Below are 57,671 nucleotides of genomic sequence, written 5' to 3' on the forward strand. Positions count from 1 at the left end.
ACCCGACGAGGGATAAAATTTGGCATTGACTATCAAGCACACTGTTGAGTTCTCAAACAACCGACGCACACCATCCGATTTGGAAGCTTTTCGCTTTCCTCTTCGCTCCGGGGCGATGTCTTCAACTTACCAGACCTTTTCCGCCCCGCCTAATCCGTGATCTCGAGGAATTCGAGAGCGGAAAAGGCGAGAGAAGCCGATCCTGCAAGCCCCCCACCAACCAGTCACCAGGGCGCACGAAGCACCCGATGTTTCCTTCGGTGTGAGTTCCAACCCCGGCGCGGCCACCCGCTCTGCCTGGCGTCGCCGCCTCGCTGAGCTGTTCGTGTCCGTCCGCCCGTCGGGCTGACGTCGTAGAACATTACACGCCCCGCAGAGGTCCAACAACCCCGGCAGCGGTGACGGCGACCACACCGCCACGCTTGCCCTGACGGAACGCCTGCGCACCACGGTCGGTAGGAGCATGTGCAGGCCCTTCCACCCCTGACAGCGCTCGCTGGCACGGTCTCGGCTCGGCGTCCCACCCGAGGACGAGAGCCACGGGGCTAGATTCGGGCTCGTGACCGCCCCCGCTCCGACGTCCGTCCGCCGCGCCCGCCCCGACGAGGCCGCCGAGGTCGCCTGGCTGGCCGCGACCACGTTCCCGCTCGCGTGCCCGCCCGGCACCGCGGCCGCGGACATGGCGCGCCACGTCGCGACCCGGCTCACCCCCGCGAGGTTCCGGGAGTGGGCCGCGAGCGAGGAGCACGTGCTCTTGATCGCGACCGACGACGAGACGTGCCTCGGCTACGCGCTGCTCCAGCGCGGCACGCCCGACGGCGAGCAGGAGGCGCGCGTGCTGCGAGAGGCCACCGGTTCCGCAGGACCGTACGTCGAGCTGTCGAAGATCTACGCGCACCCGCTCGCACAGGGCACCGGATCGTCGTCGGCCCTGATGCGTGCGACCCTCGAGGTGGCCGGCACCCTCGGACCTGGTCTGCCCCTCTGGCTTGGCACCAACGGCGACAACGCCCGCGCCCAGGCCTTCTACCGCAAGCACGGCTTCGCCGTCGTCGGCACCCGTACCTACGACGTCGGCGGACGGCTGCACGACGACGTCGTGATGCTGCACGGCGCCTGACCCGAGCAGGGCCAGACCCAGGTAGAGCACCGCACCCGCCCCGGCCGACGCCGCCGCACCGCCGACCACCGCCGACCACCCCGCACGCACCCCGCGGCCCGGTAGCCCTGGTGTCGCCAGGGTCCATCGCTGCGGTGACCTCGGCGGCCTCAGCGCCCCGGTGACACCCCCGACAGCTCCCCGGCGCACGACGGCCGCGGGCCGGCGCCGAACGCGTCCGCGCACAGCTGCGCCAGGTGTCGCACGCCGGGCAGCGAGAGCGCCCACCCCGCGAGCGCCCAACCGAGGTGCGCGTGCTCCACGGCCCGGGCGAACGCAGCCACGCCCTCGGTGCGGACGCCAGGTGCCTCGTACGTCATCCGGAAGAGGACCTCGGGGTGCTCGGCCGCCGGCCGGACGGTCAGCGCGACCGGCGATCGGGCGAGCAGCCAGGCCCCGACCCCGCTGCACAGGTCGCAGTCACCGGCGACGTACACCGTCGCACGGGGACGACCGGGCCACGGGCGCCAGCGCGGGAGCCAGGGCCGGACGGCGGTGCGGTAGCCGAGCCACGCCTCCCCGAACGCCCCGCGCAGCGCCCGGTCCTCGTGCCAGTCCGCCAGGCCGGCGGAGTAGACCACCGTGACCACGGCCCCCAGCAGCAGGCACGGCTCGGCCAGCGTCCCGGCGGCCACGACGTACGTCCCGGCCACCGCCGCCTGCATCGGGTTGCGCAGGTAGGCGTACGGTCCCGACGTCACCAGGCGCGACGGCGGGTCGAACGGCAGGGGCGTGCCCCGCCCGACGACGGCGAGCTCCCGCATCGCGGCCAGGCCAGGGAGCGCCGCGGCCAGCGCGAGCTGCGCGCCCGTCCCCAGGACCCCGCGCGGCGGCAGGGTGCCCGACGCCGCCACGAGGACCGCCACCGGGAGCCCCAGCATCAGCCCGCCCGCGGCCACCGCCTGCGCCCATCCGCGCAGGAGCGTCCGCCGGCGGCTCCGGGTCCAGCGGGCGAGGGCGAGGGCGGGAACCAGCGCGACCATCACCGCGACCGCCTCCCCGACGATCCAGTGCCGGCCGCCATCCCAGCGTGCACCGAGGAGCACCACCGGCTCGCCCAGCGGCATCAGGGCGAGATCGACCCACACCAGCAGCGCCCCGACGAGCAGCGGGGACAGGTGCCGCAGCGCCAGGGCCGGTACCGCTCCCCACAGCAAGGCCCAGGCCAGCCACAGGTCCAGCGGGAGGCCGAGCCACACGGCGCCGACGGCGTCGAACGCCCACCAGCCGAGCGACGGCGCCGCCAGGTTCAGCGGGAGCAGCGCGAGCGCGGCCCACGCGGTGGCCGTGAGCATGGCCGCGACCTCACGGGACGTGGGCCGCCGGTGCGCGCACAGGGCCACGAGGAGCACCAGCGGGACCGCGAGGCCCACGCCCCGCACCAGCGCGGGGTCGTTCACCGTGCGCCGTCGGGCGTGAAGGTCGCGGCCAGGTAGGCGGCGGCCTGGTCGGTGGCGTACCGCTGCACCGGGCCGAAGTACCAGGAGGGGTCGAACGTGCGCGTGTAGCGCAGCGTCCACGTCACGCGCACGCCCGTGCCCTCCGCCCACCAGATGACCTCGGCCTGGTGCAGGTCCATCCAGCGGGCGAGAGTCGTGTCGTCCGTGACGGCGAAGACGACCGCACCGCCGTCGTCCCGCGCCTCGCTCCGGACGACCTCGAGGGCCATCGCCCGCGGCGTCGGCTCGGCACCGATCCCGAGGCTGCGCCGCGGCGTGAACTCCACCTCTCGGACGGCCCCGACCTCGAGCCCCGCACCCGCGGCGTGCACCGGGTGCGGGAACGGCACCGCCCGCAGGAACGCCGAGCGGAACGGGCCGTAGTCCGGAGCGGACGCCAGCGCGGTGGCGACCTCGTCGACGCTCGCGTCGACGACGACGCTCGCGCTGCCGGCGTCCTCGCGCGGCAGCAGCGAGACGCCGCCGACCCCCTCCAGGAGCATGACGGCCAGCAGCGGAGCCGCGACCAGGGCGGGGGCGCGGCCGCCGGGGCCCCTCTCCCGCACCCGCTGGACGGCGACCCCGACGGCGGCGGCGACCCCGTAGAGCAGCGGGGCGGCGATCACGAGGCACACGACGCCCTCGTCCAGGAGCGGCCCGGCCAGCGCCAGCCCGATCGTGGTGGTCGCCAGCGCCACCCCGACGGCCGTGCGCGGGCGGGCCGTGAGCGTGACGGTCACCGCGACGAGCGCCGGGACCCCGACGTAGAAGAGCGCCGTCTGCTCGAGCCCCGCCTCGCCCAGCGCTCGGGCCAGGAGCATCGCGAGGAACAGGGAGAGCAGCACGCCCGCCAGCAGGAGCCGGGCGCGGCGGGTCGCCGGCAGCTCGGGGGCGCGGTGCTCGGGTGCGGTCAGCGGCCCCGGGTCGGCGTCCCCGACGGCATCGTCACGGTGCTCACGGTGCTCACGGTGGTCGCGGTGGTCGCGGTGGTCATGCCGGCCGTGCTGGGATCCGTGCGGTGCGGGCACGACGCCTCCTGCGGTTCGGTTGTTGATCGGTCGGTTAAACCACTCGATCAAACCATATGATGAAGCCATGACGGAGGACGCGGCGGGAGAGGCGAAGAGCAGACCAGGCCGGCGCAGCGCCGAGGAGACACGGCGGCGCCTGATCGACGCGGCCGAGACCGTGCTGCGGGAGAACGGCTACGCCGGGACGTCCGCGAGAACCATCGCCGCGGCAGCCGACGTGAACGCGGCGCTGGTCTTCTACCACTTCGGCGGCGTGGACCAGCTGCTCCTGGCCGCCCTCGATCGGTCGACCGCCGAGCGCATGGAGATGCATGCCGTCACCGCCGGCGCGGCACGCACCGTCGAAGAGCTCGTGGAGGCCGCGGTCACCATCTACCGCACCGACCTCGAGCGCGGCTACCTCGCCCAGTTCAGCGAGCTCGTGGCCGCGGCCGTGACCAAGCCCGCGCTGCGGGCGGAGATCAGCACCCGCGCCGAGCCGTGGGTCGCCTTCGTCGAGGAGCACTGGCAGCGCGTCGTCGGAGGCAGCCCGCTCGCCAAGATCCTCCCCGCACGCGACGTCGCGGACGCGGCGCTCACCTTCTACCTGGGGGTCAACCTCTTCAGCGTGATCGACCCCGACCGGCAGCGCACCGACGGCGTGCTCGACCTCGCCCGGCGGCTCGCCCCGCGCGCCAGACTGCTCACGATGCGACTGCCGGGCCGACGGGGCTGACAGGGCCCGCGACGCACGTCAGACCAACGCGTCCGGGCCGCCGTCCAGCAGGGTCACGAACTGCGCCTCGTCGAGGATCGGCAGGCCGAGCTCCTCCGCCTTGGCGGCCTTGGACCCGGCCCCCTCGCCCACCACGACGTAGTCCGTCTTCTTCGACACCGACCCGGCCGCCTTGCCACCCGCCGCGAGGATCGCCTCCTTGGCACCGTCCCGCGTGAAGCCCTCCAGCGACCCCGTCACGACGACGGTGAGACCGGCGAGCGGACCCGTCGGCTCCCTGCCCGCCGCGGCCTGCGCCGCCATCGCCTCCGGGCCCGGGTGGCCGGGGGTCGCGAACCGCACCCCGGCCCGCGCCCACGACTCCACGATCTCCACGTGCCAGTCGACCTCGAACCATGCCTTCAGCTCGGCCGCGATCACCGGGCCCACGCCCTCGACCGCCGCGAGCTCCTCGAGGCTCGCAGCCCGCACGGCGTCCAGCGAGCCGAACCAGTCCGCGAGCGCCCGGGCGGCCACCGGCCCCACGTGCCGGATGTTGAGCGAGACGATCTGGCGCCACAGGTCCTTGGTCTTGGCCTTCTCGAGCTCGTCGAGCAGCTTTGTGGCCTGCGAGGAGGGCTCCCACTCGGGCAGCGTCTCGCCGGCAGCATCAGCCTGGGCACGGCGGGCCTTGGTGTAGGTGAGCTTCTTGCGGAAGGGCGCACGACGGCGGGCGACGCCGTCGTCGTCGAGCCGGGGCAGGCCCGTCTCGGCGTCGCGCACCACCACCTCGATGGGCAGGAGCTGGTCCAGCGTGAGGTCGAACAGGCCGGCCTCGGTGCGCAGCGGCGGATCGGACGGCACGTCAGGCTGGGTGAGGGCGGCGGCGGTGACCTCGCCCAGCGCCTCGACGTCGAGACCGCCGCGCGAGCCGATGTGCTCCACGCGGCCGCGCACCTGCGCCGGGCAGGAGCGGGCGTTGGGGCAGCGCAGGTCGACGTCGCCCTCCTTCATCGGCCGCAGCGCGGTGCCGCACTCCGGGCACTGCGCGGGCATGACGAAGTCCTCGCGCGGGTGGCCGTCGTCCGCGAGCGCCGCGACCGGTCCCACGATCTCGGGGATGACGTCGCCCGCCTTGCGCAGCACGACGACGTCACCGATCCGCACGCCCTTGGCCTTGACGACGTCCTGGTTGTGCAAGGTGGCCTGGCGGACGGTGGAGCCCGCGACGAGCACGGGCTCCATCACGGCGTACGGCGTCGCCCGACCCGTACGGCCCACGCCGACCTGGATCGCCAGCAGGCGCGTGTTGACCTCCTCCGGCGGGTACTTGTAGGCGATGGCCCAGCGGGGGGCGCGGCTCGTCGAGCCCAGGCGCCGCTGGTCGGCCAGGGCGTCGACCTTGACGACGATGCCGTCCAGCTCGTGCTCGATGTCGTGCCGGTGGGCGCCGAAGTGCTCGATCATCTCGACCACGGCGTCGACGCCCTCGACCACGCGGTTGTGCGGCGAGACCGGCAGGCCCCACCGCTCGAACAGCTCGTAGGCGGCGGACTGGCGCTCGAGCTGCGCGTGCTCGCCCTCCTGCCACTGCAGGGCGCCGACGCCGTGCACGTACAGGCGCAGCGCCTCGACGCGGGCCAGGCCCGCCTCCAGCTCGAGCCCGTCCTTCTTGTCCAGGAGCTGGCGCAAGCCCCCGGCGGCCGCGTTGCGCGGGTTCGCGAACTGCGGGAAACGCCGCAGCGCCGCCACGCGGGCGCGCTCCTCGTCGAACGGCCGGCCGGCGCCACCCCGGGCGTCGTGGCGCGCCCGGGCCTCGGCCACCGCGCGGTCACGCAGCCGGCCCTGCAGGTCGTTGAGCTCCTCGAAGGCGGAGACCGGGATGAACACCTCGCCGCGGACCTCGACGACGTCGGGGTGGTCGTCGCCGGCCAGCTGCTGCGGGATGTCGGCGATGCGCAGGGCGTTCTGCGTGACGTCCTCCCCCGTGCGGCCGTCACCACGCGTGGCAGCCCGCACCAGCCGCCCCTTCTCGTACAGCAGGGCGATCGCCAGGCCGTCGATCTTCACCTCGGACAGGTAGCCGACGTCCCCGCCCTCGACCCCGAGGTCGCGCGCCACGCGGGCGTCCCAGGCACGCAGCTCCTCGATGCTGAAGACGTTGTCGAGCGACAGCATGCGCTCCAGGTGCTCCACCGTGGCGAACCCGGCCGCCGCCTGGCCGCCCACCCGCTGGGTGGGCGAGTCGGGCGTCTGCAGGCCCGGGTGGGCCGCCTCGAGCGCGGCGAGCTCGCGCATGCGCGCGTCGTACTCGGCGTCCGACACCAGCGGGGCGTCCTGCTCGTAGTAGGCCCGCTGGTCCGCCTCGACCAGGTCCCGCAGCTGCGTCCAGCGGCGCTGCGCCGCCTGCTCGTCCAGCTCGGCCGCGTGCAGGTTCTCGGGGGCCGCGCCGGGCGTCGTCGTCTCGCTCACGGGGCCATCTTCGCCGACGACGCCGACACGCGTGACACGGCGGCTCCGGCGCGCCGGGGCCACGCGAGCCCGCCGGGGGCGAGCAGGCAGGGCCGGGCCGGGGTGAGCGCCGGGCGGCCGCCTGCGGACGAGGACGGGCCCGGCGGCTGCTGCCGCCGGGCCCGTCGGGCGTCCGGGCCACGATCCGGACACCGGTGCCGACGTATCAGCACCCGTCGCGAGCGGGGCCACGAACCCGCTCGCGGAGGCCCGACCCCGGGGCCACGAACCCGGGATCGAGCGGCGCCCCGTGCGGGACGCGGGCACCCGGGCCACGAACCGGGTGCTGGCCGCTGGTGCGCCCGGAGGAGACGGGCGCGCCGCGGAGACGGGGCCGGGGCGCGCTGCCGCGCCCCGGCCGGGAGATCACCTCGTCGGCGTCGTGCGCGCCGGGTTCATGTCGAGGTAGGCGACGCCGGCCTTGCGCTGCTCGGCGACCTCCTCGCGAGACAGCCCGTAGTACGCCGCGACCATGATGTCCTTCATGTCCTGGAGCATCGGCAGCCGCGGGTTGGCCGGGGCGCACTGGTCCTCGTAGGCACGCATCGCCAGGGTGTCGAGCCCCCCGACGAAGTCCTTCTCGGACACCCCCTGGGCCGCGAACGAGCGCTCGATGCCGATCTTGTCGGCGAGCTCGCGCACCGCCCGGGCGTAGGACTCCACGCCCTCCTGCGGGGTCGAGGCCGGCAGGCCCAGGTGCTTGGCGATCTGCTGGAACCGCTCCGGCGCGACGTACTTCTCCGCCTTCGGCCAGCCCGTCACCTTGCCCGGGACGAGCCCGTTGTAGCGGACGGCGTAGGGCAGAAAGATCGCGTTGGTGCGGCCGTGCACCAGCTTGAACGTGGCACCCACGGTGTGGGACATCGCGTGCACGATCCCGAGGAACGCGTTGCCGAACGCCATGCCCGCGATGGTCGCGGCGTTGTGCATCTTCTCGCGGGCCTCGACGGCCTCGCCCCCCTCGGTCACCGACTTCTCGATGTTCTCGAAGACCAGCTTGATGGCGTGCAGCGCCAGGCCGTCCGTGAAGTCGTTCGCGTAGACGCTCACGTACGCCTCGGTGGCGTGCGTCAGGGCGTCCATGCCCGAGTCCGCCGCGAGCTTCGCCGGCATCGACGCCGTCAGCACCGGGTCCACGATCGCGACCGACGGGGTCAGCGCGTAGTCGGCCAGCGGGTACTTGAAGCCCGTCGAGTGGTCGGTGATGACCGCGAACGGCGTGACCTCCGCACCCGTGCCCGAGGACGTGGGGATGCAGACGAGCTGGGCGAGCTTGCCCAGCGTCGGGTACTGGAACGCGCGCTTGCGGACGTCGAAGAACTTCTCGCGCAGGTCCCCGAACTCCAGCTCCGGGTGCTCGTACTTGAGCCACATGACCTTGGCCGCGTCCATGGGCGAGCCGCCGCCGATCGCCACGATCGTGTCGGGGCGGTGGTCCTTCATCAGGCGGGCGCCGCGCTCGACCGTCTCGACGCTCGGCTCGGGCTCGACCGTGTCGATGATCTGGACGGCGATCTTGTTGTCCCGCCGGTGCAGGACGTCGAGCACCTTGTCGACGATGCCGATCTGGCTCATGACGCGGTCGGTCACGACCGTGACGCGCTCGACGCCGGGCATGTCCACCAGGTACTGGATGGCGTTGGGCTCGAAGTACGTCTTCGGCGGGACCTTGAACCACTGCATGTTGTTGTTCCGCCTCGCGACGCGCTTGACGTTGATGAGGTTGACGGCCGACACGTTGTTCGACACGGAGTTGTGGCCGTAGGAGCCGCAGCCCAGGGTCAGCGACGGGATCAGCGCGTTGTAGATGTCGCCGATGCCGCCGAGGGCGCTGGGCTGGTTCCACAGCACGCGCACCGCCTTGACCGCGTGGCCGAAGCGCTCGGCCAGGTCCTTGTCGGTGGTGTGGATCGCGGCGGAGTGGCCGAGCCCGTCGAACTCGACCATCTGCTCGGCGAGCTGGATGCCCTGCTCGGTGGAGGTGGCCTTGAGGACGGCCAGCACCGGGCTGAGCTTCTCGCGGCTGAGCGGCTCCTGCGGCCCCACCCCGGAGATCTCCGCGAGGATGATCGAGGTGTCGTCCGGCACCGAGAAGCCGGCCTGCTCGGCGATCCACTGGGCAGACTTGCCGACGACGTCAGCGTTGAGCCTCGCCCCCGCGCAGTTGGCGGACTGCGCGGTGACCCCGAAGACGAACTCCTCGAGCTTCGCCTTCTCCTCCGCCGTGACGACGTAGGCGTGCATCCTGCGGAACTCTGCCATCGCCTCGTCGTAGATCTCGGCGTCGAGGATGACGGCCTGCTCCGACGCGCAGACCACGCCGTTGTCGAAGCCCTTGGACAGCACGACGTCGTTGACGGCGCGGCCCAGCTTGGCGTCCTTGGCGATGTACGCCGGGACGTTGCCGGCGCCGACGCCGAGGGCGGGCTTGCCGGTGGAGTAGGCGGCCCGGACCATCGCGTTGCCGCCCGTGGCGAGCACGAGCGAGACGCCCGGGTGGTTCATCAGCTCCGAGGTGGCCTGGATCGAGGGGTGCTCGATCCACTGGATGCAGTCCTCGGGGGCGCCCGCGGCGATCGCGGCGTCACGCACCACGCGGGCGGCGGCGATCGACGACTGCTGGGCGCTCGGGTGGAAGCCGAAGACGATCGGGTTGCGGGTCTTGAGCGCGATGAGCGACTTGAAGATCGCCGTCGAGGTCGGGTTCGTGACCGGGGTGACGCCGGCGACGACGCCGACGGGCTCGGCGATCTCGACGATGCCACGCAGGTCGTCGCGGCCGATGACGCCGACGGTCTTGAGGCCGGCCATGGAGTGGGTGACGTGCTCGCAGGCGAAGATGTTCTTGGTCGCCTTGTCCTCGAAGATGCCGCGGCCGGTCTCCTCGACAGCGAGCTTGGCGAGGTTGCCGTGCTCGTGGAGGGCGGCGACGGACGCCTTCTTGACGATGTGGTCGACGTCCTCCTGCGTGAAGGACGCGTACGCCGCCAGGGCCTTGAGCCCGCGCTGGACGAGCGCGTCGACCTCGGCCGCCGCGTCGGGTGCGGTCACCGCAGCCGCGGCCTCGGGGGCCGCCTTCGCCTTCTTCGTGGTGCTCACCGGGGTCTCTCCTCCTGGGGACCTGTGAGGGCGGCCCCCGTGCTCCGTCTTGCATGTGAAGACTTTCACAAGTGTGGTCTGACCACAAGAGAAGAGGCTGTGACGTGGCTCTCAACGGCCCCACGCAGACCGGCCGAGGGGCTCCCCCGGCCCACGAGCAGCCCACGGAGCAGCCCGCCGAGGACGCCGCCCGAGCACGGCGATAGGGTGCAAGGCCATGAGCGTCGCCCCAGACCAGGACCCGGCCCCCCGCACGCCCCTCGACCCGGCCGCGGCGGACCCGTTCGCCTGGCTCGAGGAGGTCGAAGGGCCCGCTGCCCTCGCCTGGGTGCGCGAGCAGAACGCGCGCTCCCAGCACGCGATCGGCGCCAGCCCCCGCTTCGAGGCCACCCGCGAGGCGATCCGCGAGGTGCTCGACTCCGACGCCCGCATCCCCGAGGTCTCCCAGATCGGCGACCTCTACTACAACTTCTGGCGGGACGCCGACCACGAGCGCGGCGTCTGGCGCCGCACCACCCCCGAGTCCTACCGCTCGGCGGCCCCCGAGTGGGAGACGGTGCTCGACCTCGACGCCCTCGCCGAGGCCGAGGGCACCAGCTGGGTGTGGCACGGCGCCCAGGTGCTGCGCCCCACCCCCGAGCAGCTCGCCGCCGGGCAGCCCTGGCGCCGAGCCCTCGTGGACCTCTCTCCCGGCGGCTCCGACGCCGACGTGACCCGCGAGTTCGACCTCGTGGACAAGCGGTTCGTGCCCGCCCCCGAAGGATTCGAGCGCGCCCTGCGCACCGACGACGGCACGATCGGCCGCAAGGGCGGGCTCTCCTGGGTGGACGAGGACTCCGTCTACGTCTTCACCGACCTGGGCCCCGACGCCGAAGGACGGCCCACCACCACGACCGCGGGCTACCCCCGCGTGGTCAAGCTGTGGCGGCGCGGCACCCCCCTCGAGGACGCCGTGACCGTCTACGAGGGCACGGCCGAGGACATGTACATCTCGGCCCGCCGCTCCCGCACCCCCGGGTTCGAGCGCGACCTGGTGCACCGCTCCGTCGCGTTCTACCGGTCCGAGACCTTCCTCGTGCACGACGTCGGCACGCCCCGGCAGGAGCTCGTGCGCATCGACGTGCCGCTCTCCGCCGAGGTGGGCTTCCACCGGGAGTGGCTCCTCGTGGAGCTGCGCGACGACTGGCACGTGGCCGGCCGCACCTACCGGGCCGGGTCCCTCCTCGCAGCCCCCGCCGACGACTTCCTCGCCGGCTCCCGCGACCTGACCGTGCTGTTCGAGCCCACGGCCACCACCTCGCTGGCCGGAGCCACCTGGACCCGCCACCACCTGGTGGTCAACGTGCTCGACGACGTCAAGAACCGCCTGCACGTGCTCACCCCGCCCGCCGACCCGGTCGCGGGCGCCCCGTGGCAGCGGCAGGACTTCCCTGCCGCCGACCCCGTCGCCTCGGTGGGCACCCGCGCCGTCGACCCCGTCGACAGCGACGACGTGTGGGTGGTCACCACCGGGTACCTCACCCCTTCCACCCTCGGGATCACGACCGTCGGCGCCCAGCAGATCACCACGCTCAAGGCGGCGCCCGCGTTCTTCGACACCACGGGCCTCGTGGCCGAGCAGCACTTCGCGACCTCCGACGACGGCACCCGCGTGCCCTACTTCGTCGTCGGACGCGAGGAGACCCTGCGGCGCCCCCGGCACCGCGCCCAGCCCGGCACCGCCCCCACCCTGCTGTACGGCTACGGCGGCTTCGAGATCGCGCTCACGCCCTCCTACTCAGGCCCTGTGGGGCGCGCCTGGCTGGAGCGCGGCGGCGTCTACGCCGTCGCCAACATCCGCGGCGGCGGGGAGTACGGGCCCGCCTGGCACCAGGCCGCGCTCAAGGAGCACCGCCACCGCGCCTACGAGGACTTCGCCGCCGTCGCCCGCGACCTCGTCCAGCGGGGCATCACCACGCCCGCCCACCTGGGCATGGAGGGCCGGTCCAACGGCGGCCTCCTGGCCGGCAACATGCTCACCCAGCACCCGGAGCTGTTCGGCGCCGTCATCGTGGGCGTGCCGCTGCTGGACATGAAGCGGTACTCGCACCTGCTCGCGGGCGCGTCCTGGATGGCCGAGTACGGCGACCCCGACGACCCCGCACAGTGGGAGTTCGTCCGCCGGTTCTCCCCGTACCACCTGTTCGACGCGAGCCGCGACTACCCGCCCGTGCTGTTCACGACGTCGACCAAGGACGACCGGGTGCACCCCGGCCACGCCCGCAAGATGGCGGCGCTCATGCTGGCCTGCGGCAAGGACGTCTCCTACTACGAGAACGTCGAGGGCGGGCACGGCGGGGCCGCGAACAACGCACAGGCAGCGCACATGGCGGCGCTGCACTGGACGTTCCTGGCCCAGCGGCTCGGCCTGGAGGAGTGAGCCACCCCCGCCCGTGAGCGCTCGCCGCGCCTCGAGCGGGTGGCGGCCCTACGCCGCCGCCCGCTCGGCCAGCGCCTCGGCCACGCGGCCGAGGTTGGCGAGCTCGGCGCGGTGCTCGTCGGTGCTCGCCAGGGCGCGTCTCGAGGCGGCCAGCAGCGTGACGTCGTCCAGGGCCGAGGCCGGCAGCCCGACGCGCCGCCACGGGACGGCGACGAGGTTCACCAGCTCCCCCAGCATCGGCCCCGCACACTGCGAGACCTGCGCCGGCGGGAGCCCGGCCCACAACCCCACCCCCTTCTCGACGGCGCGAGCCACCAGTTCCCACGCCCGCTCGTTCCATCCGCCCGCGCCGAGCGAGCCCAGGTCCAGCCCCACGCCGTCGGCACCGGCCAGCACGACCGGGGGCACCCCGACCCACGTCTCCCCGAGGTGGACCACCGCCCGGGCACCGACGTCGTGCACCGCGTCGACCACGGGCCGCAGCCCCTCCACGACGTCGGGGCCGGGCACGGCCCGCAGCCGCGAGTAGCCGGAGAACGTGGGCAGCACGCCGGCATGCACGGCGCCGAGCTGCGGCTCGGCGAGCTGCACCACGACGTCGGACGGTGCGACGCCCGGCACCTGCTCGTGCACGGCCGCGACCTGCGCGCGGACCCCCTCGGCGAGCGCCAGGCCCAGGTCTCGGCGGGCTCCCTTGTCGGCCAGCACGCGGTCGCCGCGGGCAGACCACAGGGTGGCCGCCAGCGTCCACGGCCCGGTGACCTCGAGGGCGAACGGGCCGGCGTAGCCGTGGGCGGCGATCGCCAGCGCCCCGAGGTCCTCGCGCGCGAACGCCTCGGCGCGGCGCTGGTCCGTGCCGGGCCGGTCCGTCAGCTTCCAGCCGTGCGGCCCGAGCTCCACGGGCATCTCGGCCAGCAGCGCGGCGGTGCGGCCCACCGGGTCGGCGCCCGGCCCACGGCCCGTGAGCTGGACGAGGAACGGCACCGCACCCACGCCGGCGGGCAGCTCCGCCAGGTCGCCCGTCACCGTCAGCTGCGCCTCGAGGACGTCGCCCTCGCCGCCGGGCCAGGGCCCGTGCCCGCTCACCGTCACCATGCGTCATCCCCCACCTGTCGGAGCCCGGAGCCTCGTGGTCGTGGACCACCGGGCCAGCGCGCAGCGTACTGCGCCCTGCGGCGACCGCCCGGGCTGGTCCGGGCTGGTCACCGCACGTGGCCGCCTACGCAGCGACGGACGCCGCGCGCCACGCCCGGGAGACGGTGGCCTGGCCCAGCACCTGGGTACCCCGGTAGACGACGAGCGACTGGCCGGCCGCGACGCCGCGCAGGGGCCGCCCCGTGAGCTCGACCTCGAGAGCCGGCCCGCCGCCGGCAGCCTGGGCGGCCCGCACCCGCGCGGGCACCGGGGCGCCGTGGGCGCGCACCTGGACCTCGGCGTCGGCCCACGCGTCGGGCGCCGGGACGAGCCACACGGCCTTCTCCCCCGCCACCCGGTCGACGCTCAGCAGCTCGGCCGGCCCGACGACGACGGTGTTGCTGGCCGGCTGCACGTCCACCACGTACCGCGGCTGGCCGTCCGCAGCCGGCCGACCCAGGCCGAGACCGCGCCGCTGGCCGACCGTGAACGCGTAGGCGCCATCGTGCTCCCCGACCACGTTGCCCTCGACGTCGACAACCTCGCCCGGTCGCGAGCCGAGCCGCTCGCGCAGGAACCCGCGGGTGTCGCCGTCGGCCACGAAGCAGATGTCGTAGGAGTCCGGCTTGGCCGACACCGAGAGCCCGCGACGCTCGGCCTCGGCGCGCACCTGCGCCTTCGAGGCGAAGCCGCCCAGCGGGAACATGGCCCGCTGCAGCCTCTCGGGCCCCATGACGGCCAGCACGTACGACTGGTCCTTCTCGGCGTTGGGCGACCGGTGCAGCTCGCGCACCACCGCGCCGTCAGGTCCGGGCCGTTCGATGACCTGCGCGTAGTGCCCTGTCGCCACCGCGTCGAAACCCAGCGCCGTCGCCTTGTCGAGCAGCGCCTCGAACTTGATGTGCTCGTTGCAGCGGACGCACGGGTTCGGGGTGCGCCCCGCCTCGTACTCGGCGAGGAAGTCGGCCACCACGGTGTCCTCGAACCGCTCCGACAGGTCCCACACGTAGTACGGGATACCGAGCACGTCCGCCGCGCGCCGCGCGTCGCCCGCGTCCTCGATGGAGCAGCATCCGCGCGAGCCCGTGCGGAACTGGTCGCGGTTGCGGCTCAGGGCCATGTGCACGCCCACGACCTCGTGCCCCGCCTCCACCGCGAGCGCCGCGGCGACGGCGGAGTCGACCCCTCCGGACATGGCTGCGAGGACCTTCACGGCCGGCCTCTTTCGTTCGTGCGGGAGACGAGCCCCGCGGCCTGGGCGCGCGCGACCACCTGCGGCAGCGCGGCCACGAGCCGCTCGACGTCGTCGGGCGTGGACGTGGCGCCCAGGGAGAAGCGCAGGGCCCCGCGGGCCTCGGCCTCGGGGACGCCCATCGCGAGCAGCACGTGCGACGGCTGCGGCACCCCCGCCTGGCACGCGGACCCCGTGGAGGCCTGCACCCCGGCCGAGTCGAGCAGGTACAGCAGCGAGTCGCCCTCGGCGTCGGGAAACGTGAAGTGGGCGTTGCCGGGCAGCCGCTCCTCCGGGGCGAGCGCGGGATCGGGCCCGCGCAGGACGGCGTCGGGCGCCGCGGAGCGCACGCCGGCCACGAGGGCGTCGCGCAGCGTGGCCAGGTGCTTGGCGCGCACCTCCCGCTGCTCCACCGCCTCGGCCAGCGCGACGGCGAACGCGCGGATCGCGGGTACGTCCAGCGTGCCCGAGCGCACGCCCCGCTCCTGGCCGCCACCGTGCAGCACCGCCTCCAGCTCGAGCTCGCGCCGGGCCAGCAGGGCACCGACGCCGAGCGGGCCGCCGAGCTTGTGCCCCGTGACGGTCATGGCGTCCACGCCCGAGGCCGCGAAGTCGACCTCCACCTGCCCGACGGCCTGGACGGCGTCGGTGTGCACCGGGACGCCGTGCTGGTGGGCCAGGCGCACGACCTCGCGCACCGGCTGCACCGTGCCCACCTCGTTGTTGGCCCACATGACGCTCACCAGGGCCACCTCGTCGGCGTGCGCGGCCAGCTCGGCGCGCAAGGCCTCCAGGTCGAGGCGCCCCTCGGCGTCGACGGGCAGCAGGACGATCTCCGCGCCCGCGTGCCCGGCCAGCCAGAACGCCGGGTCCAGGACGGCGTGGTGCTCCACCGCCGACACCAGCACCCGGGTGCGGTGGGTGGCACCGCGGCGGCGCCCCCAGAACATCCCCTTGATCGCGAGGTTGTCGGCCTCCGTGCCACCCCCGGTGAACACCACCTCCGACGGCCGGGCGCCCAGCGACCGCGCCACCGACTCCCGCGCCTCCTCCACCGCGCGGCGCGCACCCCGCCCGGCGGAGTGCAGGCTCGACGCGTTGCCCACCCGCTGCGCCTCGGCGACGAACGCCTCGAGCGCCGCGGGCGACATCGGGGTGGTCGCCGCGTGGTCGAGATAGGCGCCGGAGGTCACGGTGCACCAGTCTACGAGCGGTCGGGACGACGACGGCGCGCGCCCCGGTCAGGGACGCGCGCCGTCGGGTCGTACCGGGCGCCGGGGTCACCGGCGCCGGGTCACCAGCCCCAGCGGCCCAGGTTGCGGTGCCCCGGGCCCCAGCCCTTGAACCCGCGCGGCCACGGGAACGGCCCCGGGCCGGCCCAGCCGTGGCCCGGCTTGCCCTTGCCCGGCTTGCCCGGGTGCTCGCCCGCGCCCGCCTTGTAGACCTGCACGGTGGCCGGGCGCGGACCACGCCACGCACCGGCGGGCGCCTGCTCCCCCTCCTCGACGTAGTCGGGGAAGAACGAGCGCTGCTGCGCCCACGAGCCGTTCTCGCCCGGGTGCTGCACGTTGACGTAGACCATGCCGTCGACCGAGTCCACCACCGGACCGCACGTCTCCGCCTCGCGCGGCACCGAGAGGAACTGCTGCACGTTGCCGCGCTCGCGGCCCGTCAGCGGCACCTTGAACAGGCCGTCGCACTTCTGGATCGACGACGGCTGGCCGTCGGTCGAGATCCACAGGTTGCCCTCGGCGTCGAACGCCACGTTGTCCGGGCACGAGATCGGCGAGACCTTGTCCGCCGGGAAGCCCGAGAAGTACGCGGAGCCGTTCACCGACGGGTCGCCCGCCACGATGAGCAGGTTCCACGTGAACGTCTCGGCGAGCTGGTCGCCGCGGTCCTCGGCGATCTCCACGACGTGCCCGTCACGGTTCGCGTTGCGCGGGTTGGGCTCCGTGGGGCCCTCGTCGCGCCCGGAACCGTTGCCCCGCGAGGAGTTGTTGGTGCAGGCCACGTAGATCTTGCCCGTGACCGGGTTCGGCTCCACGTCCTCGGGGCGGTCCATCTTCGTGGCGCCCACCTTGTCGGCGGCCAGGCGCGTGAACACCAGGACCTCCTCGACGCTCATGCCCTCCACCATCGAGCGGCCGCCCTTGACCAGCGGGATCCAGCGGCCGCGGCCGTCGAACGCGCCGTCCGAGGGCAGCGCACCCGAGCCGTCGATCTCCGCGGCCGGCGAGTCGCCCTCGAACCGCGCCACGTACAGGTCGCCCTCGCTCAGCAGCGTCTTGTTGTGCGCACGGGCCTTGGCGCTGCTGCCGTTCTGGAAGCGGTTCTTGGACACGAACTTGTAGACGTAGTCGAACGCCTCGTCGTCACCCATGTAGGCCACCGCGTGCCCCGACTTCGACAGGATGATGTTGGCGCCCTCGTGCTTGAAGCGGCCCAGCGCCGTGTGCTTGACCGGGGCGGCGTTCGGGTCGTACGGGTCGATCTCCACGATCCAGCCGAACCGGTGGCTCTCGTTCTCGTAGCCCGGGTTGTTGCCGTCGAAGCGCGGGTCGTCGTTCTCCCAGCCGTAGCCGGTGGCCGCGTCGCGCAGCCCGTAGCGGGCGTCGCGCGGGTCGGAGCCCTTGACGCGCAGGTAGCCGTGGAAGTTCTCCTCGCCGGAGACGACGGTGCCCCAGGGCGTGGTGCCGCCGGCGCAGTTGTTCAGGGTGCCCTTGACGCGGCGGCCCGTCGGGTCGGCGACCGTCTTCATCAGGTCGGTGCCCGCGGCCGGGCCGTCCACCACGAACTCGGTGTCCATGTGGATGCGGCGGTTGAGCGGGCTGATGCGCGAGTACGTCCACGGCGAGCCCGTGGTGCGGCGCGTCACCTCGACCACCGACATGCCGTGCGCGGCACGCTCGATCGCCCGGCGCGTGGCGGCGTCGTACGACTCGTCGAACATGATGCCGGGGTTGGTGTACTCGTGGTTGCTCACCAGCAGGCCGCGGGTGCCGCGCGAGCGGGTGTGCACCGGCTTCTGCAGCTCCTTGGGGTCCGCGGGGAGGATGTCGAGGTAGTCGCAGTTGTAGCCGAACTGCAGCGCCTGCTGCTGCGGCGACTGCGCGGCCGGGTCGAACGCCCGGGCGCCGGGCAGGATCGGGTCGCCCCAGCGGATGATCGGGCTCCACTCGTAACCGTCCGGCACCACGAACGCGTCGGTGGCGGCCGGCTGCGGCACGATCGGGCCGAACGCCAGTCCCTTGCCGTTGCCCTTGCCGGGCGTGGCAGGCAGGGCGGCGGCGGACGGGGCGCCGGCCACCTGCGAGCCGACGACGACCGCGGCGGCGGCGGCGAGACCGCCCAGCATCGTGCGGCGGCTCAGCGCCCGCGAGGCGATGTCGCGGAAGTACTCGTTCGCGGACGCGTTGGGCGCCGGGTGGGCGCACTGGTCCGCGCACTTGAGACGGCAGGTGACCGGGCTGCGCTTGCCGCGGGCGTGGCCGGGCGTGGGCTCCAGCGAGAGCAGCGGGCGCTGCTCGGGTGCGATCGTCATCGGGCGCTCCTCAGCGGGGTGGCTGTCGTGGTGACGCGCCGACGTTAAGAAGGCCCGGTGGCCTGCCCGCTTCACCCGGGTGAAGGGCGGGTGAACTCCCGGTGGCTACTGCTGCGCCCCGCGGGCACGGTGTGCCCGGATCGCCTCGGCCGCCTGCGGCAGCACGTCCGCGAGGTCGCCCACGACGGCGAAGTCGCTGATCTCGAAGATCGGGGCCTCCGGGTCGTTGTTGACGGCCACCACGACCTGGGACGCCTGCATGCCGCCGCGGTGGTGCGGCGCCCCGGAGATGCCGGCCCCGATGTAGACGCGTGGGGCGACTGTCACGCCCGTCTGGCCCACGTACCGGTCGAACCAGCCCTCGAAGACGGCGTCGCGGGTGGCGCCCACCGCCGCGCCGAGCGCGTCGGCCAGGTCCTCGACGGGGCCGAAGTCGCCGTTGGTACCACGCCCGCCGGCCACGACGACGGCGGCCTCCTCCAGGGTGGGGCGGCCGGTGGTGCGCGGCTTGGGCTCGCGCGCGACGACCGTCACGGCCGGCGCCTCGACGTCGATCGGCAGCGCCTCCACCTCGGGGTGCGTGGGGGTGGCGGCGGTCTCGGCCACGACGGCGTTGGCCCGCACGGTGACCACGGCGGGATCGGTGGCCACGGTGCTCGTGACGTCCCACGAGCCGGCGAACACGCGCTTGGTGGCGCGCAGCGCACCGCCGGGCTCGGCGTCCCACGAGACGGCGGCGGCGTCGGTGACCAGCCCGGCCCCGAGACGTGCGGCGGCCACCGCGGCCGCCTCCTTGGCGGAGAAGCCGGACGGGGCCAGGAGCACGTCGGCGTCGGTGCGGCGCACGGCGGCGACGAGCACGGCCGCGACCACGGACGTCAGGTGGCGGGCGTCGGCGGGCAGCGACGACGGCAGCTGCGCCTGGTGCACCCCCTCGACGCCGTGGGCGCCGAGGACGGCGAGCACCTCGAGGCTCGGGGCCTCGAGGGTGACGACGTCGACACGGCCCAGCGAGCGGGCGATCGTGACGAGCTCGAGCACGCTCGAGCGGACCTCGGTGGCGTCGCTGACGGGTCCGTCGAGCAGCACCAGGGCGGTGGGGCGGGTCATCAGGGCCTTCCGGAGGGTTCGGTTCAGACGAGGTCGTTGCGGATGAGGAAGTCGGCCAGGGCCTTGCCGCCCTCGCCCTTGTCGACCACCAGCTCGGTCTCGCCCCGCGGCGGGCGGGGGGCGCTGTCGACCACCACGGAGCGGGCGCCCGCGGCACCCACCGCGGCCGGGTCCAGGCCCAGGTCGGCCGCCGTCCACGTCTCGACGGCCTTGGTGCGCGCGGCCATGATGAGCTTGAAGTTGGGGTACCGGGGGCTGTTGGCCGCGTCGGTGACCGAGAGCACCGCGGGCAGCGGTGCCGCGAGCGTCTCGACGGCGTCGTCGCTCTCCCGCGTGACGGTCAGCGTGCGCCCCTCGAGCGCCACCGACTTCGCGAGGGTCAGCTGCGGCCGCCCCAGGGCCTCGGCGACCAGCGCAGGCACCACGGAGCCGAGCCCGTCCAGGGCAGCCATGCCGGTGACGACCAGGTCCACCGGGGCCTCGGCCTCGAGCCGGCGCACGGCGGCCGCGAGCGCCGCCGCGGTGCCGAAGTAGTCCGAGCCCGCCAGGGCGTCGTCCGTGACGCGCACGCCGCGGTGCACTCCCATCTGGTACGCCTTGCGCAGCGTGATGTCGGCGGTCTCGGGCGCGACGGTCACGGCGACGACCTCGCTGGCCTCGCGCTCGGCGTCGGGCAGGGCCTCGACGAGCCGCAGCGCCGCCTCGACGGCGTTCTCGTCGAGCTCGTTGAGCGAGCCCTCCGCCGGGTCGCGCACCACGCGGCCCTCCGCGAAGCGACGGTCGGAGGCGATGTCCGGGACGTACTTGAGCAGGACGACGATGCGCACGACGCCGAGCGTACCCGTGCCGGGCGGCCACCGGTTCGCCCACCCCCGTCGCGGTGGGACACGATGGGGGCATGGACGCCACGACCAGCCCGGAGGCCCCCCGGCCCGTCGTGCGGCCGCTGGTCCGGCCCACGGCGCGCCGCTCCCACGTGCCGCCGCTGGGCGTGCACGTCACGCCCGACGGCGTCGACGTCGCCGTGGTCGCCTCGCACGCCACGGCGGTGGACCTGTGCCTGGTCGACGTCGTGGACCCCGGCCTGCCCGAGACGGACCCCGCGCGCTACCGCGAGCGCCGCGTGCCGCTGCTGGGCCCCACCTACGGGGTGTGGCACGCGCACGTGCCCGGCGTGCGCCCCGGGCAGCGCTACGGCTTCCGCGCGCACGGCCCGTGGGACCCGCGGGCGGGCATGCGGCACAACCCGGCCAAGCTCCTCGTGGACCCCTACGCCCGCGGCCTGGTGGGCTCGGTCACCTACGGTCCCGAGGTCCTCGGGGCCGTGGGCCACCTGCGCGGGGACGACCCCACCACCCCGGACGGCCGGTGGTGGGTGGCCGAGCCCTACGGCGACCCGGACCCCACCGACTCGCTGCCGTTCGTGCCGCACTCGGTGGTCATGCCTCCCATGCCGCAGGCCCCGCCGCTGACCCGCCCGCGCGTCCCGTGGGCCGAGACGGTCGTGTACGAGGCCCACGTGCGCGGGTTCACGCTGCTCGACCCCGCGGTGCCGGAGCCGCTGCGCGGCACCTACGCCGGGATGGCCCACCCGGCCACGATCGCCTACCTGCGCGACCTCGGGATCACGACGCTCGAGCTGCTGCCGATCCACGCCTCGGTGTCGGAGCCGCGCCTGGTGGCGCACGGGCTGACCAACTACTGGGGGTACTCGACGCTCGGCTTCTTCGCCCCCGAGCCGCGCTACGCCACGCGCGCCGCCCAGGAGGCCGGGCCGGCCGCGGTGCTCGACGAGGTGCGCGGCATGGTGCACCTGCTGCACGAGGCGGGGATCGAGGTGGTGCTCGACGTCGTCTACAACCACACCTGCGAGGGCGGGGACGACCAGCTCCACCTGTCGTGGCGGGGCCTCGACAACCCCCTGTACTACCTGCACGACGGCGGCACCCCTGCCGCGCTGGCCGACGTGACCGGGACGGGCAACACCCTCGACTTCCGCCGGCCGCGCGTCATCCAGATGGCGCTGGACTCCCTGCGCTACTGGGCGCAGGAGGTGGGGGTGGACGGGTTCCGGTTCGACCTGGCGACGACGCTGGGGCGCGGCTCCTACGGGTTCACGGCCGAGCACCCGTTCCTCGTGGCGCTGCAGACCGACCCCGTGCTCAGCGGTCTCAAGCTGATCGCCGAGCCCTGGGACGTGGGGCCGGGCGGCTGGCAGACCGGCTCGTTCCCCCCACCCATGGCCGAGTGGAACGACCGGTTCCGCGACGCGGTGCGCGGGTTCTGGCTCGCCTCCGCCGCCGCCGGCGCGGCCGGGCGCCCCATGGAGGGCGTGCGAGAGCTCAGCACCCGGCTGGCCGGCTCGGCCGACCTGTTCGGCCACTCGGACCCGCCGCTCGTGCGCGGCCCGGTCGCATCCGTCAACTACGTCACGGCCCACGACGGCTTCACCCTCGCCGACCTCGTGGCCTACGACCGCAAGCACAACTGGGCCAACGGCGAGGACAACCGCGACGGCACCGGCAACAACCTCTCGTGGAACCACGGCGTCGAGGGCCACAGCGCCGGCGACGACACCGCCACCGAGCCGTGGTCCGCCGTCGTGCCCATGCGGCGGCGCTCCCAGCGCAACCTGCTCGCCATGCTGCTCCTCGCGGCGGGGACGCCCATGATCACCGCCGGCGACGAGGTCGGCCGCTCCCAGCAGGGCAACAACAACGCGTACGCGCAGGACTCCGAGATCTCGTGGGTGCGCCGAGACCACGACGACGCGGCGCGCGACCTGCTCGCCACCACCCGGTTCCTGCTGGGGCTGCGGCGCGAGCACCCGGCGCTGCGCGCCGACTCTTTCTTCCTCGGCGCGCCCCGCCGCGGCGAGACCCGCACGGACCTGCTCTGGTTCACCGAGACCGGGGAGCAGATGGACACCCGCGCCTGGGACGAGCCCGGCCGCCGGGTGGTGCAGATGCTGCGCCCGGGCCCCGGCGAGACCGACTGCGACGTGCTGCTCGTGCTCAACGGCCGCCTCGACGACCTCGACGTGAAGCTGCCGCCGCTGCTGGAGGGCGCCGGGCCGTGGGAGCGGGTGTGGAGCTCGACCTGGGACGCCCCGGAGGAGCCCGCCGGCGAGGAGCGGTGCTCCGGCAGCGCCACGATGGACGCCCTGAGCGTCCAGGTGTTCCTCGCCCGGCGGGGCTGAGCCGCGCAGGACCGAGCCACCCAGGGCTGAGCCCGGCGGCGCACCGACGGTGCGCGGGCAGCCCCGCGCCCCGCCTGCGCGCCACGGGCCGCGGGCCGCGGGGCCCGGGTACCGTGCCCGCATGAACGCCGACGTCGTCGTCATCGGTGCCGGGCTGTCCGGCCTCGTCACCGCCACCGAGCTCGCCGCGACGGGCCGCCGCGTCGTCGTGCTCGACCAGGAGCACCCCGACAGCCTGGGCGGGCAGGCCTGGTGGTCGTTCGGCGGCCTGTTCCTCGTGGGATCGCCCGAGCAGCGGCGCGTCGGTGTCCACGACTCCGCCGAGCTGGCGTGGGCGGACTGGCTGGGCTCGGCCGGGTTCGCCCCCGGCGCCGCACAGGGCCACGGCCCCGACCGGCACGGGTACGCGTGGGCGGAGCACTTCGTCGAGTTCGCCGCCGGCGGCATGCGCTCGTGGCTGCACGGCAAGGGCGTGCGGTGGTTCCCGCTCGTGCAGTGGGCCGAGCGCGGCGGCTACCCGTACGGCGCCGACGCCGCCCACGGCAACTCCGTCCCGAGGTTCCACGTCACGTGGGGCACCGGGCCCGCGCTGCTCGCCCCGTTCGTCGCCGCCGCGAAGACGCTGCGTGACCAGGGCCTGCTCGAGATCCGGTTCCGACACCGCGTCACGTCGCTGGTGACGACCGACGGGCGCGTCACCGGCGTACGAGCCGAGCTGCTCGCCGACGACGGCCCCGCCCGCGCCGGCCTGGCGTTCGGCGGGCGGGCCGCCCCGTCGTCGCGCGACGTCGTCGGCGAGACGGAGATCACCGCAGGCGCCGTCGTCGTCGCCTCGGGCGGCATCGGCGGCAACCACGACCTGGCCCGCGAGCGCTGGAACCCCGGCTACGGCGCCCTGCCACTGCGCATGCTGCAGGGCGTGCCCGACTCCACCGACGGGCTCATGCTGGGCGTCGCCGCCGACGCCGGGGCCGCGCTGGTGCACACCGGACGCATGTGGCACTACCCCGAGGGCATCGCCAACCACTCCCCCGTCTGGACCGACCACGGCATCCGCATCCTGCCCGGCCCCTCGTCCCTGTGGCTCGACGCCGACGGGCAGCGCCTGCCCGCCCCGCTGTTCCCCGGGTTCGACGCCCTCGGAGCCCTGCAGCACATCACCAGCCGAGGGCACGACCACTCCTGGTTCGTGCTCAACCGGACCATCATGGAGACGGAGTTCGCGCTCTCCGGCTCCGAGCAGAACCCCGACCTGACCGGCAAGGACGTGCGACTGCTCGCCCAGCGGGTGCTGCCCCGCGCCGTCGGGCCGGTGGCGCGGTTCGCCGCCGAGTCCCCCGAGTTCCTGTGGGCCCCCACGCCCCACGAGCTCGCCGCACGGATGAACGCCCTCACCGAGGCCACGCCCGGGTCGTCCGGGCACGTCGACCCTGACGAGCTCGCGAGCACCGTGGCGCTGCGCGACGCCCAGGTGGCCGCCGGCCTCGGCAAGGACCCCCAGGTGGTGGCCACCGCCGCCGCCCGGCGGTTCTGGGTGGACCGACGCATCCGGGTGGCACCGCCGCGCCCGCTGACCGACCCGAAGGACGGCCCCCTCCTGGCCGTGCGCCTCTCGGTGCTGACCCGCAAGACCCTCGGTGGCGTGTGGTGCGACCCGTCCGGGCGGGCTCTGCGCGCCGACGGCACCGTGCTGCCCGGGCTGTGGGCCGTGGGCGAGGCCGCCGGGTTCGGCGGCGGCGGCTCGCACGGGCACCGCGCCCTGGAGGGCACGTTCCTCGGCGGGTGCCTGCACACCGGCCGCGTCACGGCCCGCGCGCTCGCGGACCACCTGTGAGCGCCCCGGGAGGCGGCCGGGCGGGCACCGGTCGCTACCACGTGCCCGCCGCGTACGCAGGCCGTTCACCAGGGCGGGACACCCCGGGGCCAGCGCGCGCGTGGCCCCGGCCCACCTGGATAGCGTGGGCCGCGTGACGACGAGCCCGCGCAAGCGAAACACCTCCGGGAACGCGAAGCCGAAGGCCGCAGTCCCGGCCCCGGCCCCGGCAGAGCCCGCCGCGCCCGCGGGCACGGCCCCGCACGACGCCGCACACCACGAGGTCGCACCGGGTGAGGCCGGCTCGCCGTCCGAGGCGGAGGCCCCCGGGGCGGGCTCGGGCAAGAGCCCTCGCAAGGCCGCGCCGAAGACCTCGACGAAGACGCCCGCAAAGGCGCCGAAGGCGGCACCGGCGAGCGCGACACCAGCGAAGGCTCCGGCACAGAGGGCCACGCGGGCCCGCGGCACCTCTCCGGCCAGGGCGGCGGCCGCTGCGGCGCGCGGGCCGCACGAGGCCGTGACCGCTGCGGCCGCCCCGACCCCCCCGACCGACGCGGCCCGTACCCGGTCGGGGTCGCGCGCCGCGGCCACCCCGGGCCGGGGCCAGGCCGAGCGCGCGGCTCCCGCCCCGACGTCGCACGAGGTGCCCGTCGCGGCACCGGGCACGCCCGTGCTGCCCGCACCGCCGGCCCCCGTCGGGCGCATCCCCGTGCTCGAGGTCTCCCCGGTGGTCGAGGGCGGCCGCTGGCCCGCCAAGGCCGTGGTGGGTGAGGTGGTGCCCGTCGAGGCCACCGTGTTCCGGGAGGGGCACGACGCCGTCGCCGCGACCGCGGTGCTGCTCGACCCGGCGGGCCAGGTGCACCAGACGGCGCCGATGCGCGACATCGCCCCCGGGCTCGACCGTTTCCAGGGGTTCCTCCAGCCGGACTCCGAGGGCGAGTGGTCCTTCCGCGTCGAGGCGTGGAGCGACCCCTACGGCACCTGGGCGCACGACGCGACCGTCAAGATCGAGGCCGGCGTCGACGTCGAGCTCATGCTCGCCGAGGGCGTGCTGCTCTTCGAGCGCATCGTCGCCCCGGAGGCCCAGGCCGCCCGCGTGCCGCAGGACGCGCGGGTGCTGGCCGACGCTGCCAGCGAGCTCGCGGACACCACCCGACCGGCCGAGGCGCGCCTGGCGATGGCCACCACCCAGGCCGTCAGGGACGCGCTGACGCGCAGCCCGCTGCGGGACCTCGTCACCGCGAGCGCCACGTACCCGCTGCGGGTGCACCGCCGTCGGGCCCTGTACGGCTCGTGGTACGAGATCTTCCCCCGGTCCGAGGGGGCGACCCGTGCCGAGGACGGCACCTGGCGGTCGGGCACGTTCGCGACCGCGGCCCGGCGGCTGCCCGCCATCGCCGGGATGGGGTTCGACGTCGTCTACCTCACCCCGGTGCACCCCATCGGGACCACGTTCCGCAAGGGCCGCAACAACACCCTGGACGCGCGGCCGGGCGACCCGGGCAGCCCGTACGCCATCGGCTCGCCCGACGGCGGGCACGAGGCGATCCACCCGGACCTGGGCACCGAGGAGGACTTCCGGGACTTCGTCGCCGCGGCGGCCGAGCACGGCCTCGAGGTGGCCCTCGACCTGGCCCTGCAGTGCTCCCCCGACCACCCGTGGGTCACCGAGCACCCCGAGTGGTTCCGGACCCGCGCCGACGGCACCATCGCCTACGCCGAGAACCCGCCGAAGAAGTACCAGGACATCTACCCGCTGTACTTCGACAACGACCCGGTGGGGCTGCGCGAGGAGATCCTGCGCGTGGTCGAGACGTGGATCGAGCGGGGCGTGACCCTGTTCCGCGTCGACAACCCGCACACCAAGCCCCTCGACTTCTGGGAGTGGCTGCTGGCGCAGGTGCACGCCAAGCACCCCGAGGTGATCTTCCTGTCGGAGGCGTTCACCAAGCCGGCCATGATGGCCACCCTGGCCCGGATCGGGTTCCACCAGTCGTACACGTACTTCACCTGGCGCAACACCAAGGAGGAGGTGCTCGAGTACCTCCAGGAGGTGTCCGGGCCCGCCGGCTCGGTGATGCGCCCGTCGTTCTGGCCCACCACCCACGACATCCTGCCGCCGTACCTGCAGCACGGCGGCGTCGCCGGGTTCGCGGTGCGCGCCGTGCTCGCCGCGACCGGTTCCCCCACCTGGGGCGTGTACTCCGGGTACGAGCTGGTGGAGAACGTGCCGCGCCCCGGCGTCGAGGAGCAGATCGACAACGAGAAGTACGAGTACAAGCCGCGCGACTGGTCCCACGCGGACGAGATCGGCGTCTCGCTCCTGCTGACCAGGCTCAACGAGATCCGGCGGCAGCACCCGGCGCTGCAGCAGCTGCGGAACCTCACGGTGCACCCGGCCGACAACGGCAGCATCGTGGCGTTCTCGCGTCGCGTGCGCGGCGAGCACCTCGCCCTGGCCTCGGGCCACCAGGACGCGGCTCCGGGCGCCCGCCCGGGCACCGTCGGCACGCCGTCCGACGACGTCGTCCTCGTGGTGGTCAACCTCGACCCCTGGGCCGCGCAGGAGACGCTCCTGCACCTGGACCTGGAGGCGCTCGGCCTGACCCCGCCGCCCGGCACCGACGGCAGCGCCCCGTTCTTCGTCGCGCACGACCTGCTCACCGGGGCCACCTACCCCTGGGGCGCGCACCCCTACGTGCGGCTCGACCCGCGCACCCAGGTGGCGCACGTGCTCCAGGTGGGCCTGGCATGAGCACCTCCACCCGGCCGGCGGACGTCCCCCGGCCCACCACCCAGGCGCTGCCCGTGCAGGCGCTGCCGCCGCGGCGCGAGCCGGACGTGCCCGGTCTGGGGCGCCCCGGGCTGACCGACGACCCCGACTGGTACCGCAAGGCGGTGTTCTACGAGGTCATCGTCCGTGCGTTCTCCGACTCCCAGGGCGCCGGCAGCGGCGACCTGCGCGGCATCATCCAGCGGCTCGACTACCTGCAGTGGCTGGGCATCGACTGCCTGTGGCTGCCGCCGTTCTACCCCTCGCCGCTGCGCGACGGCGGGTACGACGTCGCCGACTACACCGCCATCGCCCCGCAGTACGGCACCACCGCCGACTTCACCGAGCTGATCGAGGAGGCGCACGCCCGGGGCATCCGCGTCGTCGTCGACCTCGTGATGAACCACACCAGCGACCAGCACCCGTGGTTCCAGTCGTCGCGCGCCGACCCCGACGGGCCGTACGGCGACTTCTACGTGTGGAGCGACGACAGCACGCGCTACCAGGACGCGCGCATCATCTTCGTCGACACCGAGACGTCCAACTGGACGTTCGACCCCGTGCGCCGCCAGTACTACTGGCACCGGTTCTTCAGCCACCAGCCGGACCTCAACTTCGAGAACCCGCGCGTGGTCGACGCCATGCTCGACGTGGCCCGGTTCTGGCTCGGCATCGGCGTGGACGGGTTCCGCCTCGACGCCGTGCCGTACCTCTTCGAGGCCGAGGGCACCAACTGCGAGAACCTGCCCGAGACGCACGCGTTCCTGCGCAAGGTGCGCCGCATGATCGACGCCGAGTTCCCGGGGCGCATCATGCTGGCCGAGGCGAACCAGTGGCCCCAGGACGTGGTCGACTACTTCGGCACCGACGACGAGCCCGAGTGCCACATGTGCTTCCACTTCCCCGTGATGCCGCGGATCTTCTACGCCATGCGTGACCAGCGGGCCCGGCAGATCCTCGACATCATGGCCGACACCCCGCCCATCCCGGCCCGCGGCGGGCAGTGGTCCACGTTCCTGCGCAACCACGACGAGCTGACCCTCGAGATGGTCTCCACCGAGGAGCGCGCCTCCATGTACGGGTGGTACGCGCAGGACCCGCGCATGCGCGCCAACGTGGGCATCCGCCGTCGGCTGGCCCCCCTGCTCGACAACTCCCGCAAGGAGATCGAGCTCGCCCACGCCCTGCTGCTGTCCCTGCCCGGGTCGCCCTGCCTGTACTACGGCGACGAGATCGCCATGGGCGACAACATCTGGCTGCCCGACCGCGACGCCGTGCGCACCCCCATGCAGTGGACGCCGGACCGCAACGCCGGGTTCTCCACCGCCGACCCCGGCAAGCTGTACCTGCCGCTGGTCCAGTCGCTGGTGCACCACTACGAGCAGTACAACGTCGAGGCGCAGCTCGCCCAGCCCACCAGCCTGCTGCACTGGGTGCACGGCATGCTCGCCGTGCGCCGCCTGCACCCGACGTTCGGCACCGGCGACTTCGTGGCGCGCGACTGCGACGAGGAGGCCATCCTCGCCTTCACGCGCTCCTCGGAGGACGAGACCCTGCTCGTGGCCGCCAACATGGCCGCCACGGCCCACTCCGCCACCATCGAGCTGCCGGGGTACGAGGGCTGGACCCTGACCGACGTGTTCGGCGGCGGGCGCTTCCCCACCGTCGGCGCCGACGGCCGTGTGACCATGACGTGGGGCTCGCGGGACTTCTACTGGCTGCGCCTGGACCCGCCCGCCGGGAGCAGCGGCCGCGGCGGCCCCGCCCACGACGAGGCCGGCGAACCACGGTGACCGGGCAGGCCGCCGTCACGGTGCGCCCCGCGGGCACGTCGCTGCCCGCGGACGTCGCCGCGCTGGTGGCGGCCTGGGCGCCCGGGCGCCGGTGGTACCCCGGCACGGCCGAGGGCAGCACGCCCGAGCCGTGGCTGGAGGTGACCGTCGAGGGCGCCGACGGCGTCGTGCTCGCGCTGCTGCGGCTCGAGCAGCCCGGCGGCGACGCCGTCGTGCTCCACGTGCCGGTGGTGCTCGTGCCCGTGGCCGAGCCCGCGGCCGAGGAGCAGGTGGGACCCGGCCTCGTCGGCACCGTCCGCACGGCGTCGGGCACCGTGGCGGTGCACGACGGCGGTGCGCACCCCGCGTGCTGGCTCGCGCTGCTGCGGGCCACCGGCGGCACCGGTGCGGGCACCGAGGCCGACGCCGCCCGGGTGCTCGCGGGGGCGCGCACGATCAGCGGTGAGCAGTCCAACACCTCCGTCGTGCTGCCGGGCCTGCGCCTGCCCGAGGCCCCCGCCGGCGCCATGCTCAAGATCCTGCGGACGGTCGCCGCCGGGCCGCACCCCGACGTCACCGTGCCCCAGGCACTCACCCGGGCCGGCTACCCCGGCGTGCCGCGCTTCCTCGGCTCGCTCGAAGCCTCCCTGGACGGGGTCCCCTCCCACCTCGCGGTGCTCTCCGAGCTGGTCCCCGAGGCACGCGACGGCTTCGAGCTGGCCTGCGACCTGGCGGAGCGTGGCGAGCCGTTCGACGCGCTCGCCGCCGACCTCGGCACCGTCCTCGCCCGCCTCCACGCCACCATGCGCACCGCGCTGCCCGGCGGCGAGCCGCTCGACCCTGCCCGCTTCGTGAGCGGCCTGCGCCGACGCGCCGACGCAGCCGTCGCAGCCGCCGACGCCCTCGCCCCGCGCGCCCCCGAGATCGCCGCCGTGCTGGACGACCTCGAGCACCGGCTCACCGCGCAGCCCCGACCACCGAGGCTCCAGGCCGTCCACGGAGACCTGCACCTCGGCCAGGCCCTGCACGGCGCCGACGGGTGGAAGCTCCTCGACTTCGAGGGCGAGCCGCAGCGGCCCGTCGCCGAGCGCACCGCCCCGGACCTGCCGCTGCGCGACGTCGCCGGGATCCTGCGCTCCCTCGACTACGCCGCCGCCGTCGGAGGCGCTCGCGACCCGGGCTGGGCCGCGAGCGCCGAGCACGCCTTCCTCGACGCGTACCGCGCCGAGGCCGGGGCGCCGCCGGGCATGACCCCTGACGTCGCCCAGGCCGTGCTGGGCGCCCTGGTGCTCGACAAGGCCCTGTACGAGGTGGTCTACGAGTCCCGGCAGCGGCCCCGGTGGCTGCACATCCCGCTCGCCGCCGTCGACCGGGTGCTCGCCGCCGCCTAGGACGCAGCCCTCACGAGCGCGGTGGCTACTCCGGCAGCGTCAGCGCCAGCACGAAGAAGGCCGCGAGCAGCACCCAGACCGTCACTCCGACGCACGCCGCGACCAGCGGTGCCCGACGCCGGTACCACGGCTGCACGTCCACGACCGGGGCGGCCATCGCGGCGGTCACCCCCGGCGTCGACCTCGGCACGTCGAGCGCACGAGCCTTCCGCATCCGTGCACGGTTGCCCAGGAGGAAGGCCCACGCCATGAAGCCACCGACGCCCCACCACGCCCACGTCATGGTCCGTGCATCGGCGTCCGCGTGCACCGCCTCGGCGCAGTCCCGGCACGCCCAGCCCTTCCACGTCGACAGCCGGAAGAAGATCAGCAGGCTCGCCAGACCCTGCTGCGTCAGGAGGGTCGCGGGTGCCGAGCCGCAGAGCCCGCACTCTCCCTCGCCGGGCTCGCGCCCTGCCTCGGCGTCCTGGACATCGTTCTCGACGGTCATCGTCATCCTCGTCGTCATGGGGTGGGTGCACGGCAGAAGGGGGCCAGGCGCCGCGCGCGCGAACTCTATCGGTATCCCCGGGGGCCTGGACAAGACCCTGACCTGCACTTTTGTGCCTTGCCCGTGGTGCCTCCACGGTGCGCCAGGGTGGCGCCGCACGTCTGGCACGCGAGGCCCCTGCACCCGTGGAAGGGTGAGGCCATGACCACCGCGCCCGTCCCGCCCGCCGTCGACCCCGAGGCCTTCACCGCGGTCGCGCAGGGCCACACGCACGACCCGCACGCCGTCCTCGGGCCCCATCTGCTGGCGGCCCAGCCCGGAGACGCGGCGTGGGCCGTCGTGCGCGTGCTGCGTCCGCTGGCCGACGAGGTCGTGGTGACCACCGCCGAGGCCGAGCACCCTGCCGAGCACCGGGCTGCCGGGGTGTGGGAGGCGGTCGTGCCCGCCCTGCTGGACGACGACGGCACGGTCCACGCCCCCGACTACCGGGTGCGCAGCCGCTACGGCGACGACGTCCAGGTGACCGACGACCCGTACCGGTTCCTGCCCACCGTGGGCGAGATGGACCTGCACCTCATCGGCGAGGGCAGGCACGAGGAGCTGTGGCGCGTCCTCGGGGCGAACGCCCACCGCTACCCGAGCGTGCTCGGCGAGGTCGACGGCACGTCGTTCGCCGTCTGGGCGCCCAACGCGCGCGGTGTGCGCGTGGTGGGCGACCACAACCGGTGGACGCCCATCCACCCCATGCGCTCGCTCGGGTCCTCCGGGGTGTGGGAGCTGTTCGTGCCCGGTGCGGGGGCGGGCACCCGGTACAAGTACGAGATCCTCGGGCCCGACGGCGTCTGGCGGGCCAAGGCGGACCCGCTGGCGCAGGGCACCGAGGTGCCGCCCGCCACGGCCAGCGTCGTCGTGCGCTCGGAGCACGAGTGGGGCGACGGCGACTGGATGGCCGCCCGTGCGGCGAGCGACCCCCACAACCAGCCCGTGAGCGTCTACGAGGTGCACCTCGGGTCCTGGCGGCCGGGCCTCGGCTATCGCGAGCTGGCCGACCAGCTCGCGGCGTACGTGGTCGAGCAGGGCTTCACGCACGTCGAGCTGTTGCCGGTGGCCGAGCACCCCTTCGGCGGGTCCTGGGGGTACCAGGTCACGTCCTACTACGCGCCGACCTCACGCTTCGGCCACCCCGACGACTTCCGTCACCTGGTCGACCGTCTCCACCAGGCGGGCGTCGGCGTCATCATCGACTGGGTCCCCGCCCACTTCCCGCGCGACGAGTTCGCCCTCGCCCGGTTCGACGGCACCCCCCTGTACGAGCACGCCGACCCACGCCGGGGCGAGCAGCCCGACTGGGGCACCTACGTGTTCGACTTCGGCCGGCACGAGGTGCGCAACTTCCTCGTCGCCAACGCGACCTTCTGGTTCGAGGAGTTCCACGCCGACGCCCTGCGCGTGGACGCCGTCGCCTCGATGCTCTATCTCGACTACTCCCGCAAGGACGGTGAGTGGGAGCCCAACGTCCACGGCGGCCGGGAGAACCTCGAGGCGATCGCGTTCCTCCAGGAGGCCAACGCCACCGCCTACCGCCGCTCGCCCGGCGTCATGATGATCGCCGAGGAGTCCACCGCGTTCCCCGGCGTCACCCGGCCCACCTCGGCGGGCGGCCTCGGGTTCGGCCTCAAGTGGAACATGGGCTGGATGAACGACTCCCTGCGCTACATGGCGCAGAACCCCATGTACCGCAAGCACCACCACGGGGAGCTCACGTTCTCCCTCGTCTACGCGTTCTCCGAGCAGTACGTGCTGCCCGTCAGCCACGACGAGGTGGTGCACGGCAAGGGCTCCCTGCTGCGCAAGATGCCCGGCGACCGCTGGCAGCAGCTCGCGGGCGTGCGGGCCTTCCTCGCGTACATGTGGACCCACCCCGGCAAGCAGCTGCTGTTCATGGGCCAGGAGTTCGCCCAGGACGCCGAGTGGAACGAGGGCGCCGGGCTCGACTGGTGGCTGCTCGACAACCCCTCGCACGCCGGGGTGCAGCACCTGGTGCGCGACCTCAACGCGCTCTACCGCCGGACGCCCGCCCTGTGGGAGCTGGACTTCACGCCCGACGGCTTCGAGTGGATCGACGCCGACGACGCCGACCACAACGTGCTCGCCTACCTCCGCAAGGACCGCGAGGGCCGTCCCGTCGTCGTGGTCGTGAACTTCGCCGGCGTGCCCCACGAGGGCTACCGGCTCGCGCTGCCGGCCGGCGGCACCTGGCGCGAGGCGCTCAACACCGACGCCGAGGCGTACGGCGGCTCCGGCGTCGGCAACCTGGGCCAGGTCGCTGCCGAGCCCGTGCCCTGGAAGGGCCGGGACCACTCCGCGACGGTGCGGGTGCCGCCGCTGGGCGTCCTCGTCCTCGTGCCGGAGTGAGGCGCCCGGGGCCGGGGGCGCGGCCGTGCGCCGGCCGCGCCCCCACGCCCGTGGGCGCCCAGCGGCTCAGTAGAGGTAGAGGGCGAGCTTCTGGCGGGCCTTGACCACCCGCGGGTCGGTGGCGCCGACCATCTCGAAGTACTCCACCAGCCGGACGCGCAGGCGTTCCTTGGCGTCGGCGTCCGCGGCCGGCAGCAGCTCCAGGAGACGGTCGAAGGCGTCCTGCACCTTGCCGCCGAGCATGTCCGTGTCGGCCACAGCCAGCTGGGCGTCGAGGTCGGACGGCGCGTCCGCCGCCGCCGTGCGCACAGCCTGCAGGTCGACGTCACGCGTGCGCAGCAGCAGCCGCACCTGCGCCAGCCCGGCCGACGCCATCGCGTCCTTGGGGTCCTGGCGCAGCGCCTTCTCGTACGCGGCGACGGCGGCCTCGTAGTCGCCCGTCTCGATGGCGTCGTACGCCTCCTGGTGCAGCGGGGGCAGCTCGGGCTCGGGCTCCGCCTCGGGAGCGCCAGCCTCGGTGGCTCCGGCCGACCCGGCTCCCTGCACCGGTGCCCGCCCGGTGACGCCGTTCTGCTCCGCGGCGGCCAGCACCTGGTCCAGCACCGCCCGCACCTGCTCCTCCGACGCCGCACCGGCGAACAGCGGCAGCGGCTGGCCCTGCAGCACCGCCACCACCGTGGGCACGCCCTCGACCCGGAAGGCCGCGGCGATCTGCGGGTGCGCCTGTGCGTCGACGCGACCCAGCAGGAACCGCCCCGCGTACTCGTCCGCGAGCCGCCCCAGCAGCGTGCCCAGCTCGGAGTTGGCCTGGTCGGTGGGGATCCACAGGAGCACGACGACCGGGTACGTCGCCGAGTCCTGCACCACCTGCGGGAAGTTCTCGTCCGTCAGGTCCAGCACGTACCCGCCGGCGGCAGGCGCCCCGCCCGGCTCTCCCGGGGGCGGGGACTGCGGACGCTGGAGCGCGGACAGGTCCACCGCGCCGCGCGCGGCGAAGCTCGGCTGAGGATTCGGGTTGCTCATGCCCCCCATCCTAGGAAGCCCCGGAGCGCTCAGGCTCATCGCGGAGGCCGTGCGGGCTCACTGCGAGACGGACGTCTGCACGTGCGTCCAACCGAGCAGCTTCACCGTCTGGTCCGAGCCCTGCGGCGGCACGTACAGCGCCACCATGTCCGAGTAGCCGTTGACGAGCTTGTTGGTGGGAGCGGCGCCCTCGAGCAGCGCCTCACCGGAGCGTCCCTCGGGCGGGGCGACCTTGACGCCGGCGGGCGCCTCCATCGTCTCGACCATGTCGAGCGACACCATGACCATGCCGCCGCCGTCTGCCGTGCGCACCGCCTTGACGGGGGTGTCCGGGGTGAGCGCCACGCTGTAGGAGTACGACCCGTTCGCGCCGTCCTTCTGCAGCTCCTGGGTCTGCGCCTGCACGTTCTCCTTGAGGAACTTGCGGAACAGGTCCTCGTCGGAGGACTCGAACGTCGGCGCGAACGGCGACTCGTCGCCGGACGTGGCCAGCTCCGCGTACTGCCCCGCCACGTCCTGCGGCGAGACGAGCAGGGACGCGTCGTCGGGCGCGAGCTCCTCGCTGCCGAGCTCCGGCGCCGCGAACGACGGCAGGGTCACGCCCGGCCGCAGCTGCACCCAGCCCCAGAGCTTGTAGGGCTCGCGTGCGGAGGCCTGCTCGAGCGCCAGCAGCCGGGGCGCCTGCAGGTCCTCGCCCGCCTCCGTGACGGCGAAGGCGGTGCGCGGCCACGTGTCGCTCGCCGGGACGATCAGCGCCTGGTACTCGGTCTGCAGGTTGGTGACCAGGTCGGCGTTGCCGCGCAGCTGGGCGACCCTGAGCTGGCTCGTGCGGACCGCGAGCGCCGGGCCGGTCAGGCGCTGGTCGAGCACCCCCGCGTCTCCGCTCTCGGACGCCTGGGCGAGCGTCGTGTTCATCGCCTCCAGGACGCGGTTCTCCTGGTCCGCCGACAGCGCCGGTCCGGTGGCGGCGGCGTCGGGGTTGGGCGTAGGGACGTCTTCAGCGCAGCCGGCCAGAGCCAGCGCCGCCAAGACCCCCAGAGCGGCCGTGCGCGCGGCGGGGCGGGTGCGGCGGAACGGGTGGGCGGTCATCGCGCACCTCCTTCAGGATCGTGGTCGTTCTCGTTCTCGGTGACGGGCCACCGGCTGCCCGCGGACGGCGTCGACGGCGTGCTCTGCGAGCCCGCGCCGGCGTCGAAACCCCACGTCTCGCGCCACGCCGCCGCACGGCCGGCCCGGGTGGTGGGAGCGGGCGGGGCCTGGTCCGCGGCCGGGTCGCCGGACGGCCGCTGGCCCACCACCGGGATGGACCCGGTGAGGGCACGCAACCGGCCCGTGAGGCCCGTGGCCTGCTGCGGCTCGGAGGCACGGCGGGCCTCCTCCAGGGCGCGCAGCTCGCGCCGGGTCCGGACCGCGGGGACACCGCCCGGGGCCGTGGTGGTCTGCGGCGGCGCCGGTGGCGCCGACGGCTCAGCCGCCGGGGCCTCCCGGCGCAGCGCGGCACGACGGCGCGACGGCACCGGCGCTGCTCCGGCGTCCGGGCCGGCGGTCTCCGCGGAAGGCGTGGACGGCGTGGGCGCGAACCGGGCACCGCGGCGGCGAGCGCCCGGCGTCGGGACGGGCTCCGCGTGCCCGGCAGCGTGCTCGGGCGCAGGGTCCGACAGGCCGGTGCCTGCGCCGTCGCCGGCGCTCGTCTCGGCGGCCACCGGCACGGACGCGGACCGCGAGGCCCACGGCAGGGCCCCTGGACCGCCCGCCTCCGCGGACGGGCGGGTCTCGCCGGCGGGCGAGGCCCCCGAGTCGCCTGCCGAGGCGCCGCCGGTGCCGTTCGCGGTGTCGCCCGTGGGAGCGGCCGCGCCTCGGCCCTCACCGCGGCCGCGCCGTCCGTTGCGCGGGCCGTCGGAGTCACCGTGACCCGCGGCGCCCCCGCGGGTCCGGCGCCGGCGGTCGAGGAACAGCAGCACGAGTCCCGCCAGCACCAGCACGACGCCGGTCACGACGCCCGGCCACAGCCAGGGCGTGGAGGCGGCGCGCGGCCAGGTGAGCTCCACGGTGGGCGCCTGCGCGCCCTCGCCGACTCCCGCGGCCAGGAGGGACCAGCGACCGGGACGGTCGTCCCAGCGCAGCGTCGCCGAGCCCTCGCCGCTGACCTCCGCGACCCACATGTCGTTACCCGCCGGGTCGACGCCGACGACAGGTGCGGCCTCCGCCGGGGTCTCCCCCTCGGCCGGCTGCTCCTCCGCCGGAGCCTCCCCCTCGGCGGGCGCCTCGCCCTCGGCCGGCTGCTCGTCCGCGGGCGCCTCGCCCTCGGCGTCCTGGACGCCGCCCTGCGCGCGCGTGGCCAGGGTCTGCCAGTCGGCCAGCCCCGTCACGCGCGTCGCCGCGTCCTCGCCGACCCATCCGGCGACGTCGACGTCGCGCCCGACGGCGAGCGTCACGCGGCCGCCGTCAGGCACCCGCGCGGACACGGTCACGTCGGCCGCGACGAGCTCGAGCACGCCCGGGTCGGTGAGCACGAGCGTGCCGTCACCGGTGGGGGTGGCGGTCGCCACCACGGTGTCGGGCTCTCGCCAGACGGTGGCCGAGGCGACCCCGAGGCCGGCGGACACCAGACCCAGCACGATCAGGACGGCCCCGAGCAATCTACGCAGCACCGACTGTTTCCCTTCCGGTTGGCGCGCACGAACGACATCCCAGGATAGGGACGACACGCGGGTCCAGGCCCGCCGACGGCGCGGTCCGACCGCCCTCTCGCACCCTGCGGACCGGATCTGCACCATCCCTTCACCACGGCCGTCTCGCGGCGCGCTACCCGCCGAACCGGTCGCCACGGGCTCGCGAACCACCGCGGAAGGCCGTGTCCACCGGTGTCGGCACCGGGTGACGGCCACTATCCTGGCGCGAGCCGAACTCCCCTGCCGACCCCCGGAGGTCCCGCCGTGTCCGACGAGCGCACGCTCTTCCCGATCACCATGCGCGGGTACGACCGTGCCCAGGTGGAGAACCAGCTGGCCCGCCTGGAGCAGGCTCTCGACGAGGCGCGCCGCCACGTGGAGGCGTCCGACTCCCGGGCCATGCAGCTGCAGTCCGAGCTGGCCGAGGCGCAGCGCCTCCTGCGCGAGCAGGACCGCCCCACGTACTCGGGCCTGGGCTCGCGGATCGAGCAGCTGCTGCGCTCCGCAGAGGAGCAGTCCACCGACGTGCTCCAGCAGGCCAACCAGCAGTCGGCCGACGTCATGGCCCGCGCCAAGCTCTCCGCCGGTCAGGTCCGTGCGCGCGCCGAGGCCGAGGTGTCGGAGATGCTCGCGAGCGCCCGCCGCGAGGCCGAGGAGATCCGCACGACGACGGCGGCCGAGGCCGAGGGCACCCTCCTGGCGGCCCAGCGCCGGGCCGAGGAGCTGATCGGTTCCGCCGAGCGCGAGGCGGCCCTGATCACCAGCACCCTGCAGACCGAGGAGTCGGAGCGCCGCGCCAGCCTGGAGCGCGAGCTCGGCGTGCTGCGCTCGACGACGGAGCGCGAGGTCACCGAGCTGCGCCTGGCCACGGAGCGCGACACCGCCCAGCTGCGCGCCCAGGCGGCGGCCGAGGCCGCCACGCTGCGCCAGGAGGCCGAGCAGGAGGCCAACGACCTGCTGGAGTCGACGCGCCGCGAGGCCGCGCGGATCATCGCCGAGGCCAAGCACCAGGCGACCGAGGCGGCCCACACCGCTGCGACCGAGCTCGAGGAGCTGCGCGAGGCCGCGCGCCGCACGCTGGCCGACGCCGAGCTCGAGGTCGCGCAGCGCCGCGAGGAGGTCGAGCGCGAGGCCGCCGAGCGGCACGCCGCGGCCAAGGCCGAGACGGACCGGCTCGTGCGCACGGCCGAGGAGCACGCCGCCGAGGCCGAGAAGCGCGTGGCCGTGGCCCTGCAGCAGGCCGAGAAGGTGCGGGCGGAGTCCGACCAGTACGTCAAGGAGCTCGTGGCCGAGAGCCGCCGCTCCGCGGACCGCATCGTGGCCGAGGCCCGCGCCTTCGCCGAGCAGACCGTCAGCGACGCCCGCATCGAGGCGGAGCAGCAGCGCACCGCCGCCCAGCGTCAGTTCGAGGACCTCTCGCGCAAGCAGGAGTCCATCAACACCTACCTGGACGAGCTGCGCGGCCTGCTCGGTGCCGAGAAGTCGGCGGACGAGGTCGAGGCCACGGCGTCACAGCCCGTCGGAGCCGTCCAGGCCCCGGCGTCGGGCGAGACCGCGGCCGCCGAGCAGCCCTCGGCCCGCAAGCCGAAGCGCTCGTCGGGCACCAGCAGCACGCCGGCTCAGGCCGCGCGCGCCGCGGCGCCGCGCCGCACGCCGGCCGAGGAGGCCGACGAGACCGCTGAGACGCCGGCCGACCAGGTGGCAGGCGAGACGGTGGCAGGCGAGACGGGCGAGGCCGAGGAGCCGGCCAAGGCCTGACCGGCGACCGTCTGACTGCCGGCGCGCGCAGCCGGGGGTCATCCCCGACCGCGCGCCCAGGTCCGTCCCGCAGGGCGGTGCTGCCACGGCAGCACCGCCTGCGGCGTCTCGGAGGCCCCTTGACCGGGCGCCGGCCCGGTCCGCGCCTGGTGTCAGTGCACCTAGCCGCCGTGGACGACGTGCCGGTGCAGCAGGGCCAGGGAGCCCGCCACCGTCGCCGGGTCCTCCAGCGCGCTGAGGTGACCGGCACCGGGCACCACCGTCAGGGCACCGTCGGCCGCGGCGTGCGCCATGTGCTCCGCCTCGGCGAGCGGCGTCACCGTGTCCTCCGCACCGACGACGACGGCCACGGGCCCGTCGAACCGCTCCAGCACCGCGGTGCGGTCCGGCCGGTCCGCCATCGCCCGCTGTGCCCACGCGAGGGCAGCCGGGGACTGGCCTCGGACCCAGCCCTCCAGGACGGGCAGCAGGCCACGACGCTGCGCGAGGCTCGTCTCGCCGAGCAGCACCGCCGGCATGCCGAGCACCGGGTCGACGGTCTGGCTGGACTCGAGGTCGTGCGCCACGCGCAACCGGTTCGCCCGCGCCTCGGGCGTGTCCGCCGTCGACTTGGAGTCCACGAGACCCAGCCCCGCGACGAAGCCCGGGTGCCGCTCGGCGAGGGCCAGCGCCACGTAGCCGCCCATCGACATGCCGACGACGACGGCGGACGCGATGCCCTGCGCGCGCAGCGAGCGGTGCACCGCCTCCGCCGCCAGGCCGAGGTCCGGGGCGAGCCCGCCGAGGTCGCTGTGCCCCTGGCCCGGCAGGTCCACCGCGACGGCACGCAGCCGCGCCGGCAGCCGCTCGGCGAGCGGTCCCCACACCCGGTGGTCGACCGGGAACGCGTGCAGCAGCACCAGCGGCACACCGTCGCCGTCGTGCAGCTCGTGCAGGGCCAGGGTCGGCTGGGGGGTCATCGTCGTCCTCCGTGTCGGCTGGTCGTCCGGGGCTGGGCCCGTGGGGGTCTCCTCGTGCGGTGTCGTCCTTGGTGGTGTCGTCTTTGGTGGTGTCGCGCTGACCGCGGCAGGGCCTCAGCCCGCCGTGGGCGACGGCGCCGTGCCCACCTCGCCGTCCCACGTCGTCGGCAGCGGCGCGTGCCCGGGCAGCACGTGGCCGACGATCTCGTCGAGCACGCGCCGCACGGCCGGCTCCCCCACCCACAGGTGCTTGGCGCCGTCGACGCCGATCACCTCGGCCTGCGGCACGCGCGCGAACCGCCGGCGGGCCTCGTCGGGCTGCAGGTAGTCGTCGAGCTCCGGCACCAGCACCACGAGGGGCTTGCCGAGCTGCGCCCACCGGTCGAGGTCCTCGTCCGTGGCGCGGTGCAGCGGCGGGGAGAGCAGGATCGCGCCCTCGATCGACGGGTCCCCGCCGTGCTTGAGGATCAGCTCCGTGCCGAACGACCAGCCCACCAGCCAGGGCCGGGGCAGGCCGTGGAACTCGGCGAACTCGATGGCCGCGGCCACGTCGTAGCGCTCGGCCTCACCGCCGTCGAACTGCCCCTCCGAGGTGCCGCGGGGCGAGGAGGTGCCACGGGTGTTGAACCGGAGCACGGCCAGGTCGGCCAGGGCCGGCAGGCGCCAGGCTGCCTTGCGGTAGACGTGCGAGTCCATGAAGCCGCCGTGCGTGGGCAGCGGGTGGAACGTCACGAGCGTCGCGGCCGGGTCCTTCTCCGCCGGCAGGGCGAGCTCTCCGACGAGCGTCAGCCCGTCGGCGGTGTGCAGCTCGATCTCCTCGCGGCGGGCCGGGAGCACGGTGAGGGAACGGATCTGGTGCGTGGTCATCGCCTCCCACCCTAGAGCGCGGGGCCGCACCGTTCACCGCAGGCGCGAGCGACGCTCCCAGCAGCTGCTGTGCCAGTGCCGGCGCGCCTCCAGGCCCGCCGCCTCGCCACCCACGACGTCGCGGGGCCAGGCCACCACGTGCGGGGTGCCGGGCGGGATGTCCTGGCGGCACGCCGGGCACCGGTACGTCTTCTCCCCGCCGTGGACGCGCCGCACCGTCCACTCGCCGTCGTCGGCCGAGACGCGGCTCACCCCGCCGAGGGCGCGCTCGACGTCGACCGGCACGTGCTCGGTCCCGTAGGGGCGGCGAGAGGAACGGCGGCTCGACGGCATGGCACCCATTCTCGCCCCTGGCGCCGGGTGGCCCCAGCGCCCTCACAGACCCTCCGCAACCGGCGTGCTCCACCGCCGATAGAGTGGCACGCGACTCCGACCCGAAGGACTCTTCGTGAACATCCGCATCACCAGCGGTGCCGCCGCGCTCGTGCTCGGTGCCGCCCTGGCCCTGTCCGGCTGCTCCTCCGACGGCGACTCCGAGACCGCGCCCTCCCCCAGCGCCCCCGCCGAGACGGGCATCCCCGAGCCGAGCACCGAGGACGTCGCCGCGCTCGACGCCGTGACCGTCACGGGCGACCCCGGGGCCGAGCCCACCCTCGAGTTCAGCACGCCGTTCACGGTGTCGGCGCCCACCAGCCGCGTCATCGACGAGGGCACCGGCCCCGAGATCGCCGCCGGCAACCAGGTGACCATCAACTTCGTGCAGTTCATGGGTGACGGCACCAAGGCCGGCTCCACCTGGGAGCAGGGCCAGCCCGAGTCGTTCTACCTCGGCGACCCGAGCTACGAGGTGCTCAACGAGCCGCTCACCGGCGCCCAGGTGGGCCAGCGGCTCCTGATCGCCAACCCGGTGCAGGGCGCCGAGGGCGAGACGGCGACCGTGGTGAGCCTCCTGGAGGTCACCGGGACGGCGCCCGCCCGTGCCGAGGGCGAGGCCGTCGAGCCCGCCGAGGGCCTGCCGACGGTGACGCTCGGCGACGACGGGGCGCCCTCGATCGAGATCCCGGAGGGTTACGAGGCGCCGGCGGAGATGGTCGTCCAGCCGCTGATCAAGGGCACCGGCCCGGAGGTCACGGCCGAGTCCACCGTCACGGTGCACTACACCGGCGTCATGCTCGACGGCACCCAGTTCGACTCCTCCTGGGAGCGCGGCACGCCCGCCACGTTCCCCCTCACCGGTGATCTCATCTCCGGCTGGACCGAGGGCCTCCCCGGGCAGACGGTCGGCAGCCAGGTGCTGCTGGTCCTCCCTGCCGACAAGGCGTACGGCGAGGAGGGCAGCCAGGACGGGTCCATCCCGCCGAACACGCCGCTGGTCTTCGTCATCGACATCCTCGACGCCCAGTAGCCGCAGCACGCGCCACGACGGCCGCCTCCCCACGCCGGGGAGGCGGCCGTCGTCGTCTGCACACGCTGGTGCCACCGGACCTCAGGCTCTGGGCAGAGCCCCGCACCGGCGCGTACCGTCGGCGCCATGAGCGCAGCAGACGCCCCCGAGGCACCGGCCGCAGCGGGCGGGGCGCCCGCCGGCACGACGGCCACCACCCCGCCCACCGACGTCGAGCGGGAGGTGCTGACCTGGACCGAGTTCCCCGTCGCTGCCCGGGCCCTGGCCACCGCCGTGGTGGCCAGCGGGTTCCGGCCCGACGTCGTGGTCGCCGTCGCGCGCGGCGGGCTCGTCCCCGGCGGCGCCGTCGCCTACGCGCTGGGCACCAAGGGCGTGGGCACCATGAACGTCGAGTTCTACACCGACATCGGCCAGACCCTCGACGACCCGCGCGTGCTGCCGCCGTTCATGGACACCGCCGGGCTGCACGGTGCCCGGGTGCTCGTGGTCGACGACGTCGCCGACTCCGGCCGCACCCTCGAGCTCGTCGTCCAGCTCCTGGAGGGGCACGGCGCGACGGTGCGCTCTGCGGTGCTCTACACCAAGCCGCGGTCCGTCTTCACCCCCGACTACTCGTGGCGCGAGACGGACCGCTGGATCACGTTCCCCTGGTCCGCGGAACCACCCGTCGACGGCGCCGGGGACCACGTGGCCTGAGCCAGGTTCGCCCGACCCCGCCGCCGGCCTGGGGCGGCGCCGGCGGGGTCACTGCCTGGCGCGCGCCGCCCCCTGCGGGGCGCGGGCCGTGCTGCCACGAACCGTGAGCGACGTCGCGAGCTCGACGTGGCGGGACGCGGGCAGCGCGCCCTCGGACATCGCGACGACCGTCTGGACCGCCATCCGGCCCATGCCGTCGAGGGGCTGGTGGACGGTGGTCAGCGGCGGCGTCGTCCACGCCGCCTGCGGGGTGTCGTCGAAGCCGGTGACGCTCAGGTCTTCCGGGACGCGGATGCCGAGCTCGTGGGCGGTCGCGAGCACGCCGACCGCGAGCTCGTCGTCGGCGGCCATGACGGCCGTCGGCGGGTGGGGCAGCGTCAGCAGGTCGCGCGCGTGCCTGGCACCGGTGGCGACGTCGAACCGGTCGGCCCGCACGAGCGCCGGGTCGAGGGGCAGGCCGGCGGCGTCCAGCGCCGCGCTGAACCCGTAGAAGCGGTCCCGCGCCGCGTCGGAGCCCTCCGGCCCGCCGATCCAGCCGATGCGGCGGTGGCCGAGCGCGACGAGGTGGTCCGTGGCGGTGCGGGCGCCCGCCCAGTTGGACGAGCCCACGCTGACCATCCGCGGGTGGCTGGTGTCCACGGGGTCGACCATGACGAACGGGAGGTCCGCGTCGGCGGCCGCGTCGATGAGCGCGAGAGGCGCCGTGAGCGTCAGCCCGACGATGCCTGCCACGCCGCGGTCACGCTGCTCGGCCACCCACTCGCGCGCCGCTGCCCTCTGGGTCCGGACCGCACGGTCGGGCGCGAGCCTGGTGAGGAGGTCGAGCCGTTCCTCCGTGGCGGCGGCCAGCACGCCCTGGAGGACGTTGAGGATGTACGGCGAGGCAGGGATGTCGAACACGACGGTGAGAGCGCGGCGCTCCGGGGCGCCGCTGCGGGAGGTCGTGGGCCGGTAGTCGAGCGCGGTCACGGCCGCGAGCACGCGCTCGCGCGTCTCGGCGGCGACGTCGTCGCGCCCGTTGAGCGCCTTGGAGACCGTCGCCTTCGACACCCCCGCAGCCGCCGCGACGTCCGCCAGGGTCGCCCGGCGCGCACTCGCCTGATCAGTCACGCGACCTCCTCCGAAATCTTTTCGTGCGGCGCCCGAGCCGCTGCGGCCAAAATCCACCCCGCGCCCACCCTTGCGCCCGTTGTGAGCGCCTCTTACTCTAAACCCGCACCACGCAGTTGCGAAACTGTTTCGACGACGATGCCGTTTCGTGACCACCGGACCAAAGGAGCTCTCATGCGAGACGACGCGTCGACGTCGACCCTACTGATCGACGGGCGGACGCCGGCCGATGTCGCGCTGCGACACGTCTGGAACGAGTGCGTCGGCGCCGGCCGCGCCAACGAAGCCCTGCGCGCGGACTGGCAGGCACACTTCCGCGAGGCGGTCGAGGTGCTCGGTGCGCGCTACGTGCGCTTCCACGGGCTCTTCCACGACGACATGTTCGTGTACCGCACCGACAACGGCGGCGGCTTCGGCCCGGCTGCGCCGCTGCCCGAGCCCGTCTACACCTACGCGTACGTCGACAAGGTGTTCGACGCGATCCTCGAGACCGGAGCCCGCCCGTTCGTCGAGCTCGGGTTCATGCCCCGCCAGCTCGCCACCGAGACCGAGACCCTGTTCTGGTGGAAGGCGCACTGCAGCCCCCCGAAGGACATGGGCGCCTGGGTCGAGCTCGTCACCACGACCGTCGAGCACTGGATCGCCCGGTACGGCATCGACGAGGTCCTGCGGTGGCCCTTCGAGGTCTGGAACGAGCCCAACCTCGTCCCCAACTTCTGGACCGGGACGCGCACCCAGTACTTCGAGCTGTACGAGGCCACGGCCAGGGCGATCAAGGGGATCGACCCGCGCCTGAAGGTGGGCGGCCCCTCGACCAGCGTCTTCGTCCCCGACGCGCGCTACGCCGGCGAGTACCACGACCCGTCGCTCGAGGTCGAGACCGCGGTGGCCGCCGACCCGGACGCCCTGGACTGGCAGCCGGTGTGGATCCACGAGTTCATCGCGTACTGCGCCGAGCGGGACCTGCCCGTCGACTTCCTCTCCACGCACCTGTACCCCACCGACTACGCCGCCGACTCCCTCGGCAAGGTCAGCGCGATCACGCGGCACCGGGACGCCACCTACGACGACCTGCGGGCGATGCGCGCCATCATCGCCGACAGCCCCTACCCCGAGGCCGAGCTGCACATCACCGAGTGGTCGACCTCGCCCTCCAGCCGGGACGCGACCCACGACACGCTCTTCGCGGCGTCGTACATCGTGCGCGCGTTCCTCAAGGCCGCGCCGCTGGCCGACTCGGTCTCCTACTGGACGTTCACCGACGTGTTCGAGGAGGGCGGCGGCGGCATCGGCCCGTTCCACGGCGGCTTCGGCTTCGTCAACGAGCAGGGCCTGCACAAGCCCACCTTCCACGCCATGGCCATGCTCAACCGCCTCGGTGACCGGCTGCTCGCTGAGCTGCCCCACGGGGCCGTCACCCGGTCCTCGACCACCGGCGACGTGTCCGCGATCTTCTACAACTACCCGGCCGACATGGGGGCCACGGGGCTGACCGCGCACCGCACCTACGCCGACGCCCGCCCTCTGGCCGAGGTCGGTCCCGCACGACGCGTCCGTCACACCCTCGCAGGTCTCGTCCCGGGCTCGACGCTCGACCTCGAGATCCTCGACTGGGAGCACGGAAACGTCGCCGAGGCGTGGCACCGGATGGGCGCACCGCTCAACCCGTCCCGCGAGCAGACCGCCGAGCTGCGCGAGGCGGCCGACCGCCTGCGCCGCACCGTCCTGACCGTCGACGCCGACGGCGTCCTCGAGATCGACGTCGAGCTGCCCCCGTGGGCCGTCGCGTCGGTCGCACCCCGCACCACCCGCTGAGTACCGGCACGACCCACCCGAAAGGACCTCAACGATGAGGATCGACCGCAAGGCCCGCACCATCGCCGCGCTCGCCGCCACCACCGCCCTCGTGGCCACCGCCTGCAGCGGCGGCCAGGGCGGCTCCGGCGGGGGCGACGGCGGGAAGCCCGACGTCCTGACCGTCGCCGCCTGGATGGACTTCCCCCAGGAGCTCCTCGACCGGTTCGAGGAGGAGCACGGGATCAAGGTGGAGATCAACTCCTTCCCCGACGGCGCCTCCGCGCAGACCGTGCTGCGCAACGGGCTCGCCTCCAACGGCGCCGGCCTGTCCGACGTGCACCTGATCGAGCTCGACTGGTGGACCGAGATGATGGCCGTGCCGGAGGACTGGGCCACGCTGCCCGCGGTCGAGGACCGCTGGGTCGACTGGAAGGTCACCCAGGGCTCGGTCGACGGCGAGATCAAGGGGTATGGCACCGACATCGGCCCGCTCGCCCTCGCCTACGACTCGACCCTGATGGAGGAGGCCGGCCTGCCCTCCGACCCCGAGGGCTTCGCCGAGCTCGTCGGCGGGCAGGACGCCACCTGGGAGACCTTCCTGGAGGCCGGGCGCCAGTTCACCGCCAGGTCCGACGCCGCGTGGATCGACTCCAACGCCACCGCCATGCAGGCGGCGATCAACCAGCTCCCGGCCGCGTTCGAGGACCCGCAGTCCGGTGACACGCTGCCCCTGGCGGACAACGCCGCCGTCCACGAGCTGTTCGACACCTTCGCGCAGGCGGCGCAGGAGGGCGTCTCCGCGGGCGTCGGCATCGGCCACGCCGACTGGGGCGCGGGCTTCCAGGCGCGCCGCTGGGCCACCGTAATCACCCCGGCGTGGGCGACCGGCATCATCGCGGAGAACGCCGCCGGGCTCGAGGGCTGGCGGATCGCCGACGTCTTCCCCAACGGCGGGGGCAACTGGGGCGGGTCGTTCTTCTCCGTGCCGGCGACCGGCCCGAACGTCGAGTGGGCGACGACGCTCGCCGACTTCCTCACCACGCCCGAGGCCGCCGTGGAGATGTTCCTCCTCAACGGCCAGTTCCCCTCGCAGACCACCGCGATGGAGGACCCTGCCGTCTCCGAGACGCCCCACGAGTTCTTCGGCGGCCAGCAGGTCGGCGAGATCTACGGCGGCCTGGCGGCAGCCGCCGGTGACGCGGCCGCGGGTGGTTTCCGCGGCGTCAACTTCGCCGGCATCCAGACCCTCGTGATGGACGGCCTGCGCCGCGTCGAGAGCGGCAACCAGGACGCCTCGACGGCGTGGGACTCCACGGTCGCGGAGTTCGACGCCCTGGGCCTGACCGACTGAGCCCCCGCGCCGTGGCCTGGCGCGAGAGCGCCAGGCCACGGCGGCGCGCAGCAGTTCGACGACGAGCACGAAAGAGGAAGATCCATGGCTTCCCCCACTGCGGCCCCGCGGCGCATCGGGTTCACACGCAGGCTGTCCCGGTGGGACGTCAAGGTCTCGCCCTACCTGTACATCTCACCGTTCTTCATCAGCTTCGCGATCTTCGGCGTCTTCCCGATCGCCTTCAACGTCGTCGTCGCGCTCCACGACTGGCACCGCCGGCTCGGGCAGGGCGACTTCGTCGGCCTCGACAACTTCCGGTGGGTGCTGCGGCAGCCGGCGTTCTGGACGTCGCTGGAGAACACGTTCTCGATCTTCCTGCTCTCGATCGTGCCGCAGCTCGTCCTGTCGCTGCTCATCGCCGCGATCCTCGACCAGAACCTGCGCACCAAGACGTTCTGGCGCATGAGCGTGCTGGTGCCGTTCGTCGTCATGCCCGTGGCGACGGCGATGATCTTCTCCCAGATCTTCGGGCAGTTCGGCCTCGTGACCCCGCTCATCCACGAGCTCGGCTGGTTCTCCGACGTCGACTCCCCGTTCTTCCAGAACCGGTTCCTGTCCCACGTCGCGATCGCCACGATGATCAACTTCCGCTGGATCGGCTACAACGCCCTGATCTTCCTCGCGGCGATGCAGGCCGTGCCGCGCGAGCTCTACGAGGCCGCCACCATCGACGGCGGCGGCCGCCTGCGCCAGTTCTTCTCCGTGACGATCCCGAGCATCCGCCCGACGATGATCTTCGTCATCCTCACCATGACCATCGGCGGCCTGCAGGTGTTCGACGAGGCACGGATGTTCGACGGCGCCGGCACCGGCGGCACGGGGCAGGGCGGGTCCAGCAACCAGTGGCTGACCACCGTGCTGTACCTGTTCAACCTCGGCTTCGGCGACTGGCAGGACCGCATGGGCCAGGCGTCCGCGGTGGCCTGGCTCTTCGCGCTCGTGATCGTCGCGTTCACGCTCCTGAACTTCGTCCTGACCCGATCGATCTCCTCCAGCCGGTCGAAGGCCAAGAAGGTGCCCGCGTCGGTCACCCGGCGCCTCGTCGCCGAGGCGCGCGCCGCCGGCGAGGCCTCGGCCCGTGCCGCACGCGAGGCCGGCGTGCCCACGCTGCTCGGCGTCACGAGCACGACCGGCGACGACGCCACCCAGACCGTCAAGGAAGGCTCGAAGCGATGAGCACCGCCTACATCGAGAACGTCTCCGGCGCCGGGGCGAAGAAGTACGCGAAGAAGCGTGCGGCGAAGGGCAAGCCGATCACGCTGAACAGCCAGTCGCACAACCCGGCCAACCGCCGTCCGGGCTGGGTGACGTACGGCCTGCTGTCCGTGGTGCTGCTCGCCTCGGTCTTCCCGCTGTACTACACCGCGATCCTCGGGTCCGCGACGCGGGTCGAGATCGCGCAGTCCGCGCTGCCCCGGCTCGTGCCCGGCCCCAACCTGCTGCGCAACCTCGCCGACATCGTCGCCAACCACCAGATCGACTTCTGGGCGTCGTTCGCCAACTCCGTGATCGTCGCCGTCGTGGTCTCGGCGGCCACCGTGTTCTTCTCCACGCTCGCCGGCTTCTCGTTCGCGAAGCTCGACTTCCGCGGCAAGAACGGCCTGTACGTGTTCGTCATCGCCACGATGGCGATCCCGATGCAGCTCGGCACGGTGCCGATGTTCATCATGATGAACGAGTTCGGGTGGCTCGACACGCTCACCGCGCTCATCGTGCCCAGCCTCGTCGGGGCGTTCGGCGTGTTCTGGATGACCCAGTACCTCAGCGAGGCGCTCCCCTACGAGCTCGTCGAGGCAGCCCGCGTCGACGGCGCGACGGTGTTCCGCACCTTCTGGTCGATCGCCCTGCCCGCGGCCCGGCCGGCGGCCGCCACCCTCGCGCTGTTCACCTTCGTCGGGTCGTGGAACAACTTCTTCTGGCCGTCGGTCGTCATGCGCACCCAGATGACGCTCCCGCTCGTGATCCCCCAGCTCAGCGGCGCTTTCACCGCCGACCACGCCGTGGTCATGTCCGGGGTGTTCCTCATCGCCCTGCCCCTGCTGATCGTCTTCGTGTTCCTCGGCAAGCAGCTCGTCTCCGGCGTGATGGCCGGCGCGGTCAAGGGCTGAGCCCCACCGCCCGCACGGGCACGAGACACTGTCCCCACCCACGGCCACGTGGACGATCCCGACGAAAGGCGCTGTCGTGTCCATCCTGCACGTCACCACCACCGGCTCCGACCGGGCGGACGGCTCGGCCGACGCCCCGTTCCGGACCATCAACCGTGCCGCGCGAGCCGCCATGCCGGGCGACACCGTGCGCGTCCACGAGGGCACCTACCGCGAATGGGTGCGACCGGTGCGGGGCGGGGTCAGCGACACCCTGCGCATCACGTTCGAGGCGGCCCCGGGCGAGCACGTGGCGATCAAGGGCTCCGAGGTGGTCAAGGACTGGGTCCCCGAGGGTGAGGGCGTGTGGCGCGCGGAGGTGCCGAACACACTGTTCGGGGACTTCAACCCGTTCGACTCCCCCGTCGTGGGCGACTGGCTGCACCCGGGTCCGGGCGGGATCCTGGCCCACCGGGGCGACGTCTACCTGAACGGCCGCTCCTTCTACGAGGTGCACTCCCGCGAGGAGGTGCGTGCCCCCGAGCGCCGCACGCGCACGCGCTACCCGTGGACGGCGCTGGAGACCGATCTCTTGGACCCCGACCAGACCGTCCACGTGTGGTTCGCCGAGGTGTCCGACGACGTCACCACGATCTGGGCGAACTTCCAGGAGGCCGACCCGAACGCCGAGCTGGTCGAGATCAACGTCCGCCCGGCCGTGTTCTACCCCGAGCGCAGCCACCTGGACTACATCACCGTGCGCGGCTTCGAGCTGGCCCAGGCCGCGACCCCCTGGACCCCGCCCACCGCGGACCAGCCCGGGCTCGTCGGCCCCAACTGGGCCAAGGGCTGGATCATCGAGGACAACCTCGTCCGCGACGCCAAGTGCTCCGGCATCTCCCTGGGCAAGAACGCCGCCAGCGGCGACAACTTCGGCTACGAGCGCGGCGACAAGCCCGGCTACCAGTACCAGATCGAGTCCGTCTTCACGGCGCTCGGCCAGGGCTGGGACCGCGAGCACGTCGGCTCGCACGTGGTACGACGCAACGAGATCCGCGACTGCGGCCAGAACGGCATCGTCGGCCACCTGGGGTGCGTGTTCTCCACGATCGAGGACAACCACATCCACCACATCGGCACCAAGCACGAGTTCTACGGGTACGAGATCGGCGGCATCAAGCTGCACGCCCCCGTCGACGTCACCATCGCGCACAACCGCATCCACGACACGACGCTGGGCATCTGGCTCGACTGGCAGGTCCAGGGCACCCGCATCACCCGCAACGTGCTCTACCGCAACATCCGCGACCTGTTCGTCGAGGTGGCGCACGGCCCCACCACGCTGGACCACAACGTCCTCGCCTCCCCCATCGCGATCGAGCTGTTCAGCCAGGGCAACGCGTTCGTCAACAACCTGGTGCTGGGAGCCGTGCGCATGCAGGCCGTGCTGGACCGCGCGACGCCCTACCACCTGCCCCACTCCACCCAGCCGGCGGGGTACGCGTTCGTCTACGCCGGCGACGACCGGTACGTCGGCAACCTGTTCGTCGGCGCGCACCACGGCGTCTACGGCCCCGATGCACCGCTGGTCCTCGCGGAGTTCCCGCCCGAGTCGTTCGGCACGCACGCGTACGAGGGCGCCCCGGGCACGTGGCAGGAGTACCTGGACCGGATCCACTCGGCCGACGGCACCGGCGACCACTCCCGGTTCCACCTCGAGCGCCAGCCCGCCTACGTGCGGACGAACGCCTACGCCGACGGCGCACGGCCGGTCTCGCACGAGGAGTCGCCCCGCGTCGTGGCGAGCGAGGCCGCCGTCCGCGTCGTCGACGACGGCGGCGAGGTCTGGCTGGAGGCCGACCTGCCGGGCGAGCTCGTCGCACCGATCAGCGGCGTCGTCACCGGGGCCGACCTGGGCCGCGTGCGCATCGCCGGCGCCGGCTACGAGAACCCCGACGGCAGCCCCCTGGTGGCCGACGTCGACGTCGTCGGCACCCGCAAGGCCGCCGGCACCCTGTACCCGCCCGGGCCGCTCGCGGGCCTGACCGGCGGGAGCACACGCGTGCGCCTCTGGTGAGCCACAGGGGCTGACGCCGCGCGGGACGCACGGAGGCCCGGAACCGCAGTGCTGCGGTTCCGGGCCTCCGTGCTCCCCCGACGTCGGGGCCAGCCCTGCCGGGACGGGCTCAGAAGTCCCAGTCGTCGTCCGTGGTGTCGACGGCCTTGCCGATGACGTACGAGGAGCCCGAGCCGGAGAAGAAGTCGTGGTTCTCGTCCGCGTTCGGGGACAGCGCCGCCAGGATGGCCGGGTTGACGTCCGTCTCCTCCTTGGGGAACAGCGCCTCGTAGCCCAGGTTCATCAGGGCCTTGTTGGCGTTGTAGCGCAGGAACTTCTTGACGTCCTCGGTCAGCCTGAGCTCGCCGTAGAGCGCCTCGGTGTACTCGACCTCGTTCTCGTACAGCTCGAAGAGCAGCTCGAACGTGTACGCCTTGAGCTCGTCCTGCTCCGCCTGCGAGACCTGCTGCAGCCCCTTCTGGAACTTGTAGCCGATGTAGTACCCGTGCACCGCCTCGTCGCGGATGATCAGGCGGATCAGGTCGGCCGTGTTCGTCAGCTTGGCCCGGCTCGACCAGTACATCGGCGCGTAGAAGCCGGAGTAGAACAGGAACGACTCGAGCATGGTCGAGGCGACCTTGCGCTTGAGCGGGTCGTCGCCCCGGTAGTAGTCGAGGACGATCTCGGCCTTGCGCTGCAGGTTCGGGTTCTCCTCCGACCACGCGAACGCCTCGTCGATCTCCTTGGTCGAGATCAGCGTGGAGAAGATCGAGGAGTACGACTTGGCGTGCACCGACTCCATGAACGCGATGTTGGTGTACACCGCCTCCTCGTGAGGCGTCAGCGCGTCCGGGATGAGCGAGACCGCACCCACGGTGCCCTGGATGGTGTCCAGCAGCGTCAGGCCGGTGAACACGCGCGTGGTCATGACCTTCTCCGCCTCGGAGAGGGTCGCCCACGACTGGATGTCGTTGGAGACCGGCACCTTCTCCGGCAGCCAGAAGTTGCCGACCAGACGGTCCCAGACCTCGAGGTCCTTCTCGTCCTGGAGGCGGTTCCAGTTGATCGCGGTGACGCGGTCGATGAGCTTGAGCTTGCCCGTGGGAGACATGCGCGGTCCTTGTTCGGTGCGTACGGGAGGTAGACGTCGGGTGCCCGCGTGCGCGGACTGACGGCGGCGGGCCGCAGCCCGCCGCCGTCGTCAGGTCAGAGCATGCAGCTGACGCAGTTCTCGACCTCGGTGCCCTCGAGGGCCATCTGCCGCAGGCGGATGTAGTAGAGGGTCTTGATGCCCTTGCGCCAGGCGTAGATCTGCGCCTTGTTGACGTCGCGCGTGGTGACGGTGTCCGGGAAGAACAGGGTCAGCGACAGACCCTGGTCGACGTGCTGCGTCGCCGCGGCGTAGGTGTCGATGATCTTCTCGTAGCCGATCTCGTACGCGTCCTGGTAGTACTCCAGGTTGTCGTTCGTCATGTAGGGCGCCGGGTAGTACACGCGCCCGAGCTTGCCCTCCTTGCGGATCTCGATCTTGGCCGGCACCGGGTGGATCGACGACGTCGAGTTGTTGATGTAGCTGATCGAACCGGTCGGCGGCACGGCCTGGAGGTTCTGGTTGTAGATGCCGTGCTCCATGACCGAGGCCTTGAGCGCACGCCAGTCGTCCTGCGTCGGGATGGCGACGCCGGCCTCGGCGAACAGCCGGGCGACGCGGTCGGTGGCCGGCTTCCACTCCTGCTCGGTGTACTTGTCGAAGTACTCGCCCGTCGCGTACTTCGAGTCCTCGAAGCCGCCGAAGGCGCGGCCGCGCTCGATCGCCAGGCGGTTCGACGCCGCGATCGCGTGGTAGGCCACCGTGTAGAAGTAGATGTTCGTGAAGTCCACGCCCTCCTCGGACCCGTAGAAGATGCGCTCCCGGGCGAGGTAGCCGTGCAGGTTCATCTGGCCGAGACCGATCGCGTGACCCATCTCGTTGGCCAGCTTGATCGACGGCACCGACTCGATGCTGGTCTGGTCGGAGACGGCGGTCAGCGCGCGGATCGCGGTGTCGATGGTCTTGCCGAAGTCGGGCGAGTCCATCGCCTTGGCGATGTTGAGCGAGCCGAGGTTGCAGGAGATGTCCCGGCCGACGGTCTCGTAGGACAGGTCCTCGTTGAACGTCGACGGCGTCGAGACCTGCAGGATCTCCGAGCACAGGTTCGAGTGGGTGATGCGGCCCTTGATCGGGTTCGCCTCGTTCACCGTGTCCTCGAACATGATGTACGGGTAGCCCGACTCGAACTGCAGCTCCGCGAGCGTCTGGAAGAAGTCGCGCGCCGAGATCGTCGTCTTGCGGATGCGGTCGTCCGCGACCAGCTCGTCGTACTTCTCCGTGATCGAGATGTCCGCGAACGGCTTGCCGTACACCCGCTCGACGTCGTACGGCGAGAACAGGTGCATGTCCTTGTTCTGCTTCGCGAGCTCGAACGTGATGTCCGGGACCACGACGCCCAGCGAGAGCGTCTTGATGCGGATCTTCTCGTCGGCGTTCTCGCGCTTGGTGTCGAGGAACCGCAGGATGTCCGGGTGGTGGGCGTGCAGGTAGACCGCACCGGCACCCTGGCGGGCACCGAGCTGGTTGGCGTAGCTGAACGAGTCCTCGAGCAGCTTCATCACGGGGATGACGCCGGACGACTGGTTCTCGATGTGCTTGATCGGTGCACCGTGCTCACGGATGTTGCTGAGCAGCAGGGCCACGCCGCCGCCACGCTTCGAGAGCTGCAGGGCGGAGTTGATGCCGCGCGCGATGGACTCCATGTTGTCCTCGATGCGCAGCAGGAAGCAGGACACGGGCTCGCCGCGCTGCGCCTTGCCCACGTTGAGGAAGGTCGGCGTCGCGGGCTGGAAACGCCCTGCCACGACCTCCTCGACGATCTCGCGGGCGAGCTGCTCGTCGCCGTCGGCCAGGCCGAGCGCCACCATCGAGACGCGGTCCTCGAAGCGCTCGAGGTACTTCTTCCCGTCGAACGTCTTGAGCGTGTACGACGTGTAGTACTTGAAGGCGCCCAGGAACGTCTCGAAGCGGAAGTCCTTGGAGTACGCGAGGCGGAACAGGTCCTTGACGAACTCCGGCGAGTACTTCTCGAGCACGGCGCCCTCGTAGTACTCGTTGTCGACCAGGTAGCGGAGCTTGGCCTCGAGCGACTCGAACTCGATCGTGTTCGGGATGACGTGCTGCAGGAAGTACTGGCGGGCCGCCTCGCGGTCCTTCTCGAACTGGATCTTCCCGTCCGGCCCGTAGAGGTTCAGCATCGCGTTGAGCGCGTGGTAGTCCATCTGCAGGCTCTGCACGGGCACGGGGGCGTCGCCCGCCGGCGAGGTCGCGCTCACGCCGAGATCAGTGACTGTCGTTGCCAAAATCGTCCCAATCCGTCACGGACGCGCTGCGCGTCCTCGGCCGTTCCCAGGAGTTCGAAGGCGTACAGGTACGGGACCTGGCACTTCGCGGAGATGATGTCGCCGGCGATGCAGTAGGCAGCGCCGAAGTTGGTGTTGCCGGCGGCGATGACGCCGCGGATCAACGACCGGTTGTGCTCGTCGTTCAGGAAGCGGCGGACCTGCCGCGGTACCGCGCCGCCCTCGTTGCCCCCGCCGTAGGTCGGGGCCATGAGGACGTACGGCTCGTCGACGGTGAGGAACCCGTCCGTGGGGCGCAGGGGGATGCGGTGCACCGGCATCCCCAGATCCTCGAGACCGAGGCGCTGGACGAACCGGTGGGTGTTCTCCGAGACGCTGGAGAAGTAGACGAGCGACGCCATGTCACTCTCCCCCCGTCGCGTGCTGGTGGTGCAGGCGCTGCGGGCGCCCCCTGGCGCCCGCAGCACGAGGCGTCAGGCCGAGGCAGCCTGGCGGGCTGCGGCGAGCGCGCTGATCTGGTCGGGGCGGAAGCCGGACCAGTGCTTGTCGCCCGCGACGACGACGGGGGCCTGCAGGTAGCCGAGACCGCGCACCATCTCCAGCGCCTCCGCGTCCTGCGTGATGTCGACGACCGTGTACTCGATGCCCTTCTTGTCGAGGGCTCGGTAGGTCGCGTCGCACTGCACGCAGGCCGGCTTGCTGTAGACCGTGATGCTCATGTCCGTCTCCCCTGTCTTCGCCCCCGCCGGGGCCCGTCGTACCGCTGACCTGGAACGACACCGGTGAAGTTACGCCGGTGTGGTTTGCGAGAGGGCCTGTGGCGCCCTCAGGACTCAAACACTACACCTAGTGGCTGCCGGGCGCGGGACAACGAGATGTTGTGGTCACGGCGTGTCGTGGCCGGACGCTGGACACCGCGCGGGGACGCCATGGCTCATGTTTGCACGCGCTACCCACAGGCACCCACCGTGACGCGCGACGTCTCCGTCGAGTCACCCGCGACCCCCGCGACCGTCCACCGATCCGTGCACCGGCGCGCCGTTCTGCGGGTCCGGACAGGTGGCTCCGGCCCGCCGCCGACGGCTTCGCCACGGCGGTTGTCCACAACCCGTGGACGACGGAGATCCACAGGCTGTGCACCCCGGCGGGTGTCTCAGATCCTGAGAAACACGCCTCGGTCGACACGTCCTGTGGCGCTGACCACCCTCGCGCCACGACGACACGCCCCCGCACCGGGCGGAAGACTTCACCCTCCCGTCAGCCGACGCGCGACCCCGCACGCAGCACCAGGAGCGGACGCAGGTCGCCGTCGGTGACCAGCACGTCCGCGCGCCGACCGGCCACCAGCCCCCCGACGTCCGAGAGCCCCAGCACGCGCGCAGGCACCCACGACGCCGACCGCACGGCGTCCGCGAGCGGGACACCCGCCGTCACCGTCGCCCGCACGACGTCGACCAGCCGCGCGGTCCCGCCGGCGATCGCCCCGGCGTGCGGGTCCTGCGGGCGGGCCGGGTCCACCAGGCGCGCGACACCGCCGTGTACCGTCACCGCCATCGGCCCCAGCTCGTACGAACCGTCCGGCATCCCCGCGGCCGCCATCGCGTCCGTGACCAGGGCCAGGCGATCCGCCCCCAGGGCACCGAACATCGACCGGACCGTCGCCGGGGCCAGGTGCACGCCGTCCCCCACGAGCTCGGCCACCACCTCGCCACGACCCGCCGCGGCCATGCAGGCGGCCACCGGCCCGGGATCACGGTGGTGCAGCGGCGGCATCCCGTTGAACAGGTGCGTCACCGTCATCTCCCGCGCCGGGCCACCGTCCGCAGCCCGCGCGCGCAGCGCGGGCGCCACCTGAGCGACCAGCGCCTCGGCCTGCTCCGCCGAGCCCGCAGTGTGCCCGAGAGACGGCACGACCCCCGCCTCCACGAGCGCCTCGGCCACCCCGCCCGGGCCGACGACGCCCGGCACCTCCGGCGCCACCGTCATCGTCCGCAGGTGCCCCCCTGACGCTGCGACGAGCTCGCGCAAGAGGCCGACGTCGCCCGGCAGCAGGTGCTCAGGGCTCTGGGCCCCGCGTCGCTCGTGGGACAGGAACGGCCCCTCGGCATGGATGCCCGCCAGGAGCCCGCGCTCGACGAGCGAGCCCAGGAGGACGGCTCGCTCCAGGAGCGTCTCGCGGGAAGCGGTCACGAGCGAGCCGAGCATCGTCGTCGTCCCGGCCCCCAGGTGCGCCTCCACCGCGGTCCGCACCTCGTCCGGAGTCGTGGCGTCCGGGAAGCTGGCTCCCCCGCCACCGTGGTTGTGCAGGTCCACCAGCCCCGGCAGCACGGTCGTGCCGGGCGCCGCAGCCGGCGGCGCACCGGGCAGGAACCCCAGCGTCAGGGCGTCCTCCACCGGGCCCACGAACGCGAGCCGGTCCCCCGTCACGACGACGACGCCGTCGTCGAGCACGGTGTCCGGGAGGACCACCCGGCCCCGCAGCACCATCGGGACGTTCGGGTCTGGGACGCGGTCGGTCATGGCCGCATCCTCCCGCACCACGACATGCTCAGAACAGTCGTGAGTCCGCGTCGTCGACACCACGCATCGCGTCGTAGTCGAGCAGCAGGCACGCGATGCCGCGGTCCTTGGCCAGCACGCGGGCCTGCGGCTTGATCTCCTGCGCTGCGAAGATCCCCCGGACCGGCGCCAGCAGCGGGTCGCGGTTGAGCAGCTCCAGGTAACGGGTCAGCTGCTCCACGCCGTCGATGTCCCCGCGCCGCTTGATCTCCACGGCCACGTGCCCACCCTCGGGGGCACGGGCGAGGATGTCCACCGGGCCGATGGCGGTCATGTACTCGCGGCGCACGAGCGAGTGACCGTCGCCGAGGAGCGCGATCTGCGCGGCGAGGAGCTCCTGCAGGTGCGCCTCGACGCCGTCCTTGATCAGCCCGGGATCGACGCCGAGCTCGTGGCTCGAGTCGTGCGCCACCTCGTGCAGCTCGATCTCCAGGCGGTCGTCGGACTTCGTGTGCTGCACCGTCCACACCTGCGTGACGCCGCGCGCCGTCGCCTCCGCGTCGGGATCCGAGACCCGGAGCGTGCACGGCGGGCTCATCCAGTTCAACGGCTTGTACGAGCCACCGTCGGAGTGCAGCAGCACGCTGCCGTCGGCCTTGACGACCAGCAGACGCGTCGCGAGCGGGAGATGAGCGGTCAGCCGCCCCGAGTAGCGGGCGGAGCACTGGGCGA

At 73.4% G+C, this 57,671-nt stretch carries 41 protein-coding genes (1 of these 41 running past the window's edge); 17 read left to right on the forward strand and 24 right to left on the reverse strand.

Annotation, left to right across the window (positions count from 1 at the left end; genetic code table 11):
- The first annotated feature begins 559 nt into the window (after positions 1-559).
- Entirely contained in the window at positions 560-1,120 is a 561-nt protein-coding gene (locus DNL40_RS13405) for a GNAT family N-acetyltransferase (RefSeq protein ID WP_245885931.1), read from the forward strand.
- A gap of 149 nt (positions 1,121-1,269) precedes the next feature.
- Here DNL40_RS13405 and DNL40_RS13410 read toward each other — a convergent pair whose 3' ends face one another.
- Together DNL40_RS13410 and DNL40_RS13415 are read right to left on the reverse strand one after the other, a co-directional pair.
- Positions 1,270-2,559, reverse strand: a complete 1,290-nt coding sequence (locus DNL40_RS13410) for a methyltransferase (RefSeq protein ID WP_111251773.1) — start codon at positions 2,557-2,559, stop codon at positions 1,270-1,272.
- Entirely contained in the window at positions 2,556-3,626 is a 1,071-nt protein-coding gene (locus DNL40_RS13415; RefSeq protein ID WP_218926072.1) for a hypothetical protein, read from the reverse strand. Before DNL40_RS13415 ends, DNL40_RS13410 begins: the two co-directional genes overlap by 4 nt.
- Positions 3,627-3,693: 67 nt before the next feature.
- On the opposite strand from DNL40_RS13415, the gene DNL40_RS13420 reads away from it, so the two are divergent.
- Positions 3,694-4,344, forward strand: coding sequence for a TetR family transcriptional regulator (locus DNL40_RS13420; protein WP_111251774.1), 651 nt, complete (start codon positions 3,694-3,696; stop codon positions 4,342-4,344).
- Positions 4,345-4,362: 18 nt separating this feature from the next.
- Here the strand turns inward: DNL40_RS13420 and ligA are convergent, their stop codons facing one another.
- Complete coding sequence (gene ligA, locus DNL40_RS13425) at positions 4,363-6,795, reverse strand: NAD-dependent DNA ligase LigA (RefSeq protein ID WP_425450785.1); 2,433 nt, start codon at positions 6,793-6,795, stop codon at positions 4,363-4,365.
- 405 nt (positions 6,796-7,200) lie between these two features.
- The gene (adhE, locus tag DNL40_RS13430) at positions 7,201-9,933 is read right to left on the reverse strand and encodes a bifunctional acetaldehyde-CoA/alcohol dehydrogenase (protein WP_179951083.1); all 2,733 of its coding nucleotides are present in this window, start codon (positions 9,931-9,933) and stop codon (positions 7,201-7,203) included.
- Positions 9,934-10,150: 217 nt separating this feature from the next.
- On the opposite strand from adhE, the gene DNL40_RS13435 reads away from it, so the two are divergent.
- On the forward strand, positions 10,151-12,352 hold the full coding sequence (locus tag DNL40_RS13435; protein ID WP_111251775.1) for a prolyl oligopeptidase family serine peptidase: 2,202 nt from the start codon (positions 10,151-10,153) through the stop codon (positions 12,350-12,352).
- A 48-nt stretch (positions 12,353-12,400) separates the two neighbouring features.
- On the opposite strand, the gene DNL40_RS13440 is transcribed toward DNL40_RS13435, so the two are convergent.
- The 6 genes from DNL40_RS13440 to DNL40_RS13465 all read right to left on the reverse strand — a co-directional run bounded on the left by DNL40_RS13440 (position 12,401) and on the right by DNL40_RS13465 (position 20,198).
- Positions 12,401-13,447 carry a uroporphyrinogen decarboxylase/cobalamine-independent methonine synthase family protein gene (locus DNL40_RS13440; protein ID WP_111251776.1) on the reverse strand — a complete coding sequence of 349 codons (1,047 nt, stop codon included), beginning with the start codon at positions 13,445-13,447 and terminating at the stop codon, positions 12,401-12,403.
- A 124-nt stretch (positions 13,448-13,571) separates the two neighbouring features.
- Positions 13,572-14,699, reverse strand: coding sequence for a tRNA 2-thiouridine(34) synthase MnmA (mnmA, locus tag DNL40_RS13445; RefSeq protein ID WP_111251777.1), 1,128 nt, complete (start codon positions 14,697-14,699; stop codon positions 13,572-13,574).
- Entirely contained in the window at positions 14,696-15,868 is a 1,173-nt protein-coding gene (locus DNL40_RS13450; protein WP_245885941.1) for a cysteine desulfurase family protein, read from the reverse strand. Before DNL40_RS13450 ends, mnmA begins: the two co-directional genes overlap by 4 nt.
- A 143-nt stretch (positions 15,869-16,011) precedes the next feature.
- On the reverse strand, positions 16,012-18,261 hold the full coding sequence (locus tag DNL40_RS13455) for a PhoX family protein (protein ID WP_111251779.1): 2,250 nt from the start codon (positions 18,259-18,261) through the stop codon (positions 16,012-16,014).
- A 105-nt stretch (positions 18,262-18,366) separates the two neighbouring features.
- On the reverse strand, positions 18,367-19,371 hold the full coding sequence (locus DNL40_RS13460; protein ID WP_111251780.1) for an electron transfer flavoprotein subunit alpha/FixB family protein: 1,005 nt from the start codon (positions 19,369-19,371) through the stop codon (positions 18,367-18,369).
- Between the two features lie 23 nt (positions 19,372-19,394).
- Positions 19,395-20,198, reverse strand: coding sequence for an electron transfer flavoprotein subunit beta/FixA family protein (locus DNL40_RS13465; protein ID WP_111251781.1), 804 nt, complete (start codon positions 20,196-20,198; stop codon positions 19,395-19,397).
- A 71-nt stretch (positions 20,199-20,269) separates the two neighbouring features.
- On the opposite strand from DNL40_RS13465, the gene glgX reads away from it, so the two are divergent.
- The 5 genes from glgX to DNL40_RS13490 all read left to right on the forward strand — a co-directional run bounded on the left by glgX (position 20,270) and on the right by DNL40_RS13490 (position 30,319).
- Positions 20,270-22,570 (forward strand): glycogen debranching protein GlgX, encoded by a 2,301-nt coding sequence (glgX, locus tag DNL40_RS13470; RefSeq protein WP_111251782.1) that lies wholly within the window; start codon positions 20,270-20,272, stop codon positions 22,568-22,570.
- Positions 22,571-22,691: 121 nt separating this feature from the next.
- Complete coding sequence (locus tag DNL40_RS13475; RefSeq protein ID WP_111251783.1) at positions 22,692-24,404, forward strand: FAD-binding dehydrogenase; 1,713 nt, start codon at positions 22,692-22,694, stop codon at positions 24,402-24,404.
- A 622-nt stretch (positions 24,405-25,026) separates the two neighbouring features.
- Positions 25,027-27,138: an alpha-1,4-glucan--maltose-1-phosphate maltosyltransferase gene (locus DNL40_RS13480; protein ID WP_281268467.1), complete on the forward strand. Its 2,112-nt coding sequence runs from the start codon at positions 25,027-25,029 to the stop codon at positions 27,136-27,138.
- Complete coding sequence (gene treS / locus DNL40_RS13485; RefSeq protein WP_111251784.1) at positions 27,135-28,949, forward strand: maltose alpha-D-glucosyltransferase; 1,815 nt, start codon at positions 27,135-27,137, stop codon at positions 28,947-28,949. The genes DNL40_RS13480 and treS overlap by 4 nt, the downstream gene beginning before the upstream one ends.
- Positions 28,946-30,319: a phosphotransferase gene (locus DNL40_RS13490; RefSeq protein ID WP_111251785.1), complete on the forward strand. Its 1,374-nt coding sequence runs from the start codon at positions 28,946-28,948 to the stop codon at positions 30,317-30,319. The genes treS and DNL40_RS13490 overlap by 4 nt, the downstream gene beginning before the upstream one ends.
- A gap of 25 nt (positions 30,320-30,344) precedes the next feature.
- Here DNL40_RS13490 and DNL40_RS13495 read toward each other — a convergent pair whose 3' ends face one another.
- Positions 30,345-30,809 carry a hypothetical protein gene (locus DNL40_RS13495; RefSeq protein ID WP_111251786.1) on the reverse strand — a complete coding sequence of 155 codons (465 nt, stop codon included), beginning with the start codon at positions 30,807-30,809 and terminating at the stop codon, positions 30,345-30,347.
- Between the two features lie 201 nt (positions 30,810-31,010).
- Here DNL40_RS13495 and glgB point away from each other — a divergent pair, with 201 nt between their 5' ends.
- Positions 31,011-33,224: a 1,4-alpha-glucan branching protein GlgB gene (gene glgB, locus DNL40_RS13500; RefSeq protein ID WP_111251787.1), complete on the forward strand. Its 2,214-nt coding sequence runs from the start codon at positions 31,011-31,013 to the stop codon at positions 33,222-33,224.
- Between the two features lie 66 nt (positions 33,225-33,290).
- Here glgB and DNL40_RS13505 read toward each other — a convergent pair whose 3' ends face one another.
- From DNL40_RS13505 to DNL40_RS16500, 3 genes are read right to left on the reverse strand one after another with little or no spacing between them, the layout of a single operon-like run.
- Positions 33,291-34,247 (reverse strand): tetratricopeptide repeat protein, encoded by a 957-nt coding sequence (locus DNL40_RS13505; protein WP_111251788.1) that lies wholly within the window; start codon positions 34,245-34,247, stop codon positions 33,291-33,293.
- A gap of 57 nt (positions 34,248-34,304) precedes the next feature.
- Positions 34,305-35,336 carry a DUF8094 domain-containing protein gene (locus DNL40_RS13510; protein WP_111251789.1) on the reverse strand — a complete coding sequence of 344 codons (1,032 nt, stop codon included), beginning with the start codon at positions 35,334-35,336 and terminating at the stop codon, positions 34,305-34,307.
- On the reverse strand, positions 35,333-36,898 hold the full coding sequence (locus DNL40_RS16500) for a hypothetical protein (RefSeq protein WP_179951084.1): 1,566 nt from the start codon (positions 36,896-36,898) through the stop codon (positions 35,333-35,335). The genes DNL40_RS13510 and DNL40_RS16500 overlap by 4 nt, the downstream gene beginning before the upstream one ends.
- A 285-nt stretch (positions 36,899-37,183) precedes the next feature.
- Here DNL40_RS16500 and DNL40_RS13520 point away from each other — a divergent pair, with 285 nt between their 5' ends.
- Positions 37,184-38,677: a coiled-coil domain-containing protein gene (locus DNL40_RS13520; RefSeq protein WP_245885932.1), complete on the forward strand. Its 1,494-nt coding sequence runs from the start codon at positions 37,184-37,186 to the stop codon at positions 38,675-38,677.
- A gap of 161 nt (positions 38,678-38,838) precedes the next feature.
- Here the strand turns inward: DNL40_RS13520 and DNL40_RS13525 are convergent, their stop codons facing one another.
- The 3 genes from DNL40_RS13525 to DNL40_RS13535 all read right to left on the reverse strand — a co-directional run bounded on the left by DNL40_RS13525 (position 38,839) and on the right by DNL40_RS13535 (position 40,836).
- Complete coding sequence (locus DNL40_RS13525; RefSeq protein WP_111251790.1) at positions 38,839-39,636, reverse strand: alpha/beta fold hydrolase; 798 nt, start codon at positions 39,634-39,636, stop codon at positions 38,839-38,841.
- Between the two features lie 114 nt (positions 39,637-39,750).
- Positions 39,751-40,503: an alpha/beta hydrolase gene (locus DNL40_RS13530; RefSeq protein WP_111251791.1), complete on the reverse strand. Its 753-nt coding sequence runs from the start codon at positions 40,501-40,503 to the stop codon at positions 39,751-39,753.
- Between the two features lie 33 nt (positions 40,504-40,536).
- Positions 40,537-40,836: a hypothetical protein gene (locus tag DNL40_RS13535; protein ID WP_111251845.1), complete on the reverse strand. Its 300-nt coding sequence runs from the start codon at positions 40,834-40,836 to the stop codon at positions 40,537-40,539.
- A 115-nt stretch (positions 40,837-40,951) separates the two neighbouring features.
- Here DNL40_RS13535 and DNL40_RS13540 point away from each other — a divergent pair, with 115 nt between their 5' ends.
- Together DNL40_RS13540 and DNL40_RS13545 are read left to right on the forward strand one after the other, a co-directional pair.
- Positions 40,952-41,908: an FKBP-type peptidyl-prolyl cis-trans isomerase gene (locus DNL40_RS13540; protein ID WP_111251792.1), complete on the forward strand. Its 957-nt coding sequence runs from the start codon at positions 40,952-40,954 to the stop codon at positions 41,906-41,908.
- Between the two features lie 126 nt (positions 41,909-42,034).
- Positions 42,035-42,604 carry a phosphoribosyltransferase gene (locus tag DNL40_RS13545; RefSeq protein WP_111251793.1) on the forward strand — a complete coding sequence of 190 codons (570 nt, stop codon included), beginning with the start codon at positions 42,035-42,037 and terminating at the stop codon, positions 42,602-42,604.
- Positions 42,605-42,652: 48 nt separating this feature from the next.
- Here the strand turns inward: DNL40_RS13545 and DNL40_RS13550 are convergent, their stop codons facing one another.
- Positions 42,653-43,714, reverse strand: a complete 1,062-nt coding sequence (locus tag DNL40_RS13550) for a LacI family DNA-binding transcriptional regulator (protein ID WP_111251794.1) — start codon at positions 43,712-43,714, stop codon at positions 42,653-42,655.
- A gap of 174 nt (positions 43,715-43,888) precedes the next feature.
- Here DNL40_RS13550 and DNL40_RS13555 point away from each other — a divergent pair, with 174 nt between their 5' ends.
- The 5 genes from DNL40_RS13555 (at position 43,889) to DNL40_RS13575 (ending at position 51,068) form a co-directional block, all read left to right on the forward strand.
- Positions 43,889-45,529, forward strand: a complete 1,641-nt coding sequence (locus DNL40_RS13555; protein WP_111251795.1) for a GH39 family glycosyl hydrolase — start codon at positions 43,889-43,891, stop codon at positions 45,527-45,529.
- A 34-nt stretch (positions 45,530-45,563) separates the two neighbouring features.
- Complete coding sequence (locus DNL40_RS13560; protein WP_111251796.1) at positions 45,564-46,862, forward strand: ABC transporter substrate-binding protein; 1,299 nt, start codon at positions 45,564-45,566, stop codon at positions 46,860-46,862.
- 84 nt (positions 46,863-46,946) lie between these two features.
- Positions 46,947-48,080, forward strand: a complete 1,134-nt coding sequence (locus tag DNL40_RS13565; protein WP_111251797.1) for a carbohydrate ABC transporter permease — start codon at positions 46,947-46,949, stop codon at positions 48,078-48,080.
- Positions 48,077-49,012 (forward strand): carbohydrate ABC transporter permease, encoded by a 936-nt coding sequence (locus DNL40_RS13570; protein WP_111251798.1) that lies wholly within the window; start codon positions 48,077-48,079, stop codon positions 49,010-49,012. Before DNL40_RS13565 ends, DNL40_RS13570 begins: the two co-directional genes overlap by 4 nt.
- A gap of 76 nt (positions 49,013-49,088) precedes the next feature.
- Positions 49,089-51,068 (forward strand): right-handed parallel beta-helix repeat-containing protein, encoded by a 1,980-nt coding sequence (locus DNL40_RS13575; protein ID WP_111251799.1) that lies wholly within the window; start codon positions 49,089-49,091, stop codon positions 51,066-51,068.
- Between the two features lie 109 nt (positions 51,069-51,177).
- Here the strand turns inward: DNL40_RS13575 and nrdF are convergent, their stop codons facing one another.
- From nrdF to nucS, 6 genes are all read right to left on the reverse strand, one after another.
- Positions 51,178-52,158 (reverse strand): class 1b ribonucleoside-diphosphate reductase subunit beta, encoded by a 981-nt coding sequence (gene nrdF / locus DNL40_RS13580; RefSeq protein WP_111251800.1) that lies wholly within the window; start codon positions 52,156-52,158, stop codon positions 51,178-51,180.
- A gap of 95 nt (positions 52,159-52,253) precedes the next feature.
- Positions 52,254-54,359, reverse strand: a complete 2,106-nt coding sequence (nrdE, locus tag DNL40_RS13585) for a class 1b ribonucleoside-diphosphate reductase subunit alpha (RefSeq protein WP_111251846.1) — start codon at positions 54,357-54,359, stop codon at positions 52,254-52,256.
- A gap of 50 nt (positions 54,360-54,409) precedes the next feature.
- Positions 54,410-54,841: a class Ib ribonucleoside-diphosphate reductase assembly flavoprotein NrdI gene (nrdI, locus tag DNL40_RS13590; RefSeq protein ID WP_111251801.1), complete on the reverse strand. Its 432-nt coding sequence runs from the start codon at positions 54,839-54,841 to the stop codon at positions 54,410-54,412.
- Positions 54,842-54,913: 72 nt separating this feature from the next.
- Positions 54,914-55,159, reverse strand: a complete 246-nt coding sequence (gene nrdH, locus DNL40_RS13595; protein WP_111251802.1) for a glutaredoxin-like protein NrdH — start codon at positions 55,157-55,159, stop codon at positions 54,914-54,916.
- 538 nt (positions 55,160-55,697) lie between these two features.
- Entirely contained in the window at positions 55,698-56,960 is a 1,263-nt protein-coding gene (locus DNL40_RS13600; RefSeq protein WP_111251803.1) for an N-acetylglucosamine-6-phosphate deacetylase, read from the reverse strand.
- A 28-nt stretch (positions 56,961-56,988) separates the two neighbouring features.
- Positions 56,989-57,671, reverse strand: partial view of an endonuclease NucS gene (nucS, locus tag DNL40_RS13605; protein WP_111251804.1) — the 3' portion only. 13 nt of this gene lie beyond the right edge of the window; 683 of the gene's 696 nt are visible here — the last part of the coding sequence; its start codon lies off the right edge, out of view; the stop codon is at positions 56,989-56,991.

Source organism: Xylanimonas oleitrophica (assembly GCF_003244315.1).
In the GTDB taxonomy this organism is placed as follows: Bacteria; Actinomycetota; Actinomycetes; order Actinomycetales; family Cellulomonadaceae; genus Xylanimonas_A; species Xylanimonas_A oleitrophica.

What these genes read in the sequence shown, in the direction of transcription:
- DNL40_RS13420 (WP_111251774.1), top strand. Translation starts at nt 3,694, where the DNA reads ATGACGGAGGACGCGGCGGGAGAGGCGAAGAGCAGACCAGGCCGGCGC.
- DNL40_RS13435 (WP_111251775.1), top strand. Translation starts at nt 10,151, where the DNA reads ATGAGCGTCGCCCCAGACCAGGACCCGGCCCCCCGCACGCCCCTCGAC.
- DNL40_RS13440 (WP_111251776.1), bottom strand. Translation starts at nt 13,447, where the DNA reads ATGGTGACGGTGAGCGGGCACGGGCCCTGGCCCGGCGGCGAGGGCGAC.
- DNL40_RS13450 (WP_245885941.1), bottom strand. Translation starts at nt 15,868, where the DNA reads ATGTCGCCCGCGGCGCTCGAGGCGTTCGTCGCCGAGGCGCAGCGGGTG.
- DNL40_RS13455 (WP_111251779.1), bottom strand. Translation starts at nt 18,261, where the DNA reads ATGACGATCGCACCCGAGCAGCGCCCGCTGCTCTCGCTGGAGCCCACG.
- DNL40_RS13460 (WP_111251780.1), bottom strand. Translation starts at nt 19,371, where the DNA reads ATGACCCGCCCCACCGCCCTGGTGCTGCTCGACGGACCCGTCAGCGAC.
- glgX (WP_111251782.1), top strand. Translation starts at nt 20,270, where the DNA reads ATGGACGCCACGACCAGCCCGGAGGCCCCCCGGCCCGTCGTGCGGCCG.
- DNL40_RS13475 (WP_111251783.1), top strand. Translation starts at nt 22,692, where the DNA reads ATGAACGCCGACGTCGTCGTCATCGGTGCCGGGCTGTCCGGCCTCGTC.
- treS (WP_111251784.1), top strand. Translation starts at nt 27,135, where the DNA reads ATGAGCACCTCCACCCGGCCGGCGGACGTCCCCCGGCCCACCACCCAG.
- DNL40_RS13495 (WP_111251786.1), bottom strand. Translation starts at nt 30,809, where the DNA reads ATGACCGTCGAGAACGATGTCCAGGACGCCGAGGCAGGGCGCGAGCCC.
- glgB (WP_111251787.1), top strand. Translation starts at nt 31,011, where the DNA reads ATGACCACCGCGCCCGTCCCGCCCGCCGTCGACCCCGAGGCCTTCACC.
- DNL40_RS13505 (WP_111251788.1), bottom strand. Translation starts at nt 34,247, where the DNA reads ATGAGCAACCCGAATCCTCAGCCGAGCTTCGCCGCGCGCGGCGCGGTG.
- DNL40_RS13510 (WP_111251789.1), bottom strand. Translation starts at nt 35,336, where the DNA reads ATGACCGCCCACCCGTTCCGCCGCACCCGCCCCGCCGCGCGCACGGCC.
- DNL40_RS13525 (WP_111251790.1), bottom strand. Translation starts at nt 39,636, where the DNA reads ATGACCCCCCAGCCGACCCTGGCCCTGCACGAGCTGCACGACGGCGAC.
- DNL40_RS13530 (WP_111251791.1), bottom strand. Translation starts at nt 40,503, where the DNA reads ATGACCACGCACCAGATCCGTTCCCTCACCGTGCTCCCGGCCCGCCGC.
- DNL40_RS13535 (WP_111251845.1), bottom strand. Translation starts at nt 40,836, where the DNA reads ATGCCGTCGAGCCGCCGTTCCTCTCGCCGCCCCTACGGGACCGAGCAC.
- DNL40_RS13545 (WP_111251793.1), top strand. Translation starts at nt 42,035, where the DNA reads ATGAGCGCAGCAGACGCCCCCGAGGCACCGGCCGCAGCGGGCGGGGCG.
- DNL40_RS13555 (WP_111251795.1), top strand. Translation starts at nt 43,889, where the DNA reads ATGCGAGACGACGCGTCGACGTCGACCCTACTGATCGACGGGCGGACG.
- DNL40_RS13560 (WP_111251796.1), top strand. Translation starts at nt 45,564, where the DNA reads ATGAGGATCGACCGCAAGGCCCGCACCATCGCCGCGCTCGCCGCCACC.
- DNL40_RS13565 (WP_111251797.1), top strand. Translation starts at nt 46,947, where the DNA reads ATGGCTTCCCCCACTGCGGCCCCGCGGCGCATCGGGTTCACACGCAGG.
- DNL40_RS13570 (WP_111251798.1), top strand. Translation starts at nt 48,077, where the DNA reads ATGAGCACCGCCTACATCGAGAACGTCTCCGGCGCCGGGGCGAAGAAG.
- nrdF (WP_111251800.1), bottom strand. Translation starts at nt 52,158, where the DNA reads ATGTCTCCCACGGGCAAGCTCAAGCTCATCGACCGCGTCACCGCGATC.
- nrdE (WP_111251846.1), bottom strand. Translation starts at nt 54,359, where the DNA reads ATGGACTACCACGCGCTCAACGCGATGCTGAACCTCTACGGGCCGGAC.
- nrdI (WP_111251801.1), bottom strand. Translation starts at nt 54,841, where the DNA reads ATGGCGTCGCTCGTCTACTTCTCCAGCGTCTCGGAGAACACCCACCGG.
- nrdH (WP_111251802.1), bottom strand. Translation starts at nt 55,159, where the DNA reads ATGAGCATCACGGTCTACAGCAAGCCGGCCTGCGTGCAGTGCGACGCG.
- DNL40_RS13600 (WP_111251803.1), bottom strand. Translation starts at nt 56,960, where the DNA reads ATGACCGACCGCGTCCCAGACCCGAACGTCCCGATGGTGCTGCGGGGC.